64 protein-coding genes and 1 pseudogene (2 of these 65 running past the window's edge) are annotated in these 57,368 nt (G+C 33.1%); 55 read left to right on the forward strand and 10 right to left on the reverse strand.

Annotated features, from left to right (window positions below; all coding sequences use genetic code 11):
* The 7 genes from C8C88_RS00750 to C8C88_RS00780 form a co-directional block, all read left to right on the forward strand.
* A protein-coding gene (locus C8C88_RS00750) for a rhodanese-like domain-containing protein (RefSeq protein ID WP_121336310.1) crosses the window boundary here: on the forward strand, nt 1-816 show its 3' portion. 600 nt of this gene lie to the left of the window's left edge; only the last 816 of its 1,416 coding nucleotides appear in the window; its start codon lies off the left edge, out of view; its stop codon occupies nt 814-816.
* A gap of 24 nt (nt 817-840) precedes the next feature.
* Nucleotides 841-1,044 (forward strand): DUF2892 domain-containing protein, encoded by a 204-nt coding sequence (locus C8C88_RS00755; RefSeq protein WP_121336311.1) that lies wholly within the window; start codon nt 841-843, stop codon nt 1,042-1,044.
* A gap of 3 nt (nt 1,045-1,047) precedes the next feature.
* On the forward strand, nt 1,048-1,884 hold the full coding sequence (locus C8C88_RS00760; RefSeq protein WP_121336312.1) for a methyltransferase domain-containing protein: 837 nt from the start codon (nt 1,048-1,050) through the stop codon (nt 1,882-1,884).
* Nucleotides 1,877-2,092, forward strand: a complete 216-nt coding sequence (locus C8C88_RS00765; protein ID WP_233549298.1) for a hypothetical protein — start codon at nt 1,877-1,879, stop codon at nt 2,090-2,092. The genes C8C88_RS00760 and C8C88_RS00765 overlap by 8 nt, the downstream gene beginning before the upstream one ends.
* Nucleotides 2,085-2,384: a thioredoxin gene (gene trxA, locus C8C88_RS00770; RefSeq protein WP_121336313.1), complete on the forward strand. Its 300-nt coding sequence runs from the start codon at nt 2,085-2,087 to the stop codon at nt 2,382-2,384. The genes C8C88_RS00765 and trxA overlap by 8 nt, the downstream gene beginning before the upstream one ends.
* Complete coding sequence (locus C8C88_RS00775; protein ID WP_121336314.1) at nt 2,384-2,581, forward strand: DUF6132 family protein; 198 nt, start codon at nt 2,384-2,386, stop codon at nt 2,579-2,581. Before trxA ends, C8C88_RS00775 begins: the two co-directional genes overlap by 1 nt.
* Before the next feature lie 275 nt (nt 2,582-2,856).
* The gene (locus tag C8C88_RS00780) at nt 2,857-3,450 is read left to right on the forward strand and encodes a hypothetical protein (RefSeq protein ID WP_121336315.1); all 594 of its coding nucleotides are present in this window, start codon (nt 2,857-2,859) and stop codon (nt 3,448-3,450) included.
* Nucleotides 3,451-3,560: 110 nt separating this feature from the next.
* On the opposite strand, the gene ytxJ is transcribed toward C8C88_RS00780, so the two are convergent.
* Nucleotides 3,561-3,950 (reverse strand): bacillithiol system redox-active protein YtxJ, encoded by a 390-nt coding sequence (ytxJ, locus tag C8C88_RS00785; RefSeq protein WP_121338515.1) that lies wholly within the window; start codon nt 3,948-3,950, stop codon nt 3,561-3,563.
* Nucleotides 3,951-4,095: 145 nt separating this feature from the next.
* Here ytxJ and clpB point away from each other — a divergent pair, with 145 nt between their 5' ends.
* The 23 genes and pseudogenes from clpB (at nt 4,096) to C8C88_RS00900 (ending at nt 25,335) form a co-directional block, all read left to right on the forward strand.
* On the forward strand, nt 4,096-6,699 hold the full coding sequence (gene clpB, locus C8C88_RS00790) for an ATP-dependent chaperone ClpB (protein ID WP_121336316.1): 2,604 nt from the start codon (nt 4,096-4,098) through the stop codon (nt 6,697-6,699).
* Nucleotides 6,700-6,985: 286 nt separating this feature from the next.
* Complete coding sequence (locus C8C88_RS00795) at nt 6,986-8,386, forward strand: anthranilate synthase component I family protein (RefSeq protein ID WP_121336317.1); 1,401 nt, start codon at nt 6,986-6,988, stop codon at nt 8,384-8,386.
* A 143-nt stretch (nt 8,387-8,529) separates the two neighbouring features.
* Nucleotides 8,530-9,096 (forward strand): aminodeoxychorismate/anthranilate synthase component II, encoded by a 567-nt coding sequence (locus tag C8C88_RS00800; RefSeq protein WP_121336318.1) that lies wholly within the window; start codon nt 8,530-8,532, stop codon nt 9,094-9,096.
* A gap of 44 nt (nt 9,097-9,140) precedes the next feature.
* Complete coding sequence (gene trpD, locus C8C88_RS00805; RefSeq protein WP_121336319.1) at nt 9,141-10,133, forward strand: anthranilate phosphoribosyltransferase; 993 nt, start codon at nt 9,141-9,143, stop codon at nt 10,131-10,133.
* Between the two features lie 86 nt (nt 10,134-10,219).
* A complete protein-coding gene (gene trpC, locus C8C88_RS00810) occupies nt 10,220-10,999 on the forward strand; it encodes an indole-3-glycerol phosphate synthase TrpC (RefSeq protein ID WP_121336320.1) in 780 nt (259 codons plus the stop codon).
* A 7-nt stretch (nt 11,000-11,006) separates the two neighbouring features.
* Nucleotides 11,007-11,690 (forward strand): phosphoribosylanthranilate isomerase, encoded by a 684-nt coding sequence (locus C8C88_RS00815; RefSeq protein WP_233549299.1) that lies wholly within the window; start codon nt 11,007-11,009, stop codon nt 11,688-11,690.
* Nucleotides 11,691-11,703: 13 nt separating this feature from the next.
* Nucleotides 11,704-12,885, forward strand: coding sequence for a tryptophan synthase subunit beta (trpB, locus tag C8C88_RS00820; RefSeq protein WP_121336321.1), 1,182 nt, complete (start codon nt 11,704-11,706; stop codon nt 12,883-12,885).
* Between the two features lie 143 nt (nt 12,886-13,028).
* The gene (locus C8C88_RS00825) at nt 13,029-13,349 is read left to right on the forward strand and encodes a gamma-glutamylcyclotransferase family protein (protein WP_121336322.1); all 321 of its coding nucleotides are present in this window, start codon (nt 13,029-13,031) and stop codon (nt 13,347-13,349) included.
* 54 nt (nt 13,350-13,403) lie between these two features.
* Entirely contained in the window at nt 13,404-14,165 is a 762-nt protein-coding gene (trpA, locus tag C8C88_RS00830; protein WP_121336323.1) for a tryptophan synthase subunit alpha, read from the forward strand.
* A gap of 371 nt (nt 14,166-14,536) precedes the next feature.
* Complete coding sequence (locus C8C88_RS00835; RefSeq protein WP_121336324.1) at nt 14,537-14,950, forward strand: hypothetical protein; 414 nt, start codon at nt 14,537-14,539, stop codon at nt 14,948-14,950.
* Nucleotides 14,951-15,245: 295 nt separating this feature from the next.
* Nucleotides 15,246-15,407, forward strand: a pseudogene (locus tag C8C88_RS12955) (transposase); the annotation flags it as partial.
* A 131-nt stretch (nt 15,408-15,538) separates the two neighbouring features.
* Complete coding sequence (locus C8C88_RS00845; protein WP_121336325.1) at nt 15,539-15,790, forward strand: type II toxin-antitoxin system ParD family antitoxin; 252 nt, start codon at nt 15,539-15,541, stop codon at nt 15,788-15,790.
* Nucleotides 15,783-16,076 carry a type II toxin-antitoxin system RelE/ParE family toxin gene (locus tag C8C88_RS00850; protein ID WP_121336326.1) on the forward strand — a complete coding sequence of 98 codons (294 nt, stop codon included), beginning with the start codon at nt 15,783-15,785 and terminating at the stop codon, nt 16,074-16,076. Before C8C88_RS00845 ends, C8C88_RS00850 begins: the two co-directional genes overlap by 8 nt.
* A gap of 187 nt (nt 16,077-16,263) precedes the next feature.
* Entirely contained in the window at nt 16,264-17,388 is a 1,125-nt protein-coding gene (locus tag C8C88_RS00855; RefSeq protein ID WP_121336327.1) for a hypothetical protein, read from the forward strand.
* A gap of 167 nt (nt 17,389-17,555) precedes the next feature.
* Nucleotides 17,556-18,137, forward strand: a complete 582-nt coding sequence (locus tag C8C88_RS00860; protein ID WP_121336328.1) for a Crp/Fnr family transcriptional regulator — start codon at nt 17,556-17,558, stop codon at nt 18,135-18,137.
* A gap of 86 nt (nt 18,138-18,223) precedes the next feature.
* Complete coding sequence (locus C8C88_RS00865) at nt 18,224-19,114, forward strand: MBL fold metallo-hydrolase (protein WP_121336329.1); 891 nt, start codon at nt 18,224-18,226, stop codon at nt 19,112-19,114.
* A gap of 64 nt (nt 19,115-19,178) precedes the next feature.
* Nucleotides 19,179-19,568, forward strand: coding sequence for a nuclear transport factor 2 family protein (locus tag C8C88_RS00870; protein WP_121336330.1), 390 nt, complete (start codon nt 19,179-19,181; stop codon nt 19,566-19,568).
* Between the two features lies 1 nt (nt 19,569).
* Nucleotides 19,570-20,019: an ester cyclase gene (locus C8C88_RS00875; protein ID WP_121336331.1), complete on the forward strand. Its 450-nt coding sequence runs from the start codon at nt 19,570-19,572 to the stop codon at nt 20,017-20,019.
* 96 nt (nt 20,020-20,115) lie between these two features.
* Nucleotides 20,116-20,571 (forward strand): GNAT family N-acetyltransferase, encoded by a 456-nt coding sequence (locus tag C8C88_RS00880; protein ID WP_121336332.1) that lies wholly within the window; start codon nt 20,116-20,118, stop codon nt 20,569-20,571.
* A 133-nt stretch (nt 20,572-20,704) separates the two neighbouring features.
* The gene (locus tag C8C88_RS00885) at nt 20,705-21,331 is read left to right on the forward strand and encodes a TetR/AcrR family transcriptional regulator (RefSeq protein ID WP_121338517.1); all 627 of its coding nucleotides are present in this window, start codon (nt 20,705-20,707) and stop codon (nt 21,329-21,331) included.
* Nucleotides 21,321-22,658, forward strand: a complete 1,338-nt coding sequence (locus C8C88_RS00890) for a TolC family protein (protein ID WP_121336333.1) — start codon at nt 21,321-21,323, stop codon at nt 22,656-22,658. Before C8C88_RS00885 ends, C8C88_RS00890 begins: the two co-directional genes overlap by 11 nt.
* A 12-nt stretch (nt 22,659-22,670) precedes the next feature.
* Nucleotides 22,671-23,750, forward strand: a complete 1,080-nt coding sequence (locus C8C88_RS00895) for an HlyD family secretion protein (RefSeq protein ID WP_121338518.1) — start codon at nt 22,671-22,673, stop codon at nt 23,748-23,750.
* 1 nt (nt 23,751) lies between these two features.
* Nucleotides 23,752-25,335: an MDR family MFS transporter gene (locus C8C88_RS00900; protein ID WP_121336334.1), complete on the forward strand. Its 1,584-nt coding sequence runs from the start codon at nt 23,752-23,754 to the stop codon at nt 25,333-25,335.
* A 57-nt stretch (nt 25,336-25,392) separates the two neighbouring features.
* On the opposite strand, the gene yaaA is transcribed toward C8C88_RS00900, so the two are convergent.
* Complete coding sequence (yaaA, locus tag C8C88_RS00905) at nt 25,393-26,151, reverse strand: peroxide stress protein YaaA (protein ID WP_121338519.1); 759 nt, start codon at nt 26,149-26,151, stop codon at nt 25,393-25,395.
* Nucleotides 26,152-26,321: 170 nt separating this feature from the next.
* Between yaaA and C8C88_RS00910 the strand changes: the two genes are divergently transcribed.
* From C8C88_RS00910 to C8C88_RS00925, 4 genes are read left to right on the forward strand one after another with little or no spacing between them, the layout of a single operon-like run.
* Nucleotides 26,322-26,840, forward strand: a complete 519-nt coding sequence (locus C8C88_RS00910; RefSeq protein ID WP_121336335.1) for a GNAT family N-acetyltransferase — start codon at nt 26,322-26,324, stop codon at nt 26,838-26,840.
* A gap of 1 nt (nt 26,841) precedes the next feature.
* The gene (locus tag C8C88_RS00915) at nt 26,842-27,615 is read left to right on the forward strand and encodes a sulfite exporter TauE/SafE family protein (protein ID WP_121336336.1); all 774 of its coding nucleotides are present in this window, start codon (nt 26,842-26,844) and stop codon (nt 27,613-27,615) included.
* Between the two features lie 19 nt (nt 27,616-27,634).
* Nucleotides 27,635-28,885, forward strand: coding sequence for an ATP-binding cassette domain-containing protein (locus C8C88_RS00920; RefSeq protein ID WP_121336337.1), 1,251 nt, complete (start codon nt 27,635-27,637; stop codon nt 28,883-28,885).
* A gap of 11 nt (nt 28,886-28,896) precedes the next feature.
* On the forward strand, nt 28,897-29,277 hold the full coding sequence (locus tag C8C88_RS00925) for an iron chaperone (protein ID WP_121336338.1): 381 nt from the start codon (nt 28,897-28,899) through the stop codon (nt 29,275-29,277).
* A gap of 32 nt (nt 29,278-29,309) precedes the next feature.
* Here C8C88_RS00925 and C8C88_RS00930 read toward each other — a convergent pair whose 3' ends face one another.
* Nucleotides 29,310-30,347 (reverse strand): RluA family pseudouridine synthase, encoded by a 1,038-nt coding sequence (locus tag C8C88_RS00930; protein WP_121336339.1) that lies wholly within the window; start codon nt 30,345-30,347, stop codon nt 29,310-29,312.
* Nucleotides 30,337-30,963 (reverse strand): PASTA domain-containing protein, encoded by a 627-nt coding sequence (locus C8C88_RS00935; RefSeq protein ID WP_121336340.1) that lies wholly within the window; start codon nt 30,961-30,963, stop codon nt 30,337-30,339. Before C8C88_RS00935 ends, C8C88_RS00930 begins: the two co-directional genes overlap by 11 nt.
* A gap of 240 nt (nt 30,964-31,203) precedes the next feature.
* Here C8C88_RS00935 and C8C88_RS00940 point away from each other — a divergent pair, with 240 nt between their 5' ends.
* Genes C8C88_RS00940 through C8C88_RS00955 form a run of 4 tightly spaced genes read left to right on the forward strand, consistent with a single transcriptional unit; the run spans nt 31,204 to nt 33,865 of the window.
* The gene (locus C8C88_RS00940; RefSeq protein ID WP_121336341.1) at nt 31,204-32,178 is read left to right on the forward strand and encodes a D-alanine--D-alanine ligase; all 975 of its coding nucleotides are present in this window, start codon (nt 31,204-31,206) and stop codon (nt 32,176-32,178) included.
* Nucleotides 32,179-32,182: 4 nt separating this feature from the next.
* Nucleotides 32,183-32,758: a TMEM175 family protein gene (locus C8C88_RS00945; RefSeq protein WP_121336342.1), complete on the forward strand. Its 576-nt coding sequence runs from the start codon at nt 32,183-32,185 to the stop codon at nt 32,756-32,758.
* Nucleotides 32,759-32,765: 7 nt separating this feature from the next.
* Nucleotides 32,766-33,236, forward strand: coding sequence for a pantetheine-phosphate adenylyltransferase (gene coaD, locus C8C88_RS00950; RefSeq protein WP_121336343.1), 471 nt, complete (start codon nt 32,766-32,768; stop codon nt 33,234-33,236).
* A 50-nt stretch (nt 33,237-33,286) separates the two neighbouring features.
* Entirely contained in the window at nt 33,287-33,865 is a 579-nt protein-coding gene (locus tag C8C88_RS00955; RefSeq protein WP_121336344.1) for an alkylphosphonate utilization protein, read from the forward strand.
* 131 nt (nt 33,866-33,996) lie between these two features.
* Here the strand turns inward: C8C88_RS00955 and C8C88_RS00960 are convergent, their stop codons facing one another.
* Both C8C88_RS00960 and C8C88_RS00965 read right to left on the reverse strand, forming a co-directional pair.
* On the reverse strand, nt 33,997-35,343 hold the full coding sequence (locus tag C8C88_RS00960) for a DEAD/DEAH box helicase (protein WP_121336345.1): 1,347 nt from the start codon (nt 35,341-35,343) through the stop codon (nt 33,997-33,999).
* 59 nt (nt 35,344-35,402) lie between these two features.
* Nucleotides 35,403-36,005: an NUDIX hydrolase gene (locus C8C88_RS00965; RefSeq protein ID WP_121336346.1), complete on the reverse strand. Its 603-nt coding sequence runs from the start codon at nt 36,003-36,005 to the stop codon at nt 35,403-35,405.
* 7 nt (nt 36,006-36,012) lie between these two features.
* Here C8C88_RS00965 and pyrE point away from each other — a divergent pair, with 7 nt between their 5' ends.
* Nucleotides 36,013-36,654, forward strand: a complete 642-nt coding sequence (gene pyrE / locus C8C88_RS00970; RefSeq protein WP_121336347.1) for an orotate phosphoribosyltransferase — start codon at nt 36,013-36,015, stop codon at nt 36,652-36,654.
* Nucleotides 36,655-36,687: 33 nt separating this feature from the next.
* A complete protein-coding gene (locus tag C8C88_RS00975; protein ID WP_121336348.1) occupies nt 36,688-37,080 on the forward strand; it encodes an SRPBCC family protein in 393 nt (130 codons plus the stop codon).
* A gap of 63 nt (nt 37,081-37,143) precedes the next feature.
* On the opposite strand, the gene C8C88_RS00980 is transcribed toward C8C88_RS00975, so the two are convergent.
* Complete coding sequence (locus tag C8C88_RS00980) at nt 37,144-37,872, reverse strand: biotin--[acetyl-CoA-carboxylase] ligase (RefSeq protein ID WP_121336349.1); 729 nt, start codon at nt 37,870-37,872, stop codon at nt 37,144-37,146.
* A gap of 97 nt (nt 37,873-37,969) precedes the next feature.
* Between C8C88_RS00980 and rsfS the strand changes: the two genes are divergently transcribed.
* The 7 genes from rsfS (at nt 37,970) to C8C88_RS01015 (ending at nt 43,571) form a co-directional block, all read left to right on the forward strand.
* A complete protein-coding gene (gene rsfS / locus C8C88_RS00985) occupies nt 37,970-38,341 on the forward strand; it encodes a ribosome silencing factor (protein WP_066078331.1) in 372 nt (123 codons plus the stop codon).
* A gap of 14 nt (nt 38,342-38,355) precedes the next feature.
* On the forward strand, nt 38,356-40,281 hold the full coding sequence (gene ftsH / locus C8C88_RS00990) for an ATP-dependent zinc metalloprotease FtsH (protein WP_121336350.1): 1,926 nt from the start codon (nt 38,356-38,358) through the stop codon (nt 40,279-40,281).
* A 113-nt stretch (nt 40,282-40,394) separates the two neighbouring features.
* Nucleotides 40,395-40,997, forward strand: coding sequence for an LUD domain-containing protein (locus C8C88_RS00995; protein ID WP_121336351.1), 603 nt, complete (start codon nt 40,395-40,397; stop codon nt 40,995-40,997).
* Between the two features lies 1 nt (nt 40,998).
* Entirely contained in the window at nt 40,999-41,889 is an 891-nt protein-coding gene (locus tag C8C88_RS01000; protein ID WP_121336352.1) for a phosphatidate cytidylyltransferase, read from the forward strand.
* Nucleotides 41,879-42,532: a phosphatidylserine decarboxylase family protein gene (locus tag C8C88_RS01005; RefSeq protein WP_121336353.1), complete on the forward strand. Its 654-nt coding sequence runs from the start codon at nt 41,879-41,881 to the stop codon at nt 42,530-42,532. The genes C8C88_RS01000 and C8C88_RS01005 overlap by 11 nt, the downstream gene beginning before the upstream one ends.
* The gene (locus C8C88_RS01010) at nt 42,532-42,807 is read left to right on the forward strand and encodes an acyl-CoA-binding protein (protein ID WP_121336354.1); all 276 of its coding nucleotides are present in this window, start codon (nt 42,532-42,534) and stop codon (nt 42,805-42,807) included. The genes C8C88_RS01005 and C8C88_RS01010 overlap by 1 nt, the downstream gene beginning before the upstream one ends.
* A gap of 2 nt (nt 42,808-42,809) precedes the next feature.
* Entirely contained in the window at nt 42,810-43,571 is a 762-nt protein-coding gene (locus C8C88_RS01015; protein ID WP_121336355.1) for a superoxide dismutase, read from the forward strand.
* A gap of 57 nt (nt 43,572-43,628) precedes the next feature.
* Here C8C88_RS01015 and C8C88_RS01020 read toward each other — a convergent pair whose 3' ends face one another.
* Nucleotides 43,629-45,497 (reverse strand): alpha-amylase family glycosyl hydrolase, encoded by a 1,869-nt coding sequence (locus C8C88_RS01020; protein ID WP_121336356.1) that lies wholly within the window; start codon nt 45,495-45,497, stop codon nt 43,629-43,631.
* A gap of 355 nt (nt 45,498-45,852) precedes the next feature.
* Here C8C88_RS01020 and C8C88_RS01025 point away from each other — a divergent pair, with 355 nt between their 5' ends.
* The 8 genes from C8C88_RS01025 (at nt 45,853) to hemN (ending at nt 56,354) form a co-directional block, all read left to right on the forward strand.
* On the forward strand, nt 45,853-47,403 hold the full coding sequence (locus C8C88_RS01025; RefSeq protein ID WP_121338520.1) for an OstA-like protein: 1,551 nt from the start codon (nt 45,853-45,855) through the stop codon (nt 47,401-47,403).
* A 55-nt stretch (nt 47,404-47,458) separates the two neighbouring features.
* Entirely contained in the window at nt 47,459-48,658 is a 1,200-nt protein-coding gene (locus C8C88_RS01030; RefSeq protein ID WP_121336357.1) for an aspartate aminotransferase family protein, read from the forward strand.
* A gap of 126 nt (nt 48,659-48,784) precedes the next feature.
* Nucleotides 48,785-50,182 carry a tetratricopeptide repeat protein gene (locus tag C8C88_RS01035; protein ID WP_121336358.1) on the forward strand — a complete coding sequence of 466 codons (1,398 nt, stop codon included), beginning with the start codon at nt 48,785-48,787 and terminating at the stop codon, nt 50,180-50,182.
* Nucleotides 50,182-50,931 (forward strand): shikimate dehydrogenase, encoded by a 750-nt coding sequence (locus C8C88_RS01040; RefSeq protein ID WP_121336359.1) that lies wholly within the window; start codon nt 50,182-50,184, stop codon nt 50,929-50,931. Before C8C88_RS01035 ends, C8C88_RS01040 begins: the two co-directional genes overlap by 1 nt.
* Nucleotides 50,932-51,005: 74 nt before the next feature.
* On the forward strand, nt 51,006-52,133 hold the full coding sequence (locus C8C88_RS01045; protein WP_199711371.1) for an epoxide hydrolase family protein: 1,128 nt from the start codon (nt 51,006-51,008) through the stop codon (nt 52,131-52,133).
* Nucleotides 52,134-52,243: 110 nt separating this feature from the next.
* Nucleotides 52,244-52,786: a hypothetical protein gene (locus C8C88_RS01050; RefSeq protein WP_121336361.1), complete on the forward strand. Its 543-nt coding sequence runs from the start codon at nt 52,244-52,246 to the stop codon at nt 52,784-52,786.
* A 132-nt stretch (nt 52,787-52,918) separates the two neighbouring features.
* Nucleotides 52,919-54,853: a DUF349 domain-containing protein gene (locus C8C88_RS01055; protein ID WP_121336362.1), complete on the forward strand. Its 1,935-nt coding sequence runs from the start codon at nt 52,919-52,921 to the stop codon at nt 54,851-54,853.
* A gap of 136 nt (nt 54,854-54,989) precedes the next feature.
* Complete coding sequence (gene hemN, locus C8C88_RS01060; RefSeq protein ID WP_121336363.1) at nt 54,990-56,354, forward strand: oxygen-independent coproporphyrinogen III oxidase; 1,365 nt, start codon at nt 54,990-54,992, stop codon at nt 56,352-56,354.
* A gap of 68 nt (nt 56,355-56,422) precedes the next feature.
* On the opposite strand, the gene C8C88_RS01065 is transcribed toward hemN, so the two are convergent.
* Both C8C88_RS01065 and C8C88_RS01070 read right to left on the reverse strand, forming a co-directional pair.
* Nucleotides 56,423-56,656 carry a YdcH family protein gene (locus tag C8C88_RS01065; RefSeq protein WP_121336364.1) on the reverse strand — a complete coding sequence of 78 codons (234 nt, stop codon included), beginning with the start codon at nt 56,654-56,656 and terminating at the stop codon, nt 56,423-56,425.
* Between the two features lie 42 nt (nt 56,657-56,698).
* A protein-coding gene (locus tag C8C88_RS01070; protein WP_121336365.1) for a sulfite exporter TauE/SafE family protein crosses the window boundary here: on the reverse strand, nt 56,699-57,368 show its 3' portion. 32 nt of this gene lie beyond the right edge of the window; the window shows 670 of its 702 coding nt (coding positions 33-702); the start codon falls outside the window, past its right edge; its stop codon occupies nt 56,699-56,701.

Raw genomic sequence — 57,368 nt, forward strand, 5'->3', positions numbered from 1 at the left:
GGGAATCAGAAAGCGACTAATTACGCCTTGAGAGCTAACATGACCGAATCTGAATTTGTAACCGAAGTAACCGAAGGTTTATTACCTCCTCCTGCATATTTTGGTATGAATGTGGCCATGAATAAAAAGGGATATGAAAGTTTTGAAACTGTTTTAAACCACGGAATGAGAGCAATAAAAGTTGCTGATTTCGAAAAAATTACTGCTGATTCAGGTGCATTAATTTTGGATACTCGAAAAAATACTATTTTCAGTAAAGGATTTATTCCTCAATCTATAAATATCGGAATTGATGGCGATTTTGCGCCTTGGGTTGGAGCTTTGGTTGCTGATGTGAAACAGCCTATAATTTTAGTTTCAGAAATTGGACGTGAAGAAGAAACAGTAACTAGGTTAAGCCGCGTAGGATTTGATAATTTGATTGGACATTTAGACGGTGGTTTCGAAGCTTGGCAAAAAGCGGGACAAGAAACTGACATCATAAACCGAATTACTGCTGAACAGTTTTCTAATGAAGTCAAAATTGGTGAAAGCAAAATAATTGACATCCGAAAAGAAAGTGAATATTGTGCTGAACACGTTGAAGAAGCTTATAATAAACCTTTGGCTAACATCAATGATTGGATAAAAGATATAAATCCTAAAGAACATTTTTACCTCCATTGTGCTGGTGGTTATCGCAGTATGATTGCAGCTTCAATTCTTGAAGCTAGAGGTTTTAGAAATTTCACAGAAATAGAAGGTGGCTTTAATGCAATTGCAAAGACAAATATTCCTAAAACCAATTTTGTTTGCCAAAGTAAAATTTTAAAATAAGTAACCCAATAATTCCAATATATTATGAAAAAAAATATAGGTTTATCAGACAAAATTGTTCGCATTGCTTTAGCAATTGTAATTGCTGTTTTATATTATACCAATACAATTAATGGAACAATAGCGATTATTTTAGGCGCTTTTGCAGTTATTTTATTGCTAACGAGTTTTATTAATTTTTGCCCATTGTATTTGCCTTTTGGAATTTCAACACGAAAAAAAGTTTAAAGAATGAATGATAAAGAATGCTGTGTAGCTTCACATGAAAATCCTTTGGATCAAAACTACTGGGATGCACAATACAAAACTAAAACAACCGGTTGGGACTTAGGACAAATCTCGCCTCCAATCAAACTTTTTATTGACTCTTTAAAGGATAAAAGTTGCGCTATACTGATTCCTGGTTGCGGTAATTCCTATGAAGCTGAATACCTAGTTAATCAAGGATTTACAAACGTTACCGTTATTGATATTGCTCCTACTTTAGTAGATAATCTAAAAACAAAATTTGCTGGTAATCCAAATATTAAAGTGATTTTAGGTGATTTTTTTGAACATAAAGGCAATTATGATTTGATTATTGAACAAACATTTTTCTGTGCATTGCCTCCAACTATGCGTCAAAAATACGTTTGGAAAATGCATCAGCTTTTAAGAGATTCTGGAAAAATTGTTGGCTTATTATTTAATAAAATTTTTGAAAGCGGTCCTCCTTTTGGAGGTAGTAAAGCAGAATACGTCTCATTATTTAAAGATGCTTTTTATTTAACGAGTATGGAAATTTGCACTAATTCAATCGCTCCAAGAGCTAATGCAGAACTTTTTATTGAGTTAACAAAAAACCCAAAATCAATAGTTAACCTTTATGAATTGGAAGGAATTACGTGTAGCGGTTGTATGGACAGTATTACAAAATTGATTTCAGATTCAAGTGGTGTACGCAATGTTAGCATGAATACAAGCTTTTCAGAGCTATTGATCGTTAGTGAAAAAGAAATTGACTTAAGTGATTTACAGCAAGTTATTTCTTATGATCAAAAATATAAAATAAACAAAATCAATGCCTAACATGAAAGAATTGTTGTTGAAAAATTGGCATGTTATGCGATGGATTCGTTTGGCTTTTGCTTTATTTCTTTTTAGCCAAGCGTACATTTTAAAGGAATGGATGTTCGTTGCATTTGGTTTATTTTTCTTGTTTCAAGTAATTTTTAATTTTGGTTGTGGTGCGAATGGTTGTGCTCTACCAAACAAAAAATATAGAAAAAATGAATAACTTTAATCAAATTATAAAATCAGAAAAACCAGTTTTGGTTGATTTTTTTGCTACTTGGTGTGGTCCTTGCCAAATGTTGAGCCCAATATTAAAACAAGTAAAAGATAGTTTAGGAGATCGTGTTTCAATTATAAAAATTGATGTTGACAAAAATCAGCTCATCGCATCACAATACCAAGTTCGAGGCGTTCCTACTATGATTTTATTTCAAAATGGGAAACAATTATGGAGACAATCTGGTGTTGTCTCAAAAGAAGATTTAATCAAAACTATTGTCGAAAAAAGCAACTAATGTCATCTAAAAAAACTTTTTTTATTACTCTTATTGGAGTATTTATAGGACTTTTTATGGGGTATTTATACTACTATTTCATCGGTTGCTCAACTGGAACCTGCCCTATTACATCAAGACCTTTAAACGCGTCTTTATATGGTGGAGTGATGGGTGGATTACTCTTTAATATGTTTACCAGCAAAAAGACCAAGTAAAATTATATTTTATTTATATAAAGAAACAAAATTTGCGTTTCTATTCAACAAAACTCGATTAAAGACATAAATATCATGTTTAAATCAATTTATATTTATTATCTTTAATTTGAGAAAAAAAAATAAATAAAATTAGCACTCCTTAAATTATATTTCCAATTAGATATTGCTGTACAACTTTTTATAACCTACTAAAACATGGTATCAAAAATATTTAAATATAAAAATGGAAACTAATTGTGCTCCTGAAAAAAAACTGAAATCTACCCCAGATCATGAAAAAATTAGTTTTAATAATTTTAATAACTCTTTCAACTACAACATTTGCCCAGAATGACAAAGAACATTATGTAGCATTTTCAGCAGCAGTTGATATTAAAAATTTACTTGTTGGAAGTTATCCCACCGACAATAAAAGTGCTTTAGATTATTTTCTTCAATTTTCTTTGGTTTCAAATAATATTGAAGTCAACATTGGTTATGAACGTTTCCAAAGAGTTCAATTTAGTAAAAACACAGTCGGAATTGGGTACCATTTTCCATTATACCTCAACATAGGTAGCAAAGAATTAAAATTTGTGTTTATCCCATCAGCAGAACCTACCATAATCAATAGATGGGGAACCTGGGGAGGAGGACTTTCTTACGAACAAAAAAGTTCACATTTATCCCTTGGCGCAAACTTAGCGCTACGTATTAATTTATCTGATAAAATAGCTTTAGAATACTTATTCAATGCTTTGCCAAGAATAGATATTCACGGAAAATACGACAATAATAACTGGGGAAACAGAGCCAGTACAGAAGGTGTACCAATTGTAGGTAGTAATTATTTTAAATTAATCTATAAAATCAGTAGAGCTTATTAAGCGCAAAAGAGATACAAATAAAACAATACTTTATAAAAATCAAAAACAGACACTGAATTAATTTAGTGTCTGTTTTTTTATTGAAAATAGAAAAAATATAACTTTATGTTTTAAAATTTACCTTTTAATTCTAAAGCATCTATTTCACTATGAGATGCATCATAAATGGATTTACCATCCTTAATTAATACTAACTGTGGAGATTGATGCACAACCTGAAATCTGCTTGCAATTTCATTTGAAACATCACGATAAGAAATCAAGTCTAGAAAATAAGTGTCAACTTCATCCATCAAATTAAATTCATTTTCAAATTGTTTCAAAGCCATTCTGCTCACACTACAACGCGTACTGTGCTTAAATACCACCACTGGTTTTTCGGCAGAATCTTGAATAATTTGATTCAGTTGACCTAAGTCTGTCAAATCAATCCATTTTATATTACTCTTAGAATCATTTGGCTTTTCAGAATTGCCAAAAAAAGAATTAAACATGCTCATTTGTCTTGTTTTTGTTTGTTTTTTTATCTGTAAAGCTTTCAATTCCAGTCATTTTGTCGTAACTTTAAAGTATGGAATATGAATTGCTTACTGGTTAGCAAAGTTAGTTATTTAAACCTAAATAATAATCTTAAAAACTATAATCATGAACATCAATAAATTTACTATCAAATCGCAAGAAGCCATTCAACACTCCCAGCAATTAGCTCAGAGTTTTGGACAGCAACAAATAGAAAATGAGCATATTTTCAAAGCTATTTTTGAAGTTGATGAAAATGTTGCACCTTTTATATTAAAAAAACTAAATGTAAATGTGCCTTTATTTGAACAAGTATTAGATAGCACCATACAAAGTTTTCCAAAAGTTTCCGGTGGTGAAATAATGCTTTCCCGTACTGCAAACACCACCTTAAATGAAGCGGAGATTATTGCAAAAAAAATGAACGATGAGTTTGTTTCTATCGAACATTTAATTCTGGCTATTTTTGCTTCAAAAAGTAAAGTTGCACAAATATTAAAAGATCAAGGCGTAACCGAAAAAGGGCTTAAAGCAGCTATCGACGAATTGCGAAAAGGAGAAAGAGTAACTTCTGCATCAGCCGAAGAAACCTATAATTCTTTAAACAAATATGCTAAAAATCTTAACGAGTTAGCCAGAACCGGAAAACTAGATCCTGTTATTGGTCGTGACGAAGAGATTCGTCGGGTGCTTCAAATTCTTACCCGAAGAACCAAAAATAATCCAATGCTTGTTGGAGAACCCGGTGTTGGTAAAACAGCCATTGCCGAAGGTTTAGCGCATCGTATCGTAGATGGTGACGTTCCTGAAAACTTAAAGGACAAAATTGTTTTTTCTCTAGATATGGGGGCTTTGATTGCTGGTGCAAAGTACAAAGGGGAATTTGAAGAACGTCTGAAATCAGTAGTTAAAGAAGTGACTTCTGCCGAAGGGGATATTGTCCTATTCATTGACGAAATCCACACATTAGTTGGTGCTGGTGGTGGCGAAGGAGCTATGGATGCTGCAAATATCTTAAAACCAGCTTTGGCTCGTGGTGAATTGCGCGCCATTGGTGCAACCACATTAGATGAATACCAAAAATATTTTGAAAAAGACAAAGCACTCGAAAGACGTTTCCAAAAAGTAATGGTGGAAGAACCTGATACAGAAAGTGCTGTTTCTATTTTGCGTGGTATCAAAGAAAAATATGAAACTCACCATAAAGTTCAAATCAAAGATGAAGCTATTATTGCTGCTGTAGAATTGTCACAACGTTATATTACCAATCGTTTTCTTCCAGATAAAGCTATTGATTTAATGGATGAAGCAGCATCAAAATTGCGTATGGAAATCAATTCAAAACCAGAAGAATTAGATGTTTTGGATCGAAAAATAATGCAATTGGAAATTGAGATAGAAGCTATTAAAAGAGAAAAAGACGAAAGTAAACTCAAAGTTTTAGGACTAGATTTAGCCAATCTTAAAGAAGATCGAAATGAAATTTATGCGAAATGGAAATCGGAGAAAGATGTAGTTGATAATATACAAGCCGTTAAAACTGAAATTGAAGATTTCAAATACGAAGCAGAACGCGCAGAACGTGATGGTGACTACGGAAAAGTAGCTGAAATTCGTTATGGAAAAATTAAAGAAGCACAAGAACGATTAGATGTCTTATTAAAACAATTACAAGAAAATCAATCTGGAACTTCTCTGATAAAAGAAGAAGTTACCCGAGAAGACATTGCCGAAGTAGTAGCGAAATGGACTGGAATACCTGTTGTGAAAATGCTTCAGGGCGAAAGAGAAAAACTACTTAGACTTGAAGACGAATTGCATCACAGAGTTGTGGGTCAGGAAGAAGCTATTGAAGCCGTGAGTGATGCTGTACGCAGAAGCCGTGCAGGATTGCAGGATATGAAAAAACCGGTGGGAACCTTCTTATTCCTTGGAACTACTGGAGTTGGAAAAACAGAATTAGCCAAAGCATTAGCAGAATACCTTTTTGACGATGAAAATGCAATGACGCGTATTGATATGAGTGAATACCAAGAACGCCACAGCGTAAGCCGATTAGTTGGTGCGCCTCCGGGATATGTAGGTTATGATGAAGGTGGACAATTGACCGAAGCGGTTCGTAGAAAACCATATTCTGTTATTTTATTAGACGAAATTGAAAAAGCACATCCAGATACTTTTAATATTTTATTACAAGTATTAGATGAAGGACGTTTGACTGATAACAAAGGACGTTTGGCTGATTTCAAAAACACAATCATCATTATGACTTCTAATATGGGAAGCCAGATTATTCAAGAAAAATTTGAAAATTTAAAAGGCGGAATTGAAGCTGCTACAGAAGCTGCTAAAATAGAAGTTTTAGGTTTATTGAAACAAACCGTGCGACCTGAGTTTATTAATCGTATTGATGAAATTGTAATGTTTACGCCGCTTACTAATGCTAATATTGCTCAAATTGTAGGTTTGCAATTGAAAAGTGTTACTAAAATGCTTGCTCAACAGGGCATTACTATGGATGCAACTCCAGAAGCAATTGCTTATCTATCTGAAAAAGGATACGATCCACAATTTGGTGCAAGACCCGTAAAACGTGTAATACAAAGAGATGTTTTAAATAAGTTATCCAAAGAGATATTAGCCGGACATATAAAAACCGAAAGTATTATTCTTTTGGATGCTTTTGATGGTGAATTAGTATTTAGAAATCAAAGTGAATTGATCTCTTAAAATAGGTATTCAAAGACCTTAATTTAACAAAAAACCGAAAAAAATATATTTTTTTTCGGTTTTTTATATTTGAATAATCGAATATCATTTATATATTTGTTGCATCAAAAAACAACATGAAAACAATTACAAACAATACTTGGTGGTGGAACAATTTACGTCAGTCGTCGTGAACAAAGCTCCTATAGTATTAGTAAACTATAAATATAAAAGGCTTGTCATCACGACAAGTCTTTTTTTTTGTTCCATTTATTAATAAGTACACAACTTTAAATTATATACTAAATTGAAATCTTTTATACTAAATACAAAATACAAGCAAATCCTAGCTGATACCATCACTCCTGTGAGTGTGTATTTTAAAATTCGTGATAAATTCCCGAATAGTTTATTGCTAGAAAGTAGTGACTATCATGGAAACGATAATAGCTTCTCTTACATTTGTTGTAATCCGATAGCATCCATTAAAATTGAAAACGAAACAATCTCAAAGACATTTCCTGACGGAAGTTTCGAAAATATTTCTATTGATGCCAATACCAATATTCCAGAAGTAATTCAGGAGTTTTCTGGTCAATTTAAATCGGAGAAAAATGATTTCAAATTCATCAATAATGGACTCTTTGGATACATATCCTATGATGCGGTTCGTTATTTTGAAAAAGTAAGCATTGCCAAAAAAGAAAACAGCAATACCATTCCAGATGTGTATTATGCTGTTTACCAAAATATAATTGCCATTAATCATTTCAAAAATGAAGCGTATATTTTTTGCCACAGCTTAGACGGAAGAAATAATATTGCCGAAATTGAACAATTATTACAATCCCGAAACATTCCTTCTTATAAATTCACTAAAGACGGAGAAGGTTTTTCTAATTTGACGGACGACGAATTCAAACACAATGTGGCTTTGGCCAAAAAACATTGTTTTAGAGGTGATGTCTTTCAATTAGTATTATCCAGAAGATTTACACAAGGCTTCAAGGGAGATGAATTCAATGTGTATCGCGCTTTGAGAAGTATCAATCCTTCCCCTTATTTATTCTTTTTTGATTACGGTGATTTCAAGATATTTGGTTCTTCACCGGAAGCTCAAATCGTTGTGAAAAATCGTAAAGCGGAAATCCACCCTATTGCAGGAACTTTCAAACGTACTGGCGATGATGAAAAAGATGCGGTACTAGCCAAACAATTATCTGAAGATAAAAAAGAAAATAGTGAGCATGTAATGTTAGTAGATTTAGCCCGAAATGATTTGAGCAGAAATGGACATGATGTAAATGTAGAACGGTACCGAGAAGTACAGTTTTTTTCACATGTAATCCATTTAGTTTCAAAAGTAACAGGTCATTTGCATGAAAAAGCTTCTACGATGCAAGTTGTAGCTGATACTTTTCCGGCAGGAACTTTGAGCGGCGCGCCAAAACACAGAGCCATGCAATTGATTGAAGATTACGAAAAAACAAATCGTAATTTTTATGGAGGCGCCATCGGTTTTATGGATTTTGACGGAAACTTTAATCACGCCATTATGATTCGTACGTTCCTAAGCAAAAACCATCAATTGCATTCTCAGGCAGGAGCCGGAATTGTTGCCAGTTCTGATGAAGAAAGCGAAATGCAGGAAGTATATAATAAATTGAGAGCATTGAATGCGGCCTTAGATTTAGCCGAAACTATATAAATCCCCTCCCCAACCCTCCCCAAAGGGAAGGGAGCCAAAACTAAAAAATCAGCAACTTATGAAGTTGCCAATAAAAATAATAATTAAAAAACCTATTTACCCCAATAGGTACTCCCCTCTTTTGGAGGGGTTGGGGGAGGAAAATGAAAAAAATACTAGTCATAGACAATTACGATAGTTTCACTTATAATTTAGTGCATTATCTGGAAGATTTAGATTGCGAAGTAACGGTTTATAGAAACGATGAATTTGATATTGATGAAATTACAGTTTTTGATAAAATATTACTTTCTCCTGGACCTGGAATTCCAGATGAAGCAGGATTATTGAAAGAAGTGATTCAAAAATACGGACCAACAAAAAGTATCTTCGGCGTATGCTTAGGTCAACAAGCAATTGGTGAAGTTTACGGAGGAACCCTTTCTAATTTAGATAAAGTGTATCACGGTGTTGCTACAAATGTAAAAACAGTCGTTGATGATGAACTTTTATTTGAAGGATTAGGAAATGAGTTTGAAGTGGGACGCTACCATTCGTGGGTGGTTGATGCTAATTTACCTGATGTTCTTGAGGCTACTTCTTTTGACGAAAATGGTCAAGTAATGTCGTTACGTCACAAAACATTCGATGTTCGTGGAGTACAATTTCATCCAGAAAGTGTGTTGACACCTAACGGTAAAAAGATTTTAGAAAACTGGGTTAAAAGTTAATCCAATTATCAAAAGACTTTATAATATTTAAGAATACTTTTTCAATGAAAAATATATTAAACAGACTTATCAATCACGAAATGCTTTCGAAAGACGAAGCTAAAGATGTATTGGTTAATATTTCTAACGGAATTTACAACACGAGTCAAATTGCCTCTTTTCTGACTGTTTACATGATGCGAAGCGTTAGTATTGATGAACTTGCTGGTTTTCGTGAAGCGCTATTAGAATTGTGCATTCGGGTGGATTTATCTGCTTACAATACAATTGATTTGTGTGGTACGGGCGGTGATGGAAAAGACACTTTTAATATTTCGACCTTAGCTTCATTTGTAGCTGCGGGCGCAGGAATAAAAGTTGCTAAACATGGAAATTACGGCGTATCTTCTATTTCTGGATCAAGCAATGTAATGGAAAAAATGGGAATCAAATTCAGTAATGACCCTGATTTTCTAGAAAAATGTATGGATACCGCTGGGATTTGTATTTTACATGCGCCATTATTCCATCCAGCAATGAAAAACGTTGGGCCAATCCGAAAAGAACTGGCTGTAAAAACCTTTTTCAATATGTTAGGACCAATGGTAAATCCATCGTTTCCTAAAAATCAATTGGTCGGTGTTTTCAATTTAGAATTGGCTCGAATGTATGCGTATTTGTACCAAAATACCAATGTGAATTTTACCATTTTACATTCTCTTGACGGATATGACGAAATTTCGTTGACTTGTCCTACCAAAACCATTACCAACTCTATGGAAGGAATTTTGAGACCAGAAGATTTTGGCGTGCAACTTTTACAACAAAGCGAAATTGAAGGTGGGAAAACCATCGAAGAATCCGCTCAAATGTTTACTGATATCATTTCTGGAAAAGGAACCGAAGCTCAAAATAATGTAGTTTGTGCCAATGCAGCTATGGCTATTGCAACAGTGACAAAATGCTCGCCATTAGAAGGTTTTGAATTAGCAAAAGAAAGCTTATTCTCTGGAAAAGGATTTGCAGCATTAAAAACATTACAAGAGTTAAGTAAATAAAAAATAGTTTAAAGTTTAGCGTTTAAAGTTGTTGGAATTCCTAAAAACTTTAAACCTTAAACAAACAAAACCTTAAACAAATAAAAATGAACATCCTAGATAGAATTATAATTGACAAAAGAAGAGAAGTTATTCTCAAGAAATCAATCATTCCTGTTTCGCAATTGGAAGCATCAATTTTCTTTGGAAAAGAAACCATTTCTTTGAGTCAAAATCTAAGAAACAGCACATCAGGAATTATCGCTGAACACAAACGCCGTTCACCATCCAAAGCGGAAATCAATTATGGTTTTACCGTTGAAGAAGTGACTAAAGGATATGAAACTGCAGGTGCTTGCGGAATTTCGGTTTTGACAGATGGAAAATATTTTGGTGGATCTTTAGACGATTTACTTTTGGCAAGAGCCACCGTAAATATTCCTTTATTGCGTAAAGAATTTATTGTAGATGAATACCAAATCCTAGAAGCCAAAGCACATGGAGCCGATTTAATTTTGCTAATTGCCGCAGTTTTAACTCGAGACGAAATTAAATCTTTGTCAGCATTTGCTAAAAGTCTTGGATTAGAAGTTTTATTAGAAGTTCACAATCAAGAAGAATTAGAAAAATCAATTATGCCTACTTTGGACATGATTGGTGTCAACAACAGAAACCTAAAAACTTTTGAAGTAAGCTTGGATTTTAGCAAACAATTAGCAGACCAAATTCCAAACGAATTTGTAAAAGTTTCCGAAAGTGGTATTTCGTCTGTGGAAGCAATCAATGAATTAAAGCCTTTTGGTTACAAAGGTTTTTTGATTGGAGAAAACTTTATGAAAACGGATAATGCTGGTAAAGCAGCAACCGAATTTATTAGCCAACTATAATCTTGAAATGAAAAAAGATATTGATAATCAAAATATTTTGGCTCACTCCCCTTCGGGGAGGGCTGGGGTGGGGATAAAAATCTGTGGCATGAAATATCCCGATAATATAGTCGAAATAGGAGCGCTCCTACCCGATTATATGGGCTTTATATTTTGGGAGAAATCGGCTCGATATTTTGATGGGACAATGCCTGATTTACCAAAATCAATCAAAAAAGTAGGCGTTTTTGTTAATGAAAGCACCGAAGTTATTTTGGCGAAAGCCCAAAAATACAACTTGCAAGCCATTCAATTACACGGACAGGAATCGGTTGCATTTTGTTCCGATTTAAAAAGTAAAATGGATGCTTCAATTGAAATCATCAAAGTATTTTCCGTTAGTGACAGCTTTGATTTTCGAGTATTAGAAGCTTTTGAAACGGTTTGTGATTATTTCCTTTTTGACACTAAAGGGAAATTACCAGGAGGAAACGGAACCACTTTTGATTGGAAAGTATTAGAGAACTATCCTTCTACAAAACCGTTTTTCTTGAGCGGAGGAATTGGGATTGAGGAAATAAAATCAATACAAGAAATTTCAAAAACAAATTTACCAATATATGCTATTGATATAAATAGTAAATTTGAAATTGAATCAGGATTAAAAAACGAAGAAAAATTAAAACGTTTCATAAACAACTTGAAACTTTAAAAATTAAAACAAAATGAGTTACAACGTCAACGAAAAAGGCTATTACGGAGAATTTGGAGGAGCCTACATTCCTGAAATGTTATATCCAAACGTAGAAGAATTACGCCAACAATATCTAAAAATTACGGCTGAACCAGAATTTCAAGCTGAATTTGATGCGCTCCTAAAAGATTATGTAGGGCGCCCTACTCCGCTGTATTTTGCTACTCGATTATCTGAAAAATACAATACTAAAATCTACCTCAAAAGAGAAGATTTATGTCATACTGGTGCACATAAAGTAAACAATACGATTGGTCAAATTTTACTAGCCAAGCGTTTAGGCAAAAAACGAATCATTGCAGAAACAGGTGCTGGTCAACATGGTGTGGCTACCGCTACCGTTTGTGCGCTTATGGGATTAGAATGCATCGTTTACATGGGTGAAATTGACATCAAACGTCAGGCACCAAACGTAGCTCGTATGAAAATGTTAGGTGCTGAAGTTCGTCCTGCAATGTCTGGTTCACGAACACTGAAAGACGCTACAAACGAAGCCATTCGAGATTGGATTAACAATCCCGTTGATACGTATTACATCATTGGTTCTGTGGTAGGACCGCATCCTTATCCAGATATGGTGGCGCGTTTTCAAAGTGTTATTTCTAAGGAAATCAAAGCGCAATTATTAGAAAAAGAAGGACGTGAAAATCCTGATTATGTGATTGCCTGCGTAGGTGGCGGAAGTAACGCTGCTGGTGCGTATTACCACTTTTTGGACGAAAAAGACGTTAACATCATTGCGGTTGAAGCAGCCGGTTTAGGAGTAGATTCAGGCGAAAGTGCCGCAACTTCTGCCCTTGGTAAAATTGGCGTGATTCACGGTAGTAAAACCCTGTTGATGCAATCAACTGATGGTCAAATCACCGAACCGTATTCTATTTCGGCAGGTTTAGATTACCCTGGTGTTGGTCCTATGCACGCTAATTTATTTGCAACTGGAAGAGCACAATTCATTTCAATCACCGATGAAAAAGCGATGAATTGGGGATTACAACTTTCCAAAATGGAAGGAATTATCCCGGCAATCGAAAGTGCGCACGCCTTTGCTGTTTTGGACGAAATGAAATTCAAACCTGAAGATATCGTGGTCTTAAATCTTTCTGGACGTGGCGACAAAGATTTGAATACCTATATTGATTATTTCAAATTGTAGATGGGCGTTACCACAAGGGTCGGGCTGTACACTCTATCTTTTTGCCCCAAAAAAAGGGCCAAAAAAGGATGCCGTTTCCATCCCTAACGCAATCTTAAACCAGATAATTTAAATTAAAAATAACTTTTTCAAAACAAAAAAACATGGAACAATTATTTGCCTACGGTACCTTAAAAGAAAAAGACATTCAAGAAACTATTTTTGGCCGCATACTTAAAGGAACTCCTGAAACACTAGTTGGCTATGTTATCAATCAAATCCATATTGAAGAAGAATTTGGAGTAGCGCAATATCCTATTATTACGCCTACTCATAATCCCGAAGATACTATCAGCGGAATGCTGTACGAACTCACCGAAGCGCAATTACAACTAGCTGACACCTATGAAGGCTTGCATTACAAACGCATTCAAGTGCAATTGCAATCAAAACAAACGGCTTGGGTTTATAGCGCTACAACATAAATTAACACAAAAAAGATTCAAAAAGCAGATGCTAAATCTGATAAAAATAGAACAATGAACAGAATACAACAAAAACTACAAGAAACAAAAACGATCCTTTCCATCTATTTCTCAGCGGGATATCCAAACTTAAATGACACCGTACAAATCATTCAGGATTTAGAAAAAAGCGGTGTAGATATGATTGAAATTGGATTACCTTTTAGCGATCCATTAGCTGATGGACCAACCATTCAAGCTAGTTCTACCCAAGCGTTGCATAACGGAATGACCACACAAGTCTTGTTTGACCAATTAAAAGACATCCGCAAAACGGTTTCAATTCCGTTAGTAATCATGGGATATTTCAACCCAATGCTACAATACGGAATAGAGAATTTCTGCAAAAAATGTGCTGAAATTGGCATCGACGGATTAATCATTCCTGACCTTCCAGTTGATGTATATGCGGAGGAATTCAAAGCAACTTTTGAGAAATACGGATTGCTGAATGTATTCTTAATTACACCACAAACTTCTGAAGAACGCATTCGTTTTATAGATAGCGTATCCGATGGATTTATTTACATGGTGAGTTCTGCAAGTGTTACGGGTTCACAATCTGGTTTTGGCAGCACTCAGGAAACTTATTTCAAACGCATTGCGGATATGAATTTGAAAAACCCACAAGTAATCGGTTTTGGAATCAACAACAAAGAAACCTTCAACCAAGCCACACAATTTGCCAAAGGCGCTATTATTGGTAGTGCTTTTATTACACATTTAACCGAAAAGGGTACTGGAAAAATTGAAGAATTTGTAAAAGCAATTCGATAAGAATAGTCCTTTTTATAGATTACAAACGGCGTTTAAAGCAACTTTAAACGCCGTTTTTTTATTTACATTGCATATTGTTTTTGTAAGTATTTTTTTATATATTTAGCTAAATAAATACTAGAGCCTTTTATGGCACAAAGCCAACCTTTTCCGGGTAGATTGGTGCCATTTTATGGCTGGTATAAACGAGCTGTAGGCAATCCCTCATAGTACGCTGCCTTACCTCCCGAAGCTACCGGCAGAAAGCGGAAAATGGAATGAATTTTTAAAGAAAAACAATGCTTTACAAATAATTAATTTTCAAAACATTACAAAAACGTTAGTTAGAATTTTAAAAACGAATCGCTAAAAACAATTAAAACCAAAATATTATGAAAAAAATTATCATCTATGGAATTCTTGCTTTAATAGGTTTTTTTATGAATTCTTGCACTAAAAGTGAAAATGAGGAAATTATTGGAAAATGGGATGACAATATTAAATTATCTCAAAAGACAGCAACTCTAAATTCTAGTGAGAATTATATTACTATTACAACCGAATCAACATTTTGGTGGTTGGGTGGTATTTCTCTTAACAATAAAAATATTGAATTGACAGACGTTGAAAAACTTTCTAAAAATTTTGTGATTACAAATTCAGATTTCCAAGTTGAACGAAAAGAAGATGGAAAAAAAATTATTATTACATTAAATCAAAACAATACTAATTCTGAAAGAATTCTAGTTGTAAGTATGCAAAATGGAGATTATTTTGATGGGGTGAGAATAATACAAGCCAAATAAAAAAACTGCCTACAACACTTGCTACAATTGATTTGGGCAATAGGCTTAATTTGAAAATGAGTTGTATTTGGGATGTTTAAGCAAATCCGAACACAAGGCTTAATTTTACCCGATCGCTTGGATATGCAATAAATTTCTCGCTAACGGATAGCGCAGAATTGCATTCTGTGCCCATAAACGAGAGTAGGAGAAATAAGAAAAATTACATACGACTAAACGATTTAGCTTTTTATGTATCTTTAAAACAAAAAATGTCAACAAATACAAAGCTACAACAACAGACGAAGCCTATTTTATAACCATAACAACAGTAGGTTGGATAGATATTTTTACACGACTGATCCAAAAATATGTTATTACCAATACTTTAAAACATTGCCAAGAAAAGAAAGGTTTAGAACTAAATGCCTATTGTTTAATGTCGAGTCATTTACATATTTTATGTAAAGGCACAGAATGCAATTCTGCGCTATCTACATTAATTTAGTACCAAACCCGCTGTAGTACCAGAACGTTATGTAAGATTCCAAAAAAATACGGAATAATTTGAAAAGTTACCATTTTTTGGTAACTTAGCTAAAAAAAATTATGGGACGAAATACTTCTATATCGCTTGGTAATCATTTCGAAAGTTTTATCGAACACAGTATAAATGATGGAAGATTCAATAACGCAAGTGAAGTTATCAGAGCTGGTCTTCGTCTTTTAGAAGATGAGGAAAATAAAATTGTAGCTTTAAGAAAAGCTATTAATGATGGAATTGAAAGTGGACGTGCAGTAGATTTTGATGCTAAAAAACATCTTAACGTTTTAAAAGCAAGAAAAAAATCAAATGGCTAAATATTATTTAACAAATAAAGCTGTTGATGACTTAACTGAAATTTGGGATTATACAATCGAAACTTGGTCCGAAATGCAAGCTGAAAAGTATTATGATTTACTTATGGCATCATGTGATGATTTAGCAAATAATCCAGAACTTGGTAGAAACTATGATATAGTTACGAAAGGAATATTAAGTTTTAAATCCGGTGAACATATTATTTTCTACTCAATTATATCAAAGAACGAAATAGAAATTGCAAGAATTCTTCATGGAATGATGGATTTAAAAAGCAGACTATAAGGAACCTCAAATAACAGCTACTACAATGGATTTGGGCATTAGGCTTAATGGAAAGATGGTCTTGTATTTGCAAATTTTAGTCTTTAACCGAAAAATAAATCTTAATTTAGAACCCAAACCCGCTGTAGTGCCAGAACGTAAGTGGCTATTCCAAATTTATAATGAAAAAATTAATAAAAATTAGCCTATGAGTTCAAATGAAACACAGAATAAAACAAAATGGATTTTAAAATTCACTTTAAGTTTTTTATCTATTGTGGGTGGAATCGACTCGGTGCTCCATATTATTTTACCTCTTTTTCCTTATAAACTGAATCAATACATAATTCCAATTGGAATGTCCTCTTTGATTACTGGAATTGTTTTTTCAATTGGATTATCATTTTATTGGCATTATAAAGAAAAAAATGATTTAATTGATTCTCAAAAGTATTATATCTGGCTTACTACTATTTTGCGATATTGGCTTGCTTTTTATATTTCTACATTTGGTTTTGAAAAACTATTTGATGTCAATTTTGCCTATTCCTATCATATTGAAGATGCATTAGTTAATACATTAACTGGTCAAGAACTGACTTGGAAATATTATGGACATTCCTATTATTTAACAGTCATTATTGGTTTATTTCAAATAATAGGCAGTATTCTTTTATTATTTAGACGCACCACTTTGTTGGGAGTACTAACTCTTTTACCTGTTCAAATCAATATTCTATTGATTAATCTATTTTATGGAATTGGCCCACTTACTACTTTCACATCAATAATTATGGTAATAGGACTATCCTATTTATCCTTAGAAAGAAAAGAGGAAATAATTGATTTTTTTAGGCGTTATAAAAGCACATTACCTACCGTCGGAAATACAACATTGCGCAAATCAATACGTTTTTTGTGCATCTTAATTCCATTTCTATTTGTATTCTATTATAGTTATGATGTACGGAAATCAAAGAAATATTTCGGTAAATGGAAAGTCGAATCGATGACCCGTAATGGAAGAGTAATTCTTGAAAATGAATGGCAAAAAGATACTTTAGCTTGGAAAACATTATATATAGAAGAAAGAGGAAAAATGTATTTTTGTCCAAATCCACACCTGTATTTGGATAGTATTTCAATACTTATGAAGTATCAATACGATGATGATAAAAATCAAAATTTCAAAGTTATATCCTTCGAAAAAAGCAGAAATAAACCTGATACAATTCCTGTTCTTATTTCCAAATTTAAAGACAAATCAATGCAGTGGAAAATGATTTTATATAAAGACACTATTCAAATGGAATTGAAAAAAGTGAATCTTTAAAAAATGGACGCCTAAAAGCTACTACAACGGATTTGGGCTTTATGCTTAATTTAAAGTTAGTTTTGTTTTAGGAAGTTTAGTGATAACCGAAAAATAAATCTTAATTTAGAACCCAAACCCGCTGTAGTACCAGAACGTTATAGGTGATTTTATCACAACCCTACAAAATGACAGAGATATTAAAACAGAACATATCAAAACATATCTCACTTTCCGAAATAGAAATGATGGACTTTTGCGGTTTATTTCAAAAAAAATCTATCAAGAAGAAAGAATTTTTATTACGAGAAGGTGAAATTTGCAAATTTGAAGGTTTTGTTACAAAAGGTCTTTTCCGCGTATACCATATTGATAATAATGGCTTTGAGCAAGTACTATATTTCGCTATTGAAAATTGGTGGATTACAGATATGGACAGTTTTACTAACGAAAAACCATCAAATCTATACATTGAAGCATTAGAAGATAGCGAAGTGCTATTGATTTCAAAAAAAGACAAAGAATTTGCATATGAAAATTTACCCAAAATAGAAAAACTATTTAGGATAATGACCCAAAAGACGCACATTGCTTTACAACGCAGAATAATAGATAATTTGAGTAAAACTGCTGACCAACGTTACATTGATTTTATAGAAAAATATCCTCAACTTTTCCAAAGATTGACTAATCTTCATATAGCGGCTTACCTTGGTATCAGCCATGAATTTTTGAGTAAAATCAGAAAAAAAAATTCCATAAAAAAATAGATACAAATTGATTTATTGAACTTGTTCAATGTTTTTGAATATTGAATGATTGCACCTTTGCATCATTAATAGTGAAATTTTCAAATATGAAAAACAGTATTTCAAAAGTATTTTTAACAACTTTAATTTTATTCAATATGGAATCACAAGCACAAAGTTTCAAAACAATTGAAACCAAAGATCTAAAACTTCAAGTTTACAACGCATCAGAAAACAGTTTTGGTGTAGCATCGGTAATCGTAAGTGGCAAAACAGATGCCGTTTTAATCGACGCACAATTTACTTTGGAAGATGCCGAAAAAGTGGCTCAGGAAATTAAAAATTCTGGCAAAAAACTAACAACAATATTTGTTTCACACGGTGACCCTGATTTTTATTTCGGATTAGAAGTATTCAAAAAATATTTTCCCGAAGTTACAGCTTACGCATCACCTGCAACGGTTGAACACATAAAAGCGACCGCTCAAAAGAAATTAGAAGTTTGGGGCGAAAGACTGGGCAAAAACATAACATCAAATGTTATTTTGCCACAAGTTTTAAAAGGAAACAGCATAGAATTGGAAGGTCAGAGATTAGAAATAATTGGTTTGGAAGATTTTCCGAATAAAACTTTTGTTTGGATTCCTTCAATCAAAGCAGTTGTTGGCGGTATTAATGTGTTCGGAACTACTTTTCATCTTTGGATGGCAGATGCACAAACCCCAGAAGCTCGCAAAAATTGGATTGCGGTTTTAGACAAAATTGAAGCACTACATCCTGAAATTGTAATTCCTGCTCACGCCAATTCTCAAAGCCCATTTGATATTAGTGCGGAAAAACATACTAAAAATTACATTCAATTTTACGAAGAAGCCTTGAAAACCAACAAAACTTCGGAGGTCTTAATCAAAGCCCTTAAAGCAAAATACCCTACATTAACTTTTGAAACCGCTTTAATGATTGGTGCAAAAGTAAACACTGGAGAAATGAAATGGTAAAATAATAATGTACAGCTTGGTAATGCTGTTGGCATTGTCAAGCTGTTATTTAAATAAAACAGCAATGACAAATCTTGAAATTATAAAAAGCACTTACGAAGGAAAAACATCCGAAGAAAATGGCAAAAATTTGGATAAGTATGCAGCCGAGGATATCTATTGGACAGAAGCCAAGGGTTTTCCATATGCAGGAACTTATATTGGCATAGAAAACATTACCAAAAATGTTTTTAGTAGATTGGGAAGTGAATGGATTAATTATAAATTTACACCTGAAGATTACATTGCTAGTGATGATAAAGTTGTTGCCTACGGAACTTACACAGGAACTTACAAGATTACAAACAAATCATTTACTGCAAGAGTAGCCCACGTTTGGAAACTTAAAGACGGAAAAATAATTAGCTTTGAGCAGTTTGTGGATAGTAAAATCGTTAATAATTCAATGAAATAATATGAAAAAAATTGTATTAATTGTTGTCGTATTTGTTTTTAGCATTTCGGCAAACGCACAAACCAAAAGAAATATAAAACAAGAAGAAGCCAACAAGAAATTAGTTGTTACATTTTATCAGCAACTCATTGGTGACAAAGACGTAGTTGCAATTGATAAATTTTTGGATAACAATTTTATCACACACAATCCAACGATGCTAAATGGTAAAGAGCCTTTGAGAACAGCATTCTTAAAGGACTTTAGTAAAGCACCTAAAATAAAAATAGATTATAGGCACGTTGGAGCAGATGGGGATTTAGTTTTTTTACACATCAAAATGACCAGACCAGACGGAAAAGTGGAAGCAATTGCAGATATTTTCAAAATCAAGAACAATAAAATAATAGAAATGTGGGATGTTATACAAGAAGTTCCTGAAAATTCGGCAAATGAACATCCTATGTTTTAAAAAAAAACTGCCACTAACAGCCGTTTTGCGCAATTACGAATTTGTGGTCTTTTTTTATATCTTTGAGAAGATTTAAACAGAAGAAAACTTCAGCAAATGATACACTCCAAAAGAACCAATTCTGAAGATTCTGATTTTAAAAAATTGGTGGTTTTATTAGACCAACATTTAGCCATTTTGGATGGTGAAGATCATGCCTTTTATTCCCAATTCGACACTCTTGATAATATCAATAATGTGGTGGTTTGCTATCAGGAATCCACCGCTATAGGATGTGGCGCATTCAAAGTATACGATAGCAATACCGTTGAAATCAAACGAATGTTTGTTCATCCTGATTTTCGTGGAAAAGGAATTGCTAGTACCCTTTTAAAAGAACTTGAAAACTGGGCAACTGAATTTAATTATACCGCCTGCGTTTTAGAAACTGGCAAAAACAATCCAACCGCAATTCAATTGTATAACAAATCTGGTTACCAAATAATTCCTAATTATGATCAATATGAAAATGTAGCAACTAGTGTCTGCATGAAAAAATTGATGTCTAAATAAAGTGCTTTTCTACTCCCCTTTTTACATTAAAAACAGATATTTTTCAAATGTTAAAAAAATGTTAATAAAAAATTAAACGACTGTTTAATTTAAACAGTTGTTTAATTTTGTACCAATTAAAAAAAGTACTCCATTGAAAAGCAATTTTAACGACAAACAAATTCAGATTCTCGAAGTGGCCGAAAGGTTATTTGCCGAGAAAGGATTTGATGGAACTTCCATCCGAGATATTGCAAAAGAAGCAAAAATAAATATTGCAATGGTCTCGTATTACTTTGGTTCTAAAGAGCGCTTGTTAGAATCTTTAATTTTTTACAGAACTTCAGATTTAAAAAATCAATTAGAGAATTTACTACAAGAAGATCTTGAGCCTATCGAGAAAATAAACAAGCTAATTGAACTCTACATTAATAGAATCAATAGCAACCGTGGAATTTACAGAATTTTACATTTTGAATTCACTGCTAAAAAAAGAGATCAAAATCTTTTGGCTTTTTCTGAATTAAAAAAAGGAAACTTAAAATCCTTAGAAGCCATCATAGAAGAAGGTCAAAAAAAAGGTGTATTCAGAAAAGACGTAATTATTCCGCTTATCACCCCTACTATTTTAGGAACTTTTTTCCATTTTCATATGAACAAGCCTTTTTTTGAAAACTTGCTGAATTTGAAAACAGAAGCTCTATATAACAATTACATCAAAACAAATTTGACAAAGCACATTCAACAAACAATAAAAGCCCTTCTTATATATGAAAGTTAGTCAATTAATGCTCTTTGGGGTGTTCCTTATTGGAATTCAATCCATTGAAGCACAAGAAAAAACAAGTTTAACGCTAGACGAAGCCATTCATTTGGCTTGGAACAAAAGCAATGAGGTTTCCTTAGCCAATACTAAAGTTAATTCTAAGAAATATGAATTAATTACGATAAAAAACAATCAATATCCTGATTTTAAAATTTCAGGGCAATACCAAAGATTGGCCAAAGCTTCTGTAAATTTAAAACTCAATCAAAACAGCAACAGTAGCGGTAGTTCTGAACCTGCACCAGTTGTTGATCAATTAATGATTGGACAGGTTAATGCAAATCTTCCTGTTTTTGCTGGTTTTAAGATGCAAAATAACATCAAACTTCATGAAAATTTGTACCAAGCCGAAACTGCTTCTGCTACACAAACTAAAGAAGAAGTGGCAATGAAGGTCATAAACCATTACGCTAGTCTTTATAAAGCACAAAAAACAATTGAACTTTTGATCGAAAATCAAAAAAGAGCACAACAACGTGTTTTTGATTTTATAGAATTAGAAAAAAATGGGATTATTCCAAGAAATGATTTATTGAAATCACAATTGCAGGTTTCAAAAATTCAACTGTCCATTGATGAAGCAAATAACAATTTGAATATTGTCAATTATTATTTAGTCACCCTGCTTAAATTACCTGCTGATACCAAATTAGAAGTTCGTGAAAGTGATTTTGCAAATTTCCAAATGACAAACATTCCTTCGGATGAAAAACCAGCATTAGAGAATCGTAAAGATTTACAAGCGGTTAAATTTCAAGAAAAAGCAAGTTTGGACAATGTAAAAATTGCCAAAGGATCTTATTATCCCTCTATTGCAATTGTTGGTGGATATACTTCTTTGGATTTAAAAAATGTAGTTACCGTTAAAAATGCAATGAATTTCGGTCTAGGTATTTCCTATGATTTGAGTTCTATTCTTAAAAATGGTACTTCGGTAAAACTAGCAGAAAGCAAAGTGCTTGAAGTACAAAATTCGCAAGCTATACTTACTGATTACATAAAAGTGCAAGTACAAAAAGCTATTGAAGATTATAATCTTGCCTTAAAACAAAATGAAGTTTATGGCGAAGCTGTAGCGCAAGCATCAGAGAATTATAGAATCATAAAAGACAAATATGACAACGGCCTTTCGGATACAAATGATTTGCTGGAAGCCGATGTAGAACAATTAAGTTCAAACATAAATAAAGCACTCGCTAGAGCAAACATAATTCAAAAATATTACGAATTACTATCTGTAACTGGACAATTATCACAAACTTTCAATCTTTCAAAAATATAATCGATGCCTCACATGGAAAAGAAAAAAACAAATACCAAATTTATAATTATCCTAACGGCTTTAATAGTATTAGGAGGAACATATGGAGCTTATAAATACATCCATTCCTTGTCTCATGAGCAAACTGATGATGCTCAAATCGAGAAAAAAATGAATCCAATAATCCCTCGTGTTTCTGGATATGTGGATAAAGTGTATATCAAAGACAATGATTATGTAAAGAAAGGGGATACTTTGTTTACTATTGACAAAAGAGATTATACTTTGAAAATTGAAGAAGCTAATGCTGCTATGATTGGAGCTGAAGGAAGTTTTGAAGTTTCAAAAGCGGACATTGGAGGCGCACTTGCAAGCATCGCTGTTTCTGATGCAAACGCAAAATCAGCAAGCGGAAATATTGAATCAGCAAAAATCAAATTAGGTCGTGTAACTAGTGATTACAACAGATACAATAACTTGTATAAAACCCACACTATTACTAAACAACAATACGAGCAAGCATTAGCTGCTAAACAAGAAGCAGAAAACCAAGTACGTATTTTGCAACAACAAGAAAGAGCTAGCAACTTTCAAAAATCTGTAATTGAAGCTAAATCTAAAGTATCTAACAAACAAACTGAAGTAGCTGCTGCCAATATAAAAAGAGCAAAAGCAATGCTTGATGCTGCAAAATTGAACTTGACTTATACAGTTGTTACAGCTGCTATAGACGGACAAGTTTCTAAAATCGATATTCAACCAGGACAATTAGTTCAAGCTGGACAATCTTTATTTTACATTATCAATAATACTGAAGCTTGGGTTGTTGCAAACTTTAAAGAAACGCAACTAAACAAAATGGTTATTGGTCAAAAAGTTACTGTAAAAGTAGATGCTTATCCGGATTATGATTTTGAAGGTACAATTACTTCATTTTCTCCAGCTACAGGTTCTCGCTTTTCTTTACTTCCTCCTGATAATGCAACTGGAAATTTCGTAAAAACAATTCAAAGATTACCGGTGAAAATCAGCTTGAACACATCAAATGATAAAGAAAAAATAAAATTATTACGTCCAGGTATGAATGTGGATGTGGATGTACATTTAAAATAAAATGGCGACACCAGTAGAAGATGATTTAGTAGAATACGGCTACAGACGGGTTTTAATTACAATTACAGCGGTACTTTGTGCCTTGCTGGAAATTGTTGATACAACCATTGTTAATGTGGCGCTTACTAACATGAGAGGAAGTCTAGGCGCAACATTAAATGATGTGGCTTGGGTGATTACTGCTTATGCAATTGCGAATGTTATTGTTATTCCAATGACAAGCTGGCTTTCGCAACAATTTGGTAGAAAAAATTATTTTGTTGCCTCCATTATTATATTTACCACAGCTTCATTTTTATGTGGAAATGCTACAAATATTTGGGAACTTATTATCTTCAGATTTATTCAAGGTCTTGGAGGTGGTGCTTTATTAGTAACTGCACAAACAATAATTACCGAAAGTTATCCTGTTGCAAAACGAGGAATGGCGCAAGCTATTTATGGAATGGGTGTAATTGTTGGTCCTACACTTGGACCACCTTTAGGAGGTTATCTTGTAGATAATTTTTCTTGGCCATACATTTTTTACATCAATATTCCGTTGGGAATTATGGCTGCTATTTTAGCTTTTACTTTCGTAAGAAGTCCAAAATACGGTGAAAAACTAAAAGCAAATCAAGTAGACTGGTTGGGAATATTTCTTCTAACCACTTTTATCGGATCCTTACAATTTGTTCTGGAGCACGGTCAACAAGATGATTGGTTTAACAATTCAACTATAACAGCTTTAAGCGTTACCTCGGTTTTTGGTTTAGTACTTTTTGTTTGGAGAGAATTGACATACAAACATCCCATTGTAAATTTGAGTGTTTTAAAAGATGGAAACCTAAGAATTGGCGTTGTAATGTGCTTTATTTTAGGATTTGGACTTTATGGTTCTACTTTAATTATTCCTATTTATACGCAAGCTATCCTAGGATGGACAGCCACCGATGCGGGATTGTTATTGATTCCGGGTTCAATCACCACCGCGTTCATGATGCCTATTATTGGTAAAATGATACAACGTGGAATTCCGCAAGGATATATGGTTGGTGTAGGATTTTTAATTTTCTTTTTCTTCACTTTAATGATGTACAACCGAATGACACCTAGTACTGGTGTAGAACATTTATTTTGGCCATTAATTTTAAGAGGAATTGGATTAGGACTACTATTTGTACCTATTACCACATTATCGCTTTCTACATTAAAGGGAAAACATATTGGTGAAGGAGCTGCTTTTACAGGAATGATGCGACAATTAGGAGGTTCGTTCGGTATTGCTATTATTACGACTTTCATCACGCGATTTACTCAAAAACACAGAATAGATTTAATTTCAAATCTAGACGCAAGCAAATTTGAGGTACAACAACGTGTTGCACTTTTGCAAAGAGGATTTATGTCCAAAGGGTTTAGTAGCAACGAAGCCTTGAAAAAAGCATATCAAATTATCGATTATTCGGTTTTAAAACAAAGTACCGTTTTATCCTACATGGATATCTTTCTTTATCTAGGAATTTTATTTCTGTTTTGCATTCCTATTATCTTTTTAATTAAAAAAGGAAAAAACAAAGTTAATCCTGCTGATGCGATGCATTAAAACAAAAAGCCGATTTCAATATAGAAATCGGCTTTTTGTTTATTTTAAAATTCAATTTTATCGTGTAAAAACCAAGTGATTTCCTTTGGACAAATTAGCATCATATTGATACCCATCATAATTAAATCCTTTTAAATCATCTATTGTTTGCGCATTAGTATCTAAAATATAACGCACCATCATGCCTCTTGCTTTTTTTGCAAAAAAACTAATCACTTTCAATTTTCCATCTTTGTAATCTTTGAAATCCGGCGTAATAACAGGTACTTTTAATGCTTTTTCATCGACAGCAGAAAAATATTCATTACTAGCTAAATTGATAAACAATTCTCCTTTTTTAAGCTCCTTGTTCAATGCTTTGGTAATTATTGGCTTCCAAAATTCATATAAATTTTTGTTTTCACCAATGGGTAATTTGGTTCCCATTTCTAGGCGGTAAGCTTGAATTAAATCCAAGGGTTTCAAGAGTCCGTATAAACCCGATAGGATTCGTAAACTAGCTTGCAAAGCATCTAACGCATCTGTTGGAATCGTATAAGCATCTAATCCTGTATACACATCCCCATCAAAAGCATAAACCGCTGGACGAGCATTAGTAGACTTAAAAGGTGTTTTCCAATTCTGATTGCGTTCCCAATTCAAATCCGCTAACTTATCCGAAATACCCATCAAATCAGATAATTCCGCAGGTTTCTTTTGTTTCAAAACCTGATGAACTTGTTTGGATTCTTTTAAAAATGAAGGTTGGCTAAACACTTCTGTAGGTAATGCTTTCTCAAAATTCAAAGACTTGGCTGGTGATATAACGATTTTCATTGGCAATCCTATTGCAGTTTGTTTTTAGTAATAATTCCAAAAGTACAAATTGAAATCAAGAAATAAGTAGCCTATAAATTGAATTGTTTAATAACGGAATAGATAAATCAAATTATCTGCCATTTTATTTATGTATTTTTGAACATAAAAATAAAAGAAAAGCGCACTGCATGAATACTATAGCGATTAAAAAAGTCTCATTATCAGATCTTGAACCCTTACAATCCATTTGCAAAACAACCTTTGTGGAAACTTTTGCAGACTTGAATACTCCCGAAAATATTGAAAATTACCTACATGAAAATTTCAGTGTTGCACAATTGAGTTCCGAAATCAACAATCCTAATTCTGATTTTTATTTGGCTTTTTCCGAATCAGAACCTATTGGCTATTTAAAAATAAATTTTAAAGATGCGCAAACCGAAGACATAACGGACAACAGCTTAGAAATACAAAGAATCTATGTTGCACAAGCTTTCCACGGTAAAAAAATGGGGCAATTACTACTTGATAATGTCTTTACTATTGCAAAACAAACCGCTATTGATTATATTTGGCTAGGAGTTTGGGAAGAAAATCATCGTGCGATACAGTTTTATACTAAAAACGGTTTTGAAGTATTTGACAAACACCTTTTCATCCTTGGTGTTGACGAACAAACGGATTTATTAATGCGATTTAAACTTTAAAATGGATTATTTCATTATTTGTATTGCTGCGCTAATTGGTTCTGGTTTAACCTTGTTCTCAGGATTCGGATTAGGAACTTTACTTGTTCCTGTATTCGGTTTATTTTTTCCAATAGAAATAGCAATCATTTTAACTGCAATTGTTCATTTCTTAAACAACGTTTTCAAATTAGTATTATTAGGTAAAAGCGCCAATATCAATGTGGTATTACGCTTTGGGATTCCAGCCATCGTTTTTGCATTTCTTGGAGCCTATATTCTTTCCTTACTAACCGATACTCCTGCCTTAATGAATTATCAATTAGGAAGTCATAGGTTTGAAATCAAACCAATAAAATTGATTATTGGAATTGTCCTATTATTTTTCTCTTTGTTTGAAGTGATTCCAAGTTTGTCCAATTTACAATTTGATAAAAAATACCTGCCTATTGGTGGTGTCTTAAGTGGTTTTTTTGGTGGACTTTCGGGAAATCAAGGGGCTTTAAGGGCTGCTTTTTTAATCCGAGCTAATTTATCTAAACAATCTTTTATTGCAACAGGAGTAGTAATCGCGTGTCTGGTTGATATTTCAAGATTGAGTATTTATGCTGAAAAAATAATAAAACACCATACTAATTTTGATTATACTTTAATCACTTTGGCTACACTTTCAGCATTTATCGGAGCCTATTTTGGTAACAAACTCTTGGCTAAAGTAACCGTTAAAACCATTCAAAATATAGTGACGGTAATGCTGATTCTGTTTTCCGTTTTATTGATATTAGGCATTCTTTAAATATAATTTCTACAATTCAATGCAAGATCAAACCCATTGGAATATACTATTATCAGATCAGGTTGACAAAAAAACCTTTATCGAAAATCTGCTTTCTGGTCAAGCCAAAACGCCATTGTCTATTTTAAATGGATTAAAAGGGATTCTTTTTTCAGATATTGCCATTCAAAAATTCATAGCAAGAGAAGAACAATACGACAGTGTTGAAGCCGCTAATCCTGAATTAAACAGAAAACTACGCACTTTTTCTTCAGGAGAACAAAAGAAAGAGTTCTTGCAATACTGCCTAAATCAGCAACCAGATTATATTATTTTTGACAATCCTTTCGATCATTTGGACCAGGTTTCGAGAACAGTTCTAGCAACTTCTTTGGAAGAATTGTCCAATTCGATTACTATCATCCAACTCGTCAATCGTAAAACAGATTTTCTTTCATTTATCGAAAATAAAACACAAATTCGTGACAACTCATTTGCCTTTAATCCTATTTCAGATCAAGATAACAAGACTAAAAAAATTACATCCCGAATTCCAGAACCTTTAATTCCATTTGAAGCTTCCGAAAATATCCTTGTCAAAATGGAAGGTATTTCCGTTCACTATAATGAGCAAAAAATTGTAGACCGAATCTTTTGGACTATTAAACAAGGAGAATTCTGGCAACTTATTGGCCCAAACGGTTCTGGAAAAAGTACGCTACTATCCATGATTACGGGAGATAATCCTAAAGGGTACGGACAAGAATTATATTTATTTGGGCAAAAAAAAGGCAGTGGCGAAAGTGTTTGGGATATCAAAAAGAAAATTGGAATTTTCTCGACCGCTATGACGGAACTTTTCAGAAGAAACCAAACAGTAGAAGAAATGATTTTGTCTGGTTTTTTTGATTCCATTGGTTTGTACATACAACCAACAGTTTTACAAAAACAAATAGTAAAACAATGGCTCGAAGTTATTGAAATGAGTTCTCTTAAAAACAAACATTTTAATAGTCTTTCATTAGGTCAGCAACGCGTTATTTTGATTGTGCGAGCCATTTTAAAACATCCTCCATTGGTAATTTTAGATGAACCCATTGAAGGTTTAGACGATGAAAATGTAGCTTTAGTAATCCAACTTATCAACCTTTTGCAACAAGAAACCAATATGACAATTTTATACGTTTCGCATAGTATAGAACCTACTCTTGCTCCCAATGCCATCTTTGAACTAACACCCGCTCAAAGCGGATCAACAGGAAAAGTAAAATTTCATTCCGATTACCATTAAAACTGACACTTATGAAAGAAAAAGAATCAAAAAACAACTCATTAGGCGTTGATCAATACTTACAAAATCTACCAGAAGACCAAAAAGAAGCATTGGAAAAACTACGTCAAACAATCAAAACACTAGTGCCTGATGTGCAAGAATACCTAAGCTACAAAATGCCAGCCTACTATTACCACGGTATGATTGGCGGATTTGCCGCTTTTAAAAACCACTGCAGTTTCTTCCCTTGGGATTCCAAAACGGTTGAACAATTTAAAGAAGAATTAACTGGTTTTAAAACCTCAGCTGGAACGATACAATTCACTCCCGAAAAACCGATTCCTAATGATTTATTAAAAAAAATTATTGAAAGACGTATAAAAGAAAATTTAAATAAATTGAAAAAATAGAAATAGAAAAAGCCCCAGATTTGTGACTTTTTCTATTCTTCTGATTCTGTATTGTGTGATTTAGAGTAATTGCGCCATTTTTCGATGCAATCTTTAAAATCATCTGGTAGTTCTGTATCAAATCGCATCATCTCGCCAGTTACAGGATGAATAAATCCTAATGTTTTGGCGTGCAAAGCTTGTCTTGGTAAAGCTTTGAAACAGTTCTCTATAAATTGTTTGTATTTGGTAAAAGTCGTTCCTTTCAAAATCAAATGACCGCCGTAGCGTTCGTCATTAAACAACGGATGACCAATGTGTTTCATGTGCGCGCGAATCTGATGTGTTCTTCCTGTTTCAAGTTGGCAGGAAATCAAGGTCACGTATCCAAAACGCTCTAATACTTTATAATGTGTCACAGCAGGTTTCCCTATTTCAGGATCAGCAAAAACCGCCATTTGCATACGGTCTTTCAAGTGTCGCGCAAGGTTTCCTTCAATTGTTCCGTGGTCTTCAGTAACATTTCCCCAAACCAAAGCGATGTATTCCCTCTCGGAAGTCTTCGCTTCAAATTGCTTGGCGAGATGCGTCATAGCTGCTTCTGTTTTGGCAATTACTAAAAGTCCCGAAGTATCTTTGTCAATTCTATGAACTAATCCAGGACGTTCGCTACTGTTCATAGGTAAATTATCAAAATGATAAGCTAAGGCATGCACTAAAGTTCCCGTATAATTTCCGTGACCAGGATGTACCACCATTCCAGGTTCTTTATTGATTAACAACAAAGCATCATCTTCATACACGATATTTAACGGAATATTCTCTGCTATAATATGGTTTTCAAAAGGTGGATGTGAAAGCATTACACGCACTACATCAAAGGCTTTTACTTTGTAATTTGATTTAACAATAGCATCATTTACAAAAATATTCCCTTCGGTAGCCGCATTCTGAATTTTATTTCGGGTTGCATTCTGAATCAATCCCATCAAATATTTATCAATTCGCAAAGGTGCTTGACCTTTAGGAACCTCAAACCTGAAATGCTCAAATAATTCTTCTTCTAAATCTAATTCAATATTATTGTTCATTTACTGGTGCTTCTTCTGTAGGAGTAGTTGTTGCTGTACTATCCACTTGTGTTTCCTCTTCATAACTCACTTTTCCGTCGCCTAAAACCAAATCAATTTTTGATGATTTCAAGACACGCTCTCCGGGTTTTAGGTTTCTACCTTTATAACGCATTTCTAAAACCATATCTTTTCCAAGATTCGGGATATAGGTTATCGTTCCTTCTTCAAGACCTAAAGCTTTTAAAGTTGGAACTGCTTCACGGTATGTTTTTTCAATTAAATCTGGTAATCGAACAGATGAATATCCTGAAGCATTAATTTTAATATATACTTTTCTACCTACTTTTACCTTTGTACCTGGCAATGGATCTTGCTCAACAACAGTAAACTTAGGATAATCTCCCCTGAAATCAACACTATCCAAAAGCACATAATCCAAATCTAATTCATCCAGCTTCTCCTCTACTTGCTCCTCCGTCAATTTACTCAAATTAGGAACGGCTATTTCATGCCCATGATCCGTTGTAAAAGTCAACCAATGCATAAACAAATAACCCAAAACAGCAATAATAGCTAGAGCAATGAATACTTGCCCAAAAAACACTCGGCTAGTAAGATACTTACGTAAACTCATAAATTTATTTTTATATGTGGCAAAGATAAAGCTATTTCGTTTCAAAAAAAATGATAATTTTGTTTAATAGTTTTTAGGAGCTATTTCCCGCTATCCGTTACAATCTTTTTATTTTTAAAGAAAAAATAAAAAGGATTTTCACTACTATCGGGGCTAGAAACAAATTGTTTTCAAGACCTTTTTGTTTTTGTAGCACAACCTAAACTTTAAACTTTAAACTTTAAACCTTAAACTACAACAATGAAAAACATTGCCATCATCATGGGCGGCTATTCCAGCGAATACAAAATATCACTGATTAGCGGAAACGTCGTATATCAATTTCTTGACAAAACTAAATACAACGGATTCAGAATCCATATTTTCAAAGAAAAATGGGTGTATATAGATGCCAATGACAACGAATTCCCTATCGATAAAAATGATTTTTCAACAACTGTTGATGGAAACAAAATCAGTTTCGACTGTGTTTTCAATGCTATTCACGGAACTCCCGGCGAAGATGGATTAATGCAAGCCTATTTTGAGTTGTTGAATATTCCACAAACTGCTTGTGATTATTACCAAGCTGCCTTAACGTTCAACAAACGTGATTTACTTTCGGTACTGAAACCATACGGAATCAAAACTGCTACTTCGTATTATTTAAACAAAGGAGATTTAATAAAAGCAGACGAAATTGTTGCAAAAGTAGGATTGCCTTGTTTTGTAAAACCAAATAAAGCAGGCTCAAGCTTCGGAATTTCAAAAGTAAAAACTGCTGCCGAATTACCAATCGCCATTGAAGTTGCTTACAAAGAAGACAATGAAATCATCATTGAAAGTTTCCTTGATGGTACCGAAGTTTCTGTAGGAGTTATCAATTATAAAGGAAACGTAACCGTTTTGCCAATAACCGAAATCGTTTCTGAGAATGATTTCTTTGATTACGAAGCTAAATATTTAGGTAAATCACAAGAAATAACACCTGCCAGAATCTCTGATGAAATGACTCAAAAAGTTGGCGAAATAGCCAAACGCGCTTACGAAGTTTTAAAAATGAGAGGATTCTCCCGAAGCGAATTTATCATTGTTGACGGTGAGCCACACATGCTCGAAATGAACACAATTCCAGGATTAACAACCGAAAGTTTGATTCCACAACAAGCAAAAGCGGCTGGCATTTCATTGGAAGATTTGTTTACAAACGCAATCGAATTGGCTTTAAACAAATAAAAACATGAATAAAAACAGACTTGAAGCCTTTAGCGATGGTGTTCTAGCAATCATTATCACGATAATGATTTTAGAAATAAAAGCTCCCGAAAGTAATAGTTTTGAATCCTTAAAACCTTTAATTCCGGTGTTTTTGAGTTATGTTTTGAGTTTTATTTATGTTGGTATCTATTGGAACAACCATCACCATATTTTTCAAGCTGTTAAACAAGTTAACGGTTCTGTTTTATGGGGAAATCTTTTTTTGCTGTTTTGGTTATCACTAATTCCTTTTGCAACTAGCTGGATTGGTTCTCAACATTTTTCGGCAGTTCCTATGAGTCTTTATGGTTTTATTCTTTTTATGTGTGGCTTGTCCTATACTAGACTTCTGAAAAAAATTATAAAACTCGAAGGCAAGGATTCCCTTTTAGCTAAAGTAACCGAAAAAGATTATAAAGGTAAAATATCCTTAACTTTATATTTATTGGGAGTTCTATTGTCATTTGTTTCTGTTTGGATTTCTGGATTGCTCTATTTTGCGGTTGCTCTATTATGGATTGTTCCTAATACGAGAATCGAAAAACAAATAATAAATTAAAATTAAAATGAGAAAAGCCATATTTCCGGGTTCTTTTGATCCCATCACTTTAGGTCATGAAGACATCATCAAAAGAGGAATTTCACTTTTTGACGAAATTGTAATTGCCATTGGGGTAAATCACGAAAAAAAGTACATGTTTTCATTAGAAGAAAGGAAGCGCTTCATTGAGGAAACCTTCAAAGATGAGCCCAAAGTAAAAGTGATAACTTATGAAGGCTTAACTATTGATTTATGCCATAAAATTGACGCAAATTTTATTTTGCGTGGACTGCGTAATCCTGCTGATTTTGAATTTGAAAAAGCCATTGCACATACCAATCGAAGGTTGTCAAAAATTGAAACCGTGTTTTTGTTAACTGCTGCCAGAACTTCTTATATCAGTTCTAGTATTGTACGAGATGTAATTAGAAATCATGGGGAGTACCAAATGCTTGTGCCTGATGCAGTAAGAGTAAAACAGACTCCTGAAATATAAATTTGTAAAAAGCACTATTTAGCGTTACTTTCGCCAAAAAATTAAGACTAATGAGTTTAGATAGAGAATTAAACAAAAGAAGTGGTGGCCAATGTGAATTGTGTACTGCTACTGAAAACCTAAAAGAATATGTTGTTTTACCTACCAAAAAAGGAGGTCTTGACGAAAGTATTTTTGCTTGCAGCACTTGTATTGACCAAATAGAAAACCCTGATAAAGTTGATTTAAACCACTGGAGATGTTTGAATGACAGTATGTGGAGCGAACAAACACCTGTACAAGTTGTGGCTTGGAGGATGTTAAGCAGAATGCGTGCAGCTGGATGGCCGCAAGAATTACTTGACATGATGTACTTAGACGAAGACACTTTAGAATGGGCACAAGCAACTGGCGAAGGAGAAGATGATGAAAACAAAATTATCCACCGCGATAGCAACGGAGTAATCTTAGAACATGGTGATTCAGTTGTTTTAATCAAAGATTTAAAAGTAAAAGGCTCAAGCATGGTCGCTAAACAAGGAACTGCTGTTCGTAATATCCGTTTAGATCACGAAAATGCTGAATATATTGAAGGAAAAGTGGATGGTCAACAAATTGTTATTATCACACAATACGTGAAGAAAATATAAAATCCAGTAATCAGTGATCAGAAAAAAAGTGATCAGTTACCTACCAAAATAAAAAATCGTTAACCGAAATTCAATTTTCTGTTAACGATTTTTTTTTACTGAACACTAAAAACTGATTACTGAACACTAGCCTACTCCTCCTCTTTCTTAATCACTTTTCGGGCCACTTCAATTTTGAATTTTTTTCCTTTCATTTTTTCATCTCGAACATTTTGAAGCAGTTCTTTTACTTTATTGTATTTAACAGCTGCAAACGAAATAAAATCTTTAACTTCAATTAGTCCTAAATCTCCTTTTTCGAGTTTCCCTTTTTGAGAAAAGAACCCTACAATATCAATTTTATTCAATTTGTTTTTCTTTCCACCGCTAATATAAATAGTTTGAAATTCAGGCGGTTTAGGTAATGTTGTAACGTTTTCTACCTTGAAAACTTCCATAGAATAATCAATATAATCTAGTTTTTTCTCACTTTCATGGGCAACAATATAAGCTGTTCCAGAAGCTAACATACGTGCTGTACGTCCGTTTCTATGTGTGAATTCATCTTCTTTGGATGGCAAATGATAATGTATAACATGATTCATTTCTGGAATATCAAGTCCACGAGCTGCTAAATCAGTAGTCACTAAATAACTTACGCTTCCGTTTCTAAACTGAATTAAAGCACGCTCTCTTTCATCTTGATCCATTCCACCATGATAATAAGTCGAATAAATTCCTTTTTCGTTAAGAGTATCGCTAATTCGTTCTGCGGCATCACGATGATTACAAAAAATAATGGCTGATTGTGATTTCAACGAACAAATCAAATTAAACAAACTTCCTATTTTATCTTTTTCTTTTGAAACAACTAATTTCATAGAAAGATTAGATTCTTGTTCGTTTTCTGGAATGAAATCTAAAATTGTTGGATTCACCACACGAGTATATTTTGGAATCTCAATATCAGAAGTTGCCGAAACTAAAACTCGTTTGTTCAATTTCGTAAGTTTTCCAATAATAAATGACATTTGCTCATGGAAACCCAATTGCAACGATTTATCAAACTCGTCCAAAATTAAAGTCTGAATTTTATCTACACGAAAAGTTCCTCTATCAATATGATCCGCAATTCGTCCCGGAGTTCCTATCAAAACAGCAGGTGGATTACTCAAATTCTTGATTTCAGTATCAATGGAATGTCCACCGTAGCATACATTTACTTTATAATCCGTTCCCATTTTTTTCCAAACTTGCTCAATTTGCAAACCTAATTCACGAGAAGGAACTAAAATTAAACATTGAACCGATAAAATTTCAGGCTGCAACATTTCTAAAATTGGCAACAAAAAAGCGAGTGTTTTACCAGAACCTGTTGGAGAAAGTAATAATACGTTGTTATCATTCAGGATTGTATCTTGCGCTACTTCCTGCATTTCATTCAGGCTTTCGATGCCTAAATTTAATAAAATATTGTTGGAATGGTGTTTCTTATTCATTTTGCAAAGGTAAAATGAATTCCGAGTTATGTAACATGAATATTAAAATAAAAAAGCTCCTATTTCAGGAGCTTTTCTTCTTCAAATAATAATTTTATGTTTTCGTAGGAGTTTTTTAAGGCTTCCTTGATTTGTTCTGGATTAAGCCAAGCTACTTTTTCAATTCCTTCTTCTAATTGACCTTGTGGAGTTCCTTCAAAATCAGATTGCATTTCAAACCAATGGGTGATTTTTAATTTATATTTTCCATTGCGTTTAAAAACATGATAGGTTTTTTGAAGCTTTTTAGTTACTGTTAGTTTATTAACTCCTGTTTCCTCTTCAACTTCACGCATGGCTGTTGCCTCAATTTCTTCCCCTTTTTCGATGCCTCCTTTAGGCAAATCCCACTTTCCATTTCTGAAAATAAATAAAATCTCCCCTTTTTTATTGTAAACAAAACCTCCTCCAGCTTTACAAACAGGTATTTTAGCTTTCAAAGTTTTCATAATTTCTTTCTCATCTGGATGATATAGATAGGCTTTTTGAATTTTATTTTGGAAAATTTTAATTATAAGTTGCTCTATATCAATACTCTCAAGTAGGAATAACTGAAAATTAGTTTCCTTTGAGATTTGATTTGTCAAAAAAAGTGGTTTGTCGTTAACAAAAACTTTATACATTTGTATTATGATTTTTAATAAAGATACAGCCGAAAAAACAGCCGAATTGCTTTTGCAAATAAATGCAATTAAATTGAATCCAGGAAATCCTTTTACATGGGCTTCAGGATGGAAATCGCCAATATACTGCGATAATCGATTAATACTCTCATTTCCAGCCATAAGAAATTATGTTCGAGATGAGTTTGCTAAAAACATTGAAAAACAATTTGGAAAACCTGATGTTATTGCTGGTGTAGCCACTGGAGCAATAGGAATTGGAATGCTTGTAGCGGAAAGTTTAGGCCTTCCATTTGTATACGTGCGCCCAGAACCAAAAAAACACGGAAGACAAAACCAAGTTGAAGGTTTCTTGCAAAAAGGACAAAATGTAGTAGTTGTAGAAGATTTAATCAGTACTGGAAACAGCAGTTTACTAGCTGTTGAAGCCTTACACGAGGCTGGAGCCAACGTTAAAGGAATGGCAGCCATATTTACGTATGGTTTTGGAGTAGCTGAAGAAAACTTTAAAAACGCTCATGTTGACTTATATACGTTAAGTAATTACCAAAATTTATTGAATTTGGCTGTAGCCAAAAAATATATTACAGAAGAAGAAGAGCAAACTTTGAGAGAATGGAGTGTTAGCCCATCTACTTGGGGAGTATAAATTTAGATTTATTTCATCATAAATAACACACACATGAACTTAGAAAGCCCTAAAGTTACTGTCGAAAAATCAGCTCAACAATTATTTGATTTATTGAGTGATGTAAAAAATTTCGAGAAATTAATGCCAGAAAACATAGCTAAATTTGAAGTTATTGGTGACGATGCTTTTATTTTTGGATTGAAAGGTATGCCTGAAATAAAACTAAAAATGAAAGAAAAAGTAGCGCCAAACAAAATAGTTTTGGGAGCTGCTAGCGATAAACTTCCATTTACTTTAGTAGCCAATATTGATGCAGTTACCGAGAACTCAAGCGATGTAAAACTTGATTTTGAAGGAGAGTTCAACCCAATGATGGCTATGATGATTAAAGGCCCTATTAGTAAATTTATAGAAACATTAGCCATAAATATGGCAAAATTATAAAATACAGATTTCCAAAACTAAAATGTTTAAGATTTGAGAGCTTCTCAATCTTAAACATTTTTTTTAATATAACATTTGAATTTCTTTAATATCAAATTCAGCTATACGATCATCTTCAAGAAGTATTCGAAGCTTACCAATAGCAGAAACACCTTGAATAATTCCCATAAAGTTTTGATTATTTTGATCTGAAAAAGCCATCGGAATTCCTTTTTTAAATAATCTATTGGTATAATTATCCCAAAAAACAGCTGCTTTTTTATTCCACTCGCTTAACTTTTTCTCTAGATTTTCTACTATTAAGAACAAAAGTTCTTCTTTGTCAAAAAACCTTTCACAAATAACCGCTAAAGAAGATGCTTTGGGCAAATTATCAAAATTAGTTTGGTTCACATTAAGCCCTAATCCTACAACAGAAAGAATAGTTCCATCACTCTTGATACTATTTTCAATAAGAATGCCACCGATTTTTTTATTGTATGACAGAATGTCGTTTGGCCATTTAATGCTTAAATCTGGAATATTTATGGATTCTAACGTTTCAATAACGGCAAGAGAAACCGCAATATTGAGATTAAAAATTAGATTAATATCAAACAAATAATCCTTTATCAAAATACTCATTATTAGATTTTTACCAACCTCAGAAGACCATTCAGAACCCATTTGCCCTTTTCCTTTTGTCTGATTTTCTGCCGTAACAACTGTAAAGTTTTCTAGATCTTGTTTGTTCGACAACGCTTTAAGGAATTCATTTGTGGAATCTATGGCATCGAGTTTGATTAGCTTCATATATATTTTTTTGTGAAACAGAATTTAATATTATGTTAAGGTTCAAAAATAATCACAAAAAATGGTAACTTTACAAACTTATATATAAAAATAATTCATGGCGAAAAAGACTATAAATAATGATGTTCTATTGGCGAATATCATCAAAGGAATCGAGGAAGTAAAAGGAAATGACATTACTATTCTAGATTTAAGAGAAATAGATACTGCAGTTTGCGACTATTTTATCATCTGCAACGGAAATTCAAATACTCAAGTTAACGCCATTGTAAACTCCATACAAAAAACAGTTTCAAAAGAATTAAAAGACAAGCCTTGGCATGTTGAAGGGACAGATAATGCAGAATGGGTACTTATGGATTACGTAAATATTGTAGTTCATGTATTCCAAAAACATATTCGCGAATACTACAACATCGAAAGTCTTTGGGGTGATGCAAAAATCACTACAATCGAAAACAAATACTAAAGAAACACAATCTAATGGCTAAAGATAATAATCCAAATTCGAATAAATTTAAAGTAAGTCCTTGGTTAATTTACACCGCAATTCTGCTTATTTTCTTATTCATAAGCTTTGCGACTGGAGGATCTAGTTTACAAGAACCAGCTCAATTGACTTCTTCAAAATTCAACAATTATTTAGAAAAAGGTCAAATTGAAAAAGTAATTGTTTACAATAAAACGGAAGCCGAAGTCTATTTGACTGCTACTGCACTAAAAGACAAAGCACACGAAAAAGTATCTAAAGATGTTTTTGATAGACCAAATAAAGGGCCGCATTATACCCTTGAAATTGGTAATGATCAGATATTTCAAAATAAATTAGAGAAAGCAGTAAACGAAGGAAAATTAAAAGATTTTAACTTCCTACAAAAAAACAATTGGAGTGATATTCTAATCAGTTTATTGCCTATCATCATCATAATCGCAGTTTGGATTTTCATCATGAGAAAAATGTCTGGCGGTGGAAGTGGCGGTGGCGGACAGATTTTCAACATTGGAAAATCTAAAGCTAAACTTTTTGATGAAAAAACAGATATCAAAACAACTTTCAAAGATGTAGCTGGTTTAGAAGGAGCTAAAGAAGAAATTCAAGAAATTGTTGAATTTCTTAAAAATCCTGAAAAATATACCAATCTAGGAGGTAAAATCCCAAAAGGAGCGCTGCTTGTAGGTCCTCCGGGAACTGGGAAAACATTATTAGCAAAAGCCGTAGCCGGTGAAGCTCAAGTTCCTTTCTTCTCGTTATCAGGTTCTGATTTCGTAGAAATGTTTGTAGGAGTTGGTGCCTCTCGTGTACGTGATTTGTTTAAACAAGCTAAAGAAAAATCACCGGCTATCATTTTTATCGATGAAATTGATGCTGTGGGTAGAGCTAGAGGTAAAAGTAATATGTCAGGTGGAAATGACGAGCGCGAAAACACCTTGAATCAATTACTAACTGAAATGGATGGTTTTGGTACTAATTCAAACGTAATTGTATTAGCTGCAACAAACAGAGCGGATGTTCTTGATAAAGCCTTAATGCGTGCAGGTCGTTTTGACAGACAAATTTTTGTTGACTTACCAGACATTAGAGAGCGTGCAGAAATTTTTAAAGTTCACCTTGCGCCTTTGAAAAAAATTGAAGGTCTTGACACTGACTTTTTAGCCAAACAAACTCCTGGTTTCTCTGGGGCTGATATTGCAAATGTTTGTAATGAAGCAGCTTTAATTGCAGCAAGAAACAACAAAACTGCAGTTGACAAACAAGATTTCTTGGATGCTGTAGACAGAATTGTTGGTGGACTTGAAAAGAAAAATAAAATTGTAACTCCTGAAGAAAAGAAAGCAATTGCTATTCATGAAGCTGGACACGCAACAGTTAGCTGGATGCTAGAACATGCTGCTCCACTAATAAAAGTAACAATTGTTCCAAGAGGACAAAGTCTTGGTGCTGCTTGGTATTTACCAGAAGAACGTTTAATTGTTCGTCCAGACCAAATGCTAGATGAAATGTGTGCTACTATGGGCGGAAGAGCTGCCGAGAAAGTAACTTTCAACAGGATTTCAACTGGTGCTTTAAGTGATTTAGAAAAAGTTACTAAACAAGCAAGAGCAATGGTTACCGTTTACGGATTGAATGAAAAAATAGGTAATGTAACGTATTATGATTCAACTGGTCAAAGCGAATACAGTTTTTCAAAACCGTATTCTGAAGAAACAGCCAAAGTTATAGACGAAGAAATTTCAACACTTATCGAAAGTCAATACCAAAGAGCTATTCAAATTTTAGAAGAAAACAAAGACAAATTAAACCAACTTGCCGATATATTAATCGAAAAAGAAGTTATTTTTAAAGACGATTTAGAAGCTATTTTTGGCAAGAGAGATTTTGATAAAAATCTTGAAGAAGTTGTCTCTTAGAAACCAAAATATTTAATTATTTATAAAATCTTAATTCAAAAATCACTTTTGAATTAAGATTTTTTTATCTTTGAACGTTTTCCAATAACGTATAAAGTAGTTCGACATAAATTATGAGTCTTTTTAAAAAATTTTTTGGTTCTACCAATCCAACCTCGGAAGAGGAAAAAGAAAAAGAATACAACAAGTCCTTTGCTGATATAAATATGTCAATAGATGAGCAATTCATCTATAACTTCAAAAAAAACGGAGGTAAATTTTTATACTGCGAAAATACAGACGAAGTCAAAGAACAGTTTGAAAATATATTAGAAGAAAATGATTGGTTTGAGAGCGAAGTGTTATGCTATGACCCAAAACTCTTTGATATGTTGGATGAAAATAAACTTATTTACAACAAACCTTTACATCCTAAATTTCTTCTTGCTAGTTGTGAGAATTTAATTGCTGAAGAAGGATCTATTTTATTCTCTTCAAAACAAATCAAGCAACACAAACCAAACGAATTACCCGTAAATATTATAGTTTTAGCTACTACAAGTCAAATTCTTGGAGCTAAAAGTGATGGTCTTAGCGCAATCAAAAAGAAATACGAAAGAGATTATCCTACAAATATCACTACGATAAAATATTTTGAAAAAGCAAAAGAAGAAGATTTCACACAATACGGAAGTTCAGCGAAAAATCTTTATTTATTGCTTCTAGAAGATCTTTAAGATGAATGAAACGCTTAAAAGAGGAATTTCTGGTGCTATTTACATTGCACTGCTGTTATCTTCTATCCTATTTTCAACTGAAAGTTTTATAATTCTATTTGGGATTTTTCTAATCATTGCTACTTATGAGTTTTGCAATCTGATTCAGTTGAATAAAATTTTCCCTCTTTTTTTTGTGGCTCTTTTTTACACCTCTATTTCTTTAATAAGTTTTTATAAAACTGAAACTGAAAATTATATTAATAGAATTCAGAATAAAAACATCAAAATAGACTTAGATATTGATCAAGTTAATATTATACTATTAATTATAACATTAATAGTTTCTATAAAATGTATCGTATTCTTATTTGATGATACTGCTCAATCCTTAAGTAAATTATCAAAATATGTCTATTTATTAGGATATATCTTGTTGCCTTTTGTTTTCATCACTAAAATATCATTTGGAATTAATGATTACAATCCAAAAATTATTATTGGATTATTTATTTTGATATGGACTAACGACACCTTTGCCTATTTGGTTGGTAAGTCCATTGGAAAACATAAGTTATTAGAACGAATTTCTCCTAAAAAAACAATTGAAGGATTCATTGGAGGAGTTGTATTTGCAGTCTTCACGGGGTTTTTAATTTCAAAATTATATATTAAAGCAAGTCCTAGTTTTAGCGGAAAATCAATTTTAATTTGGACAAGCATTGCATTAATAGTTGGGATATTTGGAACTATTGGGGACTTAATTGAATCTAAATTTAAACGAATTGCTGGCATAAAAGACAGCGGAAAAATAATGCCTGGACACGGAGGCATTCTAGATCGACTAGATAGTGTTATATTTGTAGCACCAATTGTATATTTATTTTATCAACTTTTACCATATGTTTCATAAAGAAGGGACTCAAAGTATTTTATTTGGCACATTGTTTACTGCCATAGTATTGTTATTAGCTGACAATTTTATTGACACAAACTGGGTCAAAATGGGAATCCAAATTATAACATTGTTATTTTTGATTATCATTTTACAATTTTTCAGAAATCCACAACGAACTTTCACACTTAATGAAAACCAAATCCTTTCTCCTGTAGATGGAAAAGTAGTTGTAATAGAAGAAGTTTTTGAAAGCGAATATTTCAAAGACAATCGTTTACAGGTTTCTATATTCATGTCGCCAATAAATGTTCACGTAACTCGTTATGCACTTGGTGGATTAGTGAAATTTAGCAAATACCACCCTGGTAAGTTCTTAGTGGCTTGGCACCCAAAAGCGAGCGAAGAAAACGAAAGAACAACTGTAGTCATTGAAAATAAAACTTTCGGTGCTGTTTTATACAGACAAATTGCTGGAGCTTTGGCAAGACGAATTGTAAATTACGCTGAAGAAGGAATGCAAGTAATACAAGGAACTGATGCCGGTTTTATAAAATTTGGCTCAAGAGTAGATTTATTTTTGCCTATTGGTACACCTATAAATGTAGTTTTAAATCAAAAAGCTATTGGTGGAAAAACTATTATTGCTACAAAAGCTTAATGATTGAAAAGGATTTAGATACACGATTTGCTGAAGCTGTTGAAATAGCTTCTAAGATGACACAAGCGTCTTTACCACAAGATGTGCAGTTGCGTCTTTATGCCTTTTATAAACAAGCTACTTTTGGAACTGCTAAATACAATCTTTCGGATAATTTTGACTTAAGAAATGCGTTTAAAACTAATGCTTGGATACAAATAAGCCATATTTCTATTGAAGAAGCTAAAGAACAGTATATTGAAATTATAAATTCTCTTGTTGACAAAATAAAATAACCATGAAAAGAATTGTTTTTTTACTACTTTTTACGTCTTTACTTTCTTGTAATAAAAAAAAATATACTGAAGTTGTAGAGGTTCCTTTACCAACTGCACAAGAAAAAGTTTCGGTAGGAATTCCTGATGATGTTAAAGCGGATGACGGCTCCTTTTTATTAGATAAATTGCCGTATAACTATGATGCTTTATCTCCAAATATATCTGCGCTAACTTTAGAGATGCACTATTCTAAGCATTATTTGGCTTACACCAATAATTTGAACAAAGCAATTGCGGGTACTCCATTGGAGAATTTAACTATAGAAGAAGTTTTACATCAATTAGACATAAATGATCCTAATGTAAGAAACAATGCTGGAGGTTTTTACAATCATTCCTTATATTGGAAATGTATGGCTCCAAAAAACGGTGGACAGCCTACTGATTCATTAGCAGAAGCTATTACTCGAGATTTTGGATCTTTTGAAGATTTTAAAACCTTATTCAAAGAAGAAGCTACTAAACAATTTGGCTCTGGATGGACTTGGTTAATTGTAGATCGATCAGGCAAATTACAGGTTACAAATACACAAAATCAAGACAATCCATTAATGAGGAATGCACTTATGCCCGGAACTCCTATTTTAGCTTTAGACGACTGGGAACACGCTTATTATCTTGACTACCAATACAAAAGAAAAAATTATATTGACGCTTTTTTTACTATAATCAATTGGAAGCAAGTTGGCGAAAATTATGATGCAGCTATTAAAACTAAATAATAAAAAAAGGGGAAATATTTATTTCCCCTTTTTTTTATGAATTTATCTTTTAAAGAATTACAACTTATAAATAAATGATTCTGATGGCGCAATTGTAATTTGCACTTTTCCTTCACCATCGATTACTTTTAAGTCCAAACTACTTTTTTTATACAACTGATCTGTAATAGTATAAACTCCATCTTTTAAGTTCCATTTTTGAATAATATCTTTAGGTACTTTCAATTCAAAATGGCTAGTGTGTACTGCCGAAAAATTAGCTACAATTATTAATTTCTCTGTCTCAGACCAACGTACATAGGAATATACTTCTGGGTAATATCCTTCTGTTGCATACCGATTTAAACCATGTATTTCTTGGTAGTTACCCATTAACGCAGGACTTTCCAAAGTAAAATTTAGCAGTCTTTTATAGAAATCACGCAAGTCTTTTTCAGATTGTGACAATTGTCCGCCATCAAATTTACCGCCATTCATCCAGCGTTGGTGATTTGGCACTCCAACATAATCAAAAATAGATGTTCTAGAATGAGTTCCGAAACCTCCATTTTCATTTCCAGCTTCTCCAACTTCCTGACCAAAATAAATCATCGTAGGCGATGTGCTTATAGTGGCAGAAACAACCATTAACGGTTTCCCTTTTTCTGGTGTTCCGGCAAATTCTGGACTAGCTAAACGTTGTTCGTCATGATTATCCAAAAAATGCAACATGTGATGTTCAATATCAGCCATCCCATTTTGAATACTAATAATAGGATCGGTTTGACTTTTTCCTTGAACAATTTCCTTTAATTTATCGTACAATTCTACTTTATCATACAAATAGTCCATTTTTCCTAAACGGATGTAATTTCTATACTCGTTTGGATTATAAACTTCTGCCAATAAAAAAGCATCAGGATTTTTTACTTTAATCGCTGAATTCATGTAGCTCCAAAATTCATACGGCACCATTTCGGCCATATCATATCGGAAACCATCAACCCCTTTTCCTAACCAATATTCTGCTATAGAACGGAATTTTTTCCAAGAATCAGGAACGTCTTTTCCTTTCCAAAAATCAAAATGTTCTTGACACGATTTTGTATCAAAACCAGCTGGAAGTTCTGGAAAATCTTTAGTCCCATCAGGACGAATTCCATAATTTACCTTTACCGTTTCATACCAATCGTTTCGATCTGGTTTTGCTAAACGAGAACCATTCCCTGTCCATTTTGCTGGGAACTCTTCAAATTTACCATCTGTAAGTGGATTACTTTCACCATTTAATGGCTTATCAATATTAGGAACTTCAAAACGAGTATTTGGAATGTAATAAAAATTATTGTCGCGTTTGTATTCAACAGTAACATCATCATCAGCACCAAAATCTCTTACCCCTTTTGGATTGTTTTTACCTTCGTATTTTCGAGCCACATGATTAGGAACAATATCAATAATCACTTTCAATCCCGCCTTGTGTGTTCTTTTTATTAAAGCTTCGAATTCTTTCAATCGATTTGCTGGATTAACTGCTAAATCCGGGTTTACATTGTAATAATCTTTGACTGCATATGGAGAACCTGCTCTACCTTTGACTACATCCGGATCATCATTTGAAATTCCTATAGCTGTATAATCATTAATCAAAGCATGATGAGGAACACCTGTAAACCAAATATGAGAAACTCCTAAGCCTTTTATTTCATTTAATGCCTTATCCGTAAAATCATTAAACTTCCCTACCCCATTTTCTTCAATAGTTCCCCATGGTTTGTTAGTTGTGTTCGTATTACCAAATAATCGGGTAAAAACCTGATATACTACAGCTTTCTTTTCAGAAACAGTCTCTTTATTATTTTCACTCATTTTTAAATCTTTTGTTTTACAAGCTGTAGCCAAAAGCATCATACTTATTCCTGCAACAATAGTTATTTTTTTTATCATACAAAATATTATTTGGGGTAATCTGAATTATTTTACAGATATCCTATTTTTTAGAACATCAATTTATAAAATTAATATTTTTTTTCCACTTCATCGGTATCTACTCACATTAAGAAATCCTAAGCAATTACTACAACGAAAGAGTTCGCTTTTTTGTTGACAACTAAGGCATTCTAAAAAATAAAAAACAATTGCGCTTTACACCTTTATAAATAAATCCTAATATGGATTAGGATTGTATCCTTTTTCATAAATTTGACAAAAATTAAATCCATTGAAGAAATACTTATTTTTCATACATTGTTTCCTTTTGCTAAGCATCAATTTAGTTTTGGCGCAAGCTCCAAAAAAAATCATGGTCGAACATTCGGATTTCGCAGATGTGAATCAAGTTGAAATGCCAGATGCCTTTTTACTTACCGGAAATGTACGTGTTAACCATGACGGAGTGGTCCTTACTTGTAACAAAGCGTATTATTTCCAAAAAGAAAACTACATAAAAGCCTTTGGTAATGTACAATTAGTTCAAGGAGATACGCTGTTTTTAAACAGTAAATACGCCGAATATAATGGTAATGTAAAAAAAGCTTTTGCTACGGGAGATGCCGTTATGAGTTCCCCAGATGCTACTCTAGTTACAGATACTCTAAACTTTGATAGAAATACTCAAGAAGTATATTATAATACTCAAGGAACTATCACAAACAGACAGAATACATTAGCCAGCAAATCAGGCAGGTATTATGTTAGTGAGAAAAAATTCCAGTTTTTGACAGCCGTTACCATTACAAATCCTACCTATGTCATAAAATCAAATCATTTGGATTATTATAGTAATTCAGGACATTCTTATTTATTAGGGCCGTCAACTATTACAAGTAAAGCCAATTATATTTATACCGAAAAAGGGTTTTATGATACCAAAAAAAATCTAGCCCATTTTCTCAATAAATCCTATATAAAATATAACGACCGATTAATAAAAGGCGACAGTTTATACTACGATCGAAATCGGGAATTTGCCTCGGCAAGCAGAAATGTAAAAATAACAGACTCTATTAATCGTGGAATTATTAAAGGTAATTATGCCGAACTATACAAGAAAAAAGATTCTATGTATGTAACCAAAAGAGCTGTGGCCGTAAACTTTGTAGAAAATGATTCGGTTTACATTCATGGCAAAAAATTAATGGTTACTGGAAAAGAAGGCAACCGAATTATACGTGCTTTCAATAATGTCCGATTTTACAAAAAAGACATGAGTGGAAAATGTGATTCTATTTATTCCAGTTCCAAAACCGCTTTGACCAAATTAATTGGAAACCCAATACTTTGGAATGGTGAAAACCAAATCACCGGAGACATTATGCATCTTATAGGAAATAATAGTACTCAAAAACTAGATTCGCTCAAAGTGCTTAACAATACATTTCTAGTCTCAAAAGACACCTTAGGCACGGGCTATAATCAGGTAAAAGGACAAAATCTTTTTGGGAAGTTTGAAGAGGGAAAATTACACGATGTTGATATTATAAAAAACACAGAAGTAATCTATTACATGCGAAATGATGCCAAAGAACTCATTGGTATAAACAAAAATGTAAGCAGCAAAATCAATCTGGTTTTTGATAAAAATGCGGTAGAAACCATTACTTTTTTCAAGCAAGTTGACGGAACGCTTTATCCTGAAAAAGATTTACCAGAAAATGCCCGAAAACTTCGCGGGTTAGTCTGGCGAGGTGAGGAACGAATAAAATCGAAAGATGATATTTTTCCTCCCGAAGAAAACGAAGACAATGAAAAAATTGCGAAACAAAGCAAAGCCGAAAATGCCAAGAAAAATATTCCGATGAAAGTCAGAAAAGAAACCTTGGATTACGATAAAAAGAAAGGAAAGAGTAAGTAATACATAACTATCTTTAGATTAAATAGCTCTCCAACAAACGATTAAACAAAAAACCGTGAACACCGATTTCATAAAATACCAAGCGCAAACCTCACCATATCCTTTAGGTATGGAAGTTTCTCACGCTATAGGTTCTTATATTTACGACACAAACAATAAAAAATATCTAGATTTTGTGGCTGGGGTTTCGGCCTGTTCCCTGGGACATCAACATCCAAGAGTCAACCATGCCATAAAAGAACAATTAGACAAATATTCGCATGTGATGGTTTATGGTGAATATTCACAGAGTCCAGCAGTTGAATATTGCAAACTAATGGCTTCGCTCCTACCAGCTCCGCTTAACAAAACTTATTTAGTCAATTCTGGCACAGAAGCTATTGAAGGCGCCTTAAAACTCGCCCGACGAACAACTGGAAGAAGCCAATTAATATCGTGTCACAATGCCTATCATGGCAATACTATGGGATCCATGAGTGTTATGGGATTTGAAGAACGTAAACAAGTTTTTCGCCCTTTAATTCCTGATGTTGATTTCATTACGTTCAACAACGAAGATGATTTAGAAAAAATAACTACTAAAACAGCTGGAATTATTCTAGAAACCATTCAAGGTGGCGCAGGATTTATTCAGCCAGAAAATGATTTTCTCACAAAAGTACGTCAACGCTGTACTGAAGTAGGCGCTATAATGATTCTAGACGAAATCCAACCGGGTTTTGGACGAACAGGGAAACTTTTTGGATTCCAAAATTATGATGTGGTTCCTGATATTGTCGTTATGGGAAAAGGAATGGGTGGCGGAATGCCAGTAGGTGCTTTCACCGCTTCATCAGCAATGATGGACTTGTTAAGCAACAACCCAAAACTTGGTCATATCACCACTTTTGGTGGACATCCTGTCATTGCGTCAGCCTGTTTGGCGACTTTGCAGGAAATAACTGAGACAAATTTAATGTCAGAAGCACTTGACAAAGAAAAGCTATTCAGAAGCCTTTTGGTACATCCTTTGATAGAAGAAATAAGAGGAAAAGGATTAATGCTTGCCGCAATGACCAAAAGTGCCGATATCACTAACGAAGTGATTTTGAAATGTCAAGACAAAGGATTGATTTTATTCTGGTTACTATTTGAAGGTTGCGCTATCCGTATTACCCCTCCACTAACTATTTCTGATGAAGAAATACGTGAGGGCTGTGCAATAATCCTTGAAGTTATGGACGAAATCCAATTGAAAGTCAACACTAGTAATTAATATATTCTACCTGTCAATTTCTTTTTTCTTTTGTTAATTAAATTGTTCACAACAATTAGAAACTTCCCTCACAACTAGAGAACGATTTCCTAATTTTAATTAGGCCAAATTCAAAATAATTATAGTATGCAATTAAGCAACGAAGAAGAAGATTATAACTTATCGCTGTCTAAATTTGAGTCGATGTTAAAAACTAACAAAGTACTCTTTTTTGACTCCGAGGAATTTGAAGAAATTATCCTTCATTACCTCGACATAGGTAAGGCCGCTTTGGCAAAAAAAGCCCTAAAACTAGCATTAGAACAACATCCAAAATCTACTGGATTGAAATTAGTCCAAGTTGAAATGCTTGTTTACGATGACAAACTTGACGTAGCCGAAAAGCTATTAAACGAATTGTATGCCATTGAACCAACAAACGAAGAAATTTACATTCAAAAAGCGAATATTTACTCTAAAAGAGACCAGCACGAAAAAGCGGTTGAATTACTAAAAATAGCGTTACAATATACAGATGATTATGCTGATGTCTATAATTTAATAGGCATGGAATATCTATTCATGGATAATCTCGAAATGGCAAAAGAAAGCTTTATAAAATGTCTAGAAGAAGATTTTGAAGATCAATCTGCTTTGTACAACGTAGTATACTGCTATGAATTTCTGGATCAAAATCTAGATGCTATCGCCTATTTGAATACCTACATCAACAAAAATCCTTATAGCGAAATTGCTTGGCACCAAATGGGTCGTTTGTACTACGGTGTCAAAGATTATGAAAATGCCATTCGTGCTTTTGACTACGCTACACTTATCGATGATGAATTCCTAGGTGCTTTTATGGAAAAAGCAAAAGCCTTCGAACGCTTGAAAAAATATGAAGAAGCCATTGAAAGTTACAACAGAACTATCGAGTTAGACGACGCTACTTCTTATGCTTTATTACGAATAGGAAAATGCTATGAAAGATTAGGCAACAAAGTTTTAGCGCTTAAATATTTCAACAAAACTGTACACGAAGATCCTCTTTTAGACAAAGGTTGGATTGCAATTACGGATTTCTATGTGCGCCAAAAGAACTTTCAAAAAGCATTATTTTATGTAAATAAAGCCTTAGCGATTGACAATCAAAACCGTTTGTATTGGAAACGTTTTGCGACTATAAACAAACAAATGAACTTTTTTGAAGAAGCGGAATTTGGCTATAGAAAAGCAGTTGAATTTGGTGACTATCAATTAGACACTTGGTTGTTTTGGGTAGATATTTTACAATTTTTAGGCGAATTCGAAAGTGCTATTCAAACGTTGTTACAAGCATCCGAATATTTCCCTGAGGAAAACGAAGTGGAATACCGTTTAGCAGGATTGTATTTTATGATTCAAGAAGATACCAAAGCTAAATTTCATTTAAGTAATGCCATGCGTTTGAATTTTGACAATTATGTGCTTATCGAGGATTTATTTCCTGTGGTTTGGGCTAGAAAAATGGTACAAAATTACATTGCAAAACATAAAAAATTATAATGACTGAAATCGCAAGAAAACGTTTTGGTTTACTCGGCCGCAACATCAATTATTCATTCTCCAGAGGCTATTTTACTGAGAAATTTGAAAAAGAAAAACGAGAAGGATATACCTACGAAAATTTTGACATTCAAGCAATTGAATCCTTTTTAGAGATAATAAAAAACAACGATCACTTGAGCGGAATGAATGTTACCATTCCGTATAAAGAATCCGTAATGCCATTTTTAGATAAATTATCTAAGAAAGCAAGCAAAATTGGAGCTGTAAATACTATTAAATTTACCAAAAAAGGAAAATTAAAAGGCTACAATACGGATTATTATGGTTTCAAAAAATCATTAGAACCCTTGTTAGAACCACATCATAAAAAAGCCCTAATTCTTGGAACTGGTGGCGCTTCAAAGGGTGTAGCTTTTGCGTTAGAAGAATTAGGTATTGCCTATACTTTTGTTTCTCGACAAGCAAGTGAGAATGCACTAGGATACAATCAAATCACGGATTTAGTTTTTGACGAATACCAAATCATCATTAACTCAACTCCTGTGGGAACAAGCCCAAATACGGAAGCTTATCCTGAAATACCATATGAATTTTTCACAAAAAAACATATCGCTTACGACTTGATTTACAATCCTGCAGAAACGCAGTTTTTGAAAAGAGCTAAGAATCAGGGAGCAAAAACCAAAAATGGTTTAGATATGCTCATTTTTCAAGCAGAAAAGGCATGGGAAATTTGGAATAAATAATATCAAGCTTCGCTAAGCTTGGGGACATTGACTTCCATTTTACATCAAACCGTAAATCCAATAATGAATTTATAATGATAATCCCATTTTCAGCAAATATTTCCGAAGATATTCTTATTGATTTAAAGACGAGAATCGAAAACACACGTTGGACAGACGAAATAACTAATTCAAATTGGAGTTATGGAACAAGTCTTTCCTTTATGAAAGAATTATCTAATTATTGGCTTAACAATTTTGATTGGAGAAAAGTCGAAGCAGAAATAAATTCGTTTCCAAATTTCATTGCAAATATTGATGGTCACGAAATTCATTTTATTCATGTAAAAGGAAAAGGGAAAAAATCTATTCCGCTAATTATTACCCACGGTTGGCCAGGCTCATTTATTGAAATGATGAAACTCATCCCTTTATTAACTGATCATGAAAATGTCTCTTTTGATTTAGTTATTCCTTCTATAGTTGGTTTTGGCTATTCAAGTGCGAGTAAAGTTGAGGGCTGTAATTCGGAGTTTGTTGCTGATTTATGGCAGAAATTAATGCTAGAATTAGGTTATAAACAATACGGAGCACAAGGCGGAGATATTGGTTCAGGAATAAGTACCTGGCTATCTTTAAAATATCCCGAGACCGTAATTGGCTTGCATCTAAACTACATTTCGGGATCTTACAAACCTTACTTAAAAGAGGGGGAACAACCAACTGACGAAGTCATAGCATTTCAAAAATTTGTACAGAATTGGGCATCCAAAGAAGGTGCTTATTCCTATATTCAAAGTACAAAACCGCAAACTTTGGCCTATGGTTTAAATGATTCGCCAATTGGATTGTGTGCTTGGATTATAGAAAAATTTAATGCTTGGAGTGATAACAACGGAACTATTAATACTGTTTTCTCAAACGATGAATTGCTTGCAAACGTAACATTATATTGGATTACTCAAACTATTCATTCATCAATCCGAATGTATAATGAAAACAGTAAACATCCGCTACAATTTAGAGAAAACGATTATGTAAAAATTCCTGTTGGATTCGCAAAATTCCCAAAAGAATTGCCAATACCCCCACGATCTTATATTGAGAAAGGTTTCAATATTACTCATTGGACAGAAATGCCATCTGGCGGACATTTTGCTGCAATGGAACAACCAAAATTATTAGCAAGTGACATAAAGAAGTTTTTTGAAAGTTTGATATAATTACTAAATTTAATTTCTGGCAAATGAAATATAAATTGAATAAAGAGTATTCACAGATTTTTAAAAAAATTTTTCCTTATCCTATCATTAACTATTAAAACCAATTATCAATGAAAAAAATAACATTTCTAACTTTTTTAGTTTTGCTATTTGCTTCTTGTAATAAAGATGAAAATACCATCCCAATTTCTGAACCCCTAACTTTTGAGCCCAATTTATTACTCAAAGGCTGGTCATACGACACCATCTTATGGAATGGAACGATTTATCTTTATGACCATAACCCGGACTGTAATAGGGATTATTTTGGGTTTAGAAACAATGAAGGACAAGTATATCAGTTTGAAGAGACGAATTTTACAAATAGTTATTGCTCTACTAATACTACTGTTTTAAGATGGGAACCTATTGGAAATCATATCAATTTTTATTTTGGAACACCCAAAGTAGATGAATTTCAAATAATTTCATTGACTGACAATCTTTTTACTTTTGCCATTGATAGAGATATCGACAAAAATGGTAAAAAAGAACATTTAATAATTACAGCAATACCTTATGATCCTTATAATTCTTATGGGGTAAAAGCAAAAAAAAATCAAAATCTAAAAATATTTCCAGCAAAATTGCATATTAATAATTCCAAAATTTAGTGTAGCCAAACCGCTTCAAAAAAGATAGTTTTTCAACGTAAAATCACTATAAATAGGGGATTTATTTTGTAGTTTGATAGTCCTTTAGTATCTTTCGCATTCAATAAAATAGAAACCTTACACATTGAAAAAATGTTAGAAGAAAAGAATGATAACCTGCCTATGGCAGAAGGAAGTTTAGTTAATAATTCCACAGAATCTGCTGCATCTGAAACTCCAGTTTTGGAAAATACAGCCGTGCCTGAAACCGAAAATCAAACCGTAATTGACGCTATTGCTGAAACAAATGCAGAAGAAAGTGAAGATGAAACGCTGAAAGAACGACACGATATTCCGATGCAGGATTATGATGCTTTACCGTTAGAATCACTTGTAGAAGAATTGAAAAATTTAGTTACAAATGAAAAAGTAATGTCGGTTAAGGATCATGTGGAAGAAATCAAAAAAGCATTCTTAACCAAATACAATCACCTTATTGAGGAGAAAAAAGAGGAATTTCTTGCTGAAAATCAAGATCCAAACGAAGAATTTCAATACCATTCTCCATTAAAAACAAAATTTGATCAACTTTATTCTATCTTTAAAGACAATAGAAATACACATTTCAAAAGCTTACAAACCAATCTAAAAACTAATTTAGAAAATAGATTAGCTATTGTAGAAGAATTAAAAGAGTTGATTAACCCTCAAGAAAACATCAAAGATACCTTAAAACAATTCAATGATTTAAGAGAAAGATGGAAAAACGCAGGGCCAATTCCTAAAGACAAATACAATCACGTTTGGAATAACTATCATTTTCATGTAGAAAATTTTTACGATTATTTACACTTAGATAGAGAAGCTAGAGATTTAGATTTCAAGCATAATTTAGAGCAAAAACAAAAAATAGTAACTCGCGTTGAAGAGTTATTGAAAGAAGCTGATGTAAACAAAGCTTTTAGAGAATTACAAGATTTACACCGCATTTGGAAAGAAGATATCGGCCCTGTTTCTAGAGAACATCGTGATGAAATCTGGAATAAATTTAGTGATTTGACTAAACAAATGCATGATAAACGCGAAGTTTTGTTCGAAAATTTAAGAGGAACTGAACTTGAAAATCTTGAAAAGAAAAAAGAAATAATCGCTAAAATTGAAGTTTTGGCTACCGAAAAAGTGAATGCACATTCACAATGGTTGACACAAATAGAAAAAGTAGAAGCGTTACGTAACGCGTTTTTCTCAGCGGGTAAAGTTCCTGCGGATTTAAATGAGCAAACATGGGCAGCCTTCAAAACTGCAGTTAGAAACTTTAATAGTTTCAAGAACTCTTTTTACAAAGACATCAAAAAAGATCAAAACGATAATTTGAGCAAAAAAACAGCTCTTGTTGCCAAAGCTAAAGAATTACAAGAAAGTGTTGATTTTGCTGCAACTACTCCTATCATGAAGCAAATTCAGGAAGAGTGGAAACAAATTGGTCATGTTCCAAGAAAATACTCAGATAAAATCTGGAAAGAATTTAAAGATGCATGCAACCATTATTTTGACAAACTAAAAGAACAAAAGAACGAGGAAAACGGTGAAGAAGTAGAAGCTTTTGACAACAAAAAAGCTTATTTAGAAAAACTAAGAGCGTTTCAATTGACAGGTGACCATAAAACGGATTTGGATGCCATCAAATTGCATATTGAAACTTGGAAAAATTTCGGAAAAGTTCCATTCCCAAGAAGACATATCGAAGGCAAATTCAATAAAATTCTTGATGCCCTTTTTGAAAAATTAAGTTTGAGCAAGAAAGATACTGAAATGATGCGTTTTTCTAATAGAATGGATCATCTATCTGAAAGTAATGATACCAGAAAATTAGATAATGAAAAGATTTTCTTAATGCGAAAAATTGAAGAAGTTCAAAATGAAATTTTCCAGTTAGAAAATAACATTCAATTTTTCACGAACACTCGAAATGCTAAAAAAGAGAATTCAATTGTTCTAGAAGTACGAAAAAATATAGCAATTCATAAAGAAAGTCTTGATGTTTGGAAAGAAAAACTAAAGCAATTAAGAAATTTAAAACAAGAATAACTTTCTAAAGTTGTTTAAAAACAGAACCTCTATCTTTAATCAGATAGAGGTTTTTTTATAAAAAAATAATAGGATGATAAATATCATTTTAATATTTGGCAAGTCGTATTACTTTTGAATATTAAAATGATTTGCCATGAAAAATTCACTAATACAAAAATACAACGTTCCGGGACCAAGATACACCAGCTATCCTACAGTTCCATACTGGAATGAAGCCGATTTTTCATATGAGATTTGGTTAGAAACACTAAAGAAATCATTTGAAGAAAGCAATTCTAAAGAAGGAATTAGTCTTTATATCCACTTGCCTTTTTGTGAAAGCATGTGCACATTTTGCGGGTGTAACAAACGCATAACTAAGAATCATGATGTTGAAAACCCTTATATAGAAGCTATTTTAAAAGAATGGACTTTGTATTGCAAAATTCTTGGGGAAAAACCAACAATAAAAGAGATTCATTTAGGCGGAGGAACCCCAACATTTTTTTCGACAAAAAATTTGGAAGACCTAATCAATGGTATTTTTTCACATGCTAACAGAGCCGAAAATTATGAATTCAGCTTTGAAGGACATCCAAACAATACCACTCATGCACATCTAAAAAAATTATTCGATTTAGGCTTTAGAAGAGTCAGTTTTGGCGTTCAGGATTATTCTGCTAAAGTACAGAAAGCGATACATCGAGAACAACCCTTCCATAATGTGGCAAAAGTGACTTTTTGGGCTAGAGAAATAGGATATACATCCATAGGTCATGACATTATTTTTGGATTGCCTTTTCAGGAAATTGAAGATGTTATTGATACTGTCGAAAAAACAAAATCGCTACAACCCGACCGACTTGCTTTTTATAGCTACGCTCACGTACCATGGATAAAAGGAAACGGACAAAGAGGGTTTAATGACGAGGACATTCCAAAAGACGACAAGAAAAGACAACTTTACGAAATAGGAAAACATCTTTTGTATGAAAATGATTATCACGAAATTGGTATGGATCATTTTGCATTAAAAACAGACAGTCTTTTTAAATCTTTTGAAGAAGGAAAATTACATCGCAATTTTATGGGATACAGCTCTTCTAAAACACAACTAATGATTGGTTTGGGAGTTTCGTCAATTAGTGATAGTTGGTATAGTTTTGCTCAAAACGTAAAAAACTTGGAAGATTATTATCAAATATTAGAATGGGATAAATTACCCGTTTTTAGAGGACATTTATTAACCAATGAAGATTTAATTATTAGAAAACATATTTTGAATTTAATGTGTAAATTTGAAACAAGCTGGGCTACTAAAGATAGTTATTTTGAAGAAGTTCCAACTATTTTAAACCAACTTGAAGAAATGGAAAAAGACGGATTAGTGCTTTTAAATAATGAAGGAATTACGGTTACTGAAGCAGGAAAACCATTTGTTCGAAACATCTGTATGGCTTTTGATTTACTTCTAAAAAGAAAAGCTCCAGAGACTGCTCTTTTTTCTATGACAGTCTAAAATAGAATAGATATAAAAAAGAAAAGCACACTTTAAAGTGTGCTTTTCTTTTTTATATTATTGAGGGATTACTGTTTGTTTAACATTGAAAATATTTCATCTTTAATAAAAAGCATTCTAGCTTTCAAAACATGAGTATACTCATCTGTAACAACATCTACTCCAGTATTAATTCGATGCACTTCATGTTCTAATTCATCGTATTCATCAAACAATTCTCTGAAGTGATCGTCTTCAACCTTCATCTGATGTATTTTTTCCTGATATTCAGGAAATTCGTGTAATAAATCGTGTCTTCCCATTTTACTTTTAATTTAAGTTAATAAAAGAAACATTATTTTGTTTTAATGGCAATTGGGATTTTGTTGTACAAATAAACTCATGTTTGCTGGAGAAACGTAAGGAATCCCTAACCCTAGTCCTCTCAAAATAAATAACACCCCAATAAGTACCGCAACATACGGAATTGCTTTTTGAATTTTATTTCGAATAGGAACGGTTAAAAACGAATTCAAATAAACTACACTACTCATCATAGGAACAGTTCCTAATCCAAATAGCAACATATATACAACCCCATAACCCGGACTTTGCATTGCTATTGCTCCAAATAAAGCGACGTATACCATGCCACAGGGTAAGAATCCATTGAGTAATCCAATGGTAAATAATGATTTATAACTTCTATTTTTAAATTGACTCCCTAAAGTAGCCTTCATCTTTAAAATTAATTTAAAAATAGGTTTTGAGAAATTGTATAGCGCCAATTTTTTCTCCGGTATCAGAATGACTAAAATCATAGCAACACCTATGAATATAGACAGTTTTTGTTGTATCCCAGCCAGGAAGAATCCTTTTCCTAACAATCCAAAAACAAGACCAATAGTTGCATAAGCGGATAATCTTCCTAGATGATACGTAACAATTTGAGTTACTTTTTTGGCCTGATTATTCCTGTCAACAGGAAGCATCATAGCAATTGGCCCACACATTCCTATGCAGTGCAAACTACTT

Source organism: Flavobacterium sp. 123 (genome assembly GCF_003634825.1).
Classification (GTDB): domain Bacteria; phylum Bacteroidota; class Bacteroidia; order Flavobacteriales; family Flavobacteriaceae; genus Flavobacterium.

Excerpts from the sequence above, each read along its gene's own strand:
- C8C88_RS00845 (WP_121336325.1), top strand. The coding sequence starts at position 15,539 with ATGGGACGAAATACTTCTATATCGCTTGGTAATCATTTCGAAAGTTTT.
- C8C88_RS01050 (WP_121336361.1), top strand. The coding sequence starts at position 52,244 with ATGAAAAAAATAACATTTCTAACTTTTTTAGTTTTGCTATTTGCTTCT.
- C8C88_RS00995 (WP_121336351.1), top strand. The coding sequence starts at position 40,395 with ATGAGTCTTTTTAAAAAATTTTTTGGTTCTACCAATCCAACCTCGGAA.
- C8C88_RS00815 (WP_233549299.1), top strand. The coding sequence starts at position 11,007 with ATGAAAAAAGATATTGATAATCAAAATATTTTGGCTCACTCCCCTTCG.
- C8C88_RS01025 (WP_121338520.1), top strand. The coding sequence starts at position 45,853 with ATGGTCGAACATTCGGATTTCGCAGATGTGAATCAAGTTGAAATGCCA.
- C8C88_RS00925 (WP_121336338.1), top strand. The coding sequence starts at position 28,897 with ATGAAAGAAAAAGAATCAAAAAACAACTCATTAGGCGTTGATCAATAC.
- C8C88_RS01035 (WP_121336358.1), top strand. The coding sequence starts at position 48,785 with ATGCAATTAAGCAACGAAGAAGAAGATTATAACTTATCGCTGTCTAAA.
- C8C88_RS01020 (WP_121336356.1), bottom strand. The coding sequence starts at position 45,497 with ATGATAAAAAAAATAACTATTGTTGCAGGAATAAGTATGATGCTTTTG.
- trpD (WP_121336319.1), top strand. The coding sequence starts at position 9,141 with ATGAAAAATATATTAAACAGACTTATCAATCACGAAATGCTTTCGAAA.
- C8C88_RS00780 (WP_121336315.1), top strand. The coding sequence starts at position 2,857 with ATGAAAAAATTAGTTTTAATAATTTTAATAACTCTTTCAACTACAACA.
- C8C88_RS00980 (WP_121336349.1), bottom strand. The coding sequence starts at position 37,872 with ATGAAGCTAATCAAACTCGATGCCATAGATTCCACAAATGAATTCCTT.
- trpC (WP_121336320.1), top strand. The coding sequence starts at position 10,220 with ATGAACATCCTAGATAGAATTATAATTGACAAAAGAAGAGAAGTTATT.
- C8C88_RS00760 (WP_121336312.1), top strand. The coding sequence starts at position 1,048 with ATGAATGATAAAGAATGCTGTGTAGCTTCACATGAAAATCCTTTGGAT.
- C8C88_RS01005 (WP_121336353.1), top strand. The coding sequence starts at position 41,879 with ATGTTTCATAAAGAAGGGACTCAAAGTATTTTATTTGGCACATTGTTT.
- C8C88_RS01055 (WP_121336362.1), top strand. The coding sequence starts at position 52,919 with ATGTTAGAAGAAAAGAATGATAACCTGCCTATGGCAGAAGGAAGTTTA.
- C8C88_RS00975 (WP_121336348.1), top strand. The coding sequence starts at position 36,688 with ATGAACTTAGAAAGCCCTAAAGTTACTGTCGAAAAATCAGCTCAACAA.
- C8C88_RS00860 (WP_121336328.1), top strand. The coding sequence starts at position 17,556 with ATGACAGAGATATTAAAACAGAACATATCAAAACATATCTCACTTTCC.
- C8C88_RS00775 (WP_121336314.1), top strand. The coding sequence starts at position 2,384 with ATGTCATCTAAAAAAACTTTTTTTATTACTCTTATTGGAGTATTTATA.
- C8C88_RS01000 (WP_121336352.1), top strand. The coding sequence starts at position 40,999 with ATGAATGAAACGCTTAAAAGAGGAATTTCTGGTGCTATTTACATTGCA.
- ytxJ (WP_121338515.1), bottom strand. The coding sequence starts at position 3,950 with ATGAGCATGTTTAATTCTTTTTTTGGCAATTCTGAAAAGCCAAATGAT.
- C8C88_RS00920 (WP_121336337.1), top strand. The coding sequence starts at position 27,635 with ATGCAAGATCAAACCCATTGGAATATACTATTATCAGATCAGGTTGAC.
- C8C88_RS00855 (WP_121336327.1), top strand. The coding sequence starts at position 16,264 with ATGAGTTCAAATGAAACACAGAATAAAACAAAATGGATTTTAAAATTC.
- C8C88_RS00895 (WP_121338518.1), top strand. The coding sequence starts at position 22,671 with ATGGAAAAGAAAAAAACAAATACCAAATTTATAATTATCCTAACGGCT.
- ftsH (WP_121336350.1), top strand. The coding sequence starts at position 38,356 with ATGGCTAAAGATAATAATCCAAATTCGAATAAATTTAAAGTAAGTCCT.
- C8C88_RS01015 (WP_121336355.1), top strand. The coding sequence starts at position 42,810 with ATGAAAAGAATTGTTTTTTTACTACTTTTTACGTCTTTACTTTCTTGT.
- C8C88_RS00965 (WP_121336346.1), bottom strand. The coding sequence starts at position 36,005 with ATGTATAAAGTTTTTGTTAACGACAAACCACTTTTTTTGACAAATCAA.
- C8C88_RS00850 (WP_121336326.1), top strand. The coding sequence starts at position 15,783 with ATGGCTAAATATTATTTAACAAATAAAGCTGTTGATGACTTAACTGAA.
- coaD (WP_121336343.1), top strand. The coding sequence starts at position 32,766 with ATGAGAAAAGCCATATTTCCGGGTTCTTTTGATCCCATCACTTTAGGT.
- C8C88_RS01065 (WP_121336364.1), bottom strand. The coding sequence starts at position 56,656 with ATGGGAAGACACGATTTATTACACGAATTTCCTGAATATCAGGAAAAA.
- C8C88_RS00955 (WP_121336344.1), top strand. The coding sequence starts at position 33,287 with ATGAGTTTAGATAGAGAATTAAACAAAAGAAGTGGTGGCCAATGTGAA.
- C8C88_RS00960 (WP_121336345.1), bottom strand. The coding sequence starts at position 35,343 with ATGAATAAGAAACACCATTCCAACAATATTTTATTAAATTTAGGCATC.
- yaaA (WP_121338519.1), bottom strand. The coding sequence starts at position 26,151 with ATGAAAATCGTTATATCACCAGCCAAGTCTTTGAATTTTGAGAAAGCA.
- C8C88_RS00865 (WP_121336329.1), top strand. The coding sequence starts at position 18,224 with ATGAAAAACAGTATTTCAAAAGTATTTTTAACAACTTTAATTTTATTC.
- C8C88_RS00890 (WP_121336333.1), top strand. The coding sequence starts at position 21,321 with ATGAAAGTTAGTCAATTAATGCTCTTTGGGGTGTTCCTTATTGGAATT.
- C8C88_RS00915 (WP_121336336.1), top strand. The coding sequence starts at position 26,842 with ATGGATTATTTCATTATTTGTATTGCTGCGCTAATTGGTTCTGGTTTA.
- C8C88_RS00835 (WP_121336324.1), top strand. The coding sequence starts at position 14,537 with ATGAAAAAAATTATCATCTATGGAATTCTTGCTTTAATAGGTTTTTTT.
- C8C88_RS00930 (WP_121336339.1), bottom strand. The coding sequence starts at position 30,347 with ATGAACAATAATATTGAATTAGATTTAGAAGAAGAATTATTTGAGCAT.
- trpB (WP_121336321.1), top strand. The coding sequence starts at position 11,704 with ATGAGTTACAACGTCAACGAAAAAGGCTATTACGGAGAATTTGGAGGA.
- C8C88_RS00935 (WP_121336340.1), bottom strand. The coding sequence starts at position 30,963 with ATGAGTTTACGTAAGTATCTTACTAGCCGAGTGTTTTTTGGGCAAGTA.
- C8C88_RS01045 (WP_199711371.1), top strand. The coding sequence starts at position 51,006 with ATGATAATCCCATTTTCAGCAAATATTTCCGAAGATATTCTTATTGAT.
- C8C88_RS00755 (WP_121336311.1), top strand. The coding sequence starts at position 841 with ATGAAAAAAAATATAGGTTTATCAGACAAAATTGTTCGCATTGCTTTA.
- trxA (WP_121336313.1), top strand. The coding sequence starts at position 2,085 with ATGAATAACTTTAATCAAATTATAAAATCAGAAAAACCAGTTTTGGTT.
- C8C88_RS00870 (WP_121336330.1), top strand. The coding sequence starts at position 19,179 with ATGACAAATCTTGAAATTATAAAAAGCACTTACGAAGGAAAAACATCC.
- C8C88_RS00825 (WP_121336322.1), top strand. The coding sequence starts at position 13,029 with ATGGAACAATTATTTGCCTACGGTACCTTAAAAGAAAAAGACATTCAA.
- C8C88_RS00765 (WP_233549298.1), top strand. The coding sequence starts at position 1,877 with ATGCCTAACATGAAAGAATTGTTGTTGAAAAATTGGCATGTTATGCGA.
- pyrE (WP_121336347.1), top strand. The coding sequence starts at position 36,013 with ATGATTTTTAATAAAGATACAGCCGAAAAAACAGCCGAATTGCTTTTG.
- trpA (WP_121336323.1), top strand. The coding sequence starts at position 13,404 with ATGAACAGAATACAACAAAAACTACAAGAAACAAAAACGATCCTTTCC.
- hemN (WP_121336363.1), top strand. The coding sequence starts at position 54,990 with ATGAAAAATTCACTAATACAAAAATACAACGTTCCGGGACCAAGATAC.
- C8C88_RS00875 (WP_121336331.1), top strand. The coding sequence starts at position 19,570 with ATGAAAAAAATTGTATTAATTGTTGTCGTATTTGTTTTTAGCATTTCG.
- C8C88_RS00900 (WP_121336334.1), top strand. The coding sequence starts at position 23,752 with ATGGCGACACCAGTAGAAGATGATTTAGTAGAATACGGCTACAGACGG.
- C8C88_RS00940 (WP_121336341.1), top strand. The coding sequence starts at position 31,204 with ATGAAAAACATTGCCATCATCATGGGCGGCTATTCCAGCGAATACAAA.
- C8C88_RS00945 (WP_121336342.1), top strand. The coding sequence starts at position 32,183 with ATGAATAAAAACAGACTTGAAGCCTTTAGCGATGGTGTTCTAGCAATC.
- C8C88_RS01040 (WP_121336359.1), top strand. The coding sequence starts at position 50,182 with ATGACTGAAATCGCAAGAAAACGTTTTGGTTTACTCGGCCGCAACATC.
- C8C88_RS00910 (WP_121336335.1), top strand. The coding sequence starts at position 26,322 with ATGAATACTATAGCGATTAAAAAAGTCTCATTATCAGATCTTGAACCC.
- clpB (WP_121336316.1), top strand. The coding sequence starts at position 4,096 with ATGAACATCAATAAATTTACTATCAAATCGCAAGAAGCCATTCAACAC.
- C8C88_RS00800 (WP_121336318.1), top strand. The coding sequence starts at position 8,530 with ATGAAAAAAATACTAGTCATAGACAATTACGATAGTTTCACTTATAAT.
- C8C88_RS01010 (WP_121336354.1), top strand. The coding sequence starts at position 42,532 with ATGATTGAAAAGGATTTAGATACACGATTTGCTGAAGCTGTTGAAATA.
- C8C88_RS00880 (WP_121336332.1), top strand. The coding sequence starts at position 20,116 with ATGATACACTCCAAAAGAACCAATTCTGAAGATTCTGATTTTAAAAAA.
- rsfS (WP_066078331.1), top strand. The coding sequence starts at position 37,970 with ATGGCGAAAAAGACTATAAATAATGATGTTCTATTGGCGAATATCATC.